Below are 54,402 nucleotides of genomic sequence, written 5' to 3' on the forward strand. Positions count from 1 at the left end.
GCGCGCTGCATGACGACGGCACGCAGGAAGGTTTGGACAGCTTTATCCGGACGATGAGGGAGGACGGCATGCGCAGCGGCCTCATGTTCGCCATGTCGATTCCCGGTACGCGGCTCCACGCGTTCATGAGTTTCACCGGGCAGCACCGCAGCCGCGACTGGATCACCTCGACCATCTTGGAGCAGGCGCTCTCCATCGGCATGTCGGTCCACACGATTGCGTCGCAGCAATTGATTGCAGCCGCAAGCGACCGTACCTCCGGCGGCTTGACCGAATTCGAGCGGGAATTGCTACTGGGCATCGCCGAAGGCGCCTCGGACAAGGAGATTGGGCGCCGCCTCGAGACCAGCGCGCACAACGTCGACTACCACTTGCGCAAGCTGCGCAAGCGTTTCGGCGTGGGCAACCGCACGGAGTTGACCTACCTCACGTCGAAACTCGAGCTGATCTAGCGCCGCAGTCTCGACACCTACCGCGCAACGCAGCAGCGCTTGCAAGCCGTTCGAGCGCGACATTGCCGCAGCACGGCAGCGCGGCGGCACGGCGCCGCGCGAACCGGCCCGCAGCGTCCGCCGGCGTTCGAACGCCGCCGCCTTCATCGTTTGCATCGTCATAGCCCTCCCGCGGAAACCGGGCGGCCAGAGCCAGTTTGCTATCCTTGCTCGTATCGATCGAACGAATTGCTTCAACGATGAAAATCAATGTGCTCGATATCAAGCGGCTCGATTTGAATCTGGCCGTGGTCTTCGTGGCGATCTGGCAGGAGCGCAGCGTGACCAAAGCGGCGGCGCGGCTCGCGCTGAGCCAGGCGGCGACGAGCGCCGCGCTTGCGCGGCTGCGCGAAGCATGCGGCGATGCGCTGTTCGTGCGCGTGCGCGATGGCATGGCGCCCACTCCGCGCGCCGTGGCGATGGCCGAGCGCCTCGAGGCTGGCGTCGCCGATCTATGGCAGGTGCTGACGCAACAACAGGGATTCGATCCGGGAAGCGCGTCAAGGCGCTTTTCCATCGGCATGTCGGACGATTTCGAGCTCGCGCTCGGTCCGCATTTGACTCGGCTCGTGCGCCAAGCGGGAGACGGCGTCTCCGTGACGTTTCGCCAAACGAATCGCCACGCGGTCGGGCAGATGATGCAAGACCGCGAGATCGAACTAGCGGTCGTATCGGGCACGGTCAAGAGTGCGTGGATCGCGCATGAGCCGATCGGCCAAAGCGGCTACGCCTGCGTCGTCGATGAACGAGCAGTGCGCTGCCCGCTGCCGCTCTCGCTCGACGATTACCTCGCCTTGCCGCATCTGCTCGTGTCGTTTTCCGGGCGAAGCGGCATCGTCGATACGACTTTGCACGCGATGAAGCGCACGCGCCATGTCTATGCCGCGCTGACGCACTTCTCGGCCATTCCGGCCTTCCTCATCGGTACGCGCGCGGTCGCCACCCTACCGTCGCATGCGGCCGCGGCGCTGGCCCGCATGTCGCCTTTGAGCGTATGCACCGCCCCGCTCGATCTCGGCTCGTATCCCGTCGAGCTTCTGTGGCGACGGGACAGTGATGGCGAGAGCGCCCTCCAATGGATGAGAACCCAGATCAAACGAGCCTTCGCGCTCGCATGGGAAGACGCCGCGGCCGTGGCGCCGAGCACGCGCACCGCGAGGCGACCGCGAAACGTTAGGACTGCCAACTAGATCGCTGTTCGGTTGCGATGGAATCGCAATCGGCTTGCAGCCGTCAGGCACAGCCGTTGCTAGAGGACCGTCGCAAACGGTGGCGTCGTACCGCCGCCGAATTCGAAGGAGCCTCACCATGCGCCACGATGACGAACAATCGCCGCACACCGCCCCGTTGGAGACGGTGCCCGACTCCTCGAGCCCTGCGTACGCGAATCGCCATCCGCTCGCGCGGGCGTTCGACAGCTTTGCCAGCGCAGCGACGCGTTGGGCTGGCTCGCCCATCGCGTTCACGCTCGCCGTCGCCGCCATCGTGATTTGGGGCCTGTGCGGTCCCCTCTTTCATTATTCCGACGCCTGGCAACTGATCATCAATACAAGCACGACGATCATTACGTTCCTGATGGTGTTCGTCATCCAGCAAAGCCAGAACAAGGACAGCGTCGCCGTTCATCTGAAACTGAACGAACTGATCGCCGCGTATCGAACCGCCAACAATCAATTGATCGGCATCGAAGACGCATCGGAAGAGGACCTGCGCCGGATCGCCAACGCGTACCTGGAACTGGCCAACAAAGCGGGAACGACGAAGGCCGATCGCGAGACGATCGAGAAATCGGTAAGCGAAGCGAAAGCTGCGCCGAGCGGCGAGCGCCAGTGCAACGTCGATGCTGCGCCGCAGGGCGACAGCGCCCCGAAAGATCGCGCTAGGAAATAAACGCGGCAGTGCGTCAGCGCGCCGGCTCGCGCGGCGGCGTAGGAAAATGCACGCCCGCGCGTTGCGCCGCCGCGGCGATATGCGCCTCGATGCTGCGCCCAGCCGCCTCGGCGTCGCGCGCCTTGAGCGCATCGACGATCGCGCGATGTTCCCGATAAGTCGACTGCAGCAGTTCGCGCCGGTAGAACGGCAGACGCTGGCTTTCCTGCATGATTTCGCTGCTGCTGCGCAAAATTGCCTCGATGGCGCCATTGCCCGCCATCGAGACGATGGTCATATGGAACGCAAAATCGAGTTCGGCCGCCGCATCGAGATCGCCGTCGGCCAGCGCGTCGTGCAACTGCGCCATGTTCGATTCGAGCGATTCGATCACCTCCTCGGTCATCGCGAGCGCCGCCATCCGCGCGGCAAAACCCTCCAACGCGTAGCGCACCTGGTAGGTATCGGGCAGCGACGACAGCTCCGCATAACGCCAAGCCTGCCCGCCAAGCGCCTGCGCGCTTTGCACATACACGCCCTTGCCCGCTCGTATCGTCAGCATGCCGAGCGCTTCGAGCGTCGATAACGCCTCGCGCAACGCCGCCCGGCTGATGTCGAGTTCCTCCGACAATTGCCGTTGCGCCGGCAATACGCTGCCCACGGGATACTCGCCGCGCTCGATCCGCTCGCGGATGGTCGCCGTCGCGGCTTCCGTCACCGTCTGTGTACTGCTTCTCATCGTGCAGAAAAATCGTCTGGTCGGACCGGCATTGTAACGCCCGTGCGATACGCGCTTCGCCCGCAGCGCATGGCTTTCCCGTTCGCACGGGGTAAACCACGAGCGTAACGGTGCTTGACGCAACTATATCGGCTTCCTAATCTTCGTCATAACTAGTCTGGTCTTACCAGTTAGACCAGATGAATACCCGCCACCGTCATTGGGAGGAAGCCGTGCTCAGATTCATCAATTCGCTATTCGGCCGCGTGATGGTTGCGCTCATCGTCGGCATCGTCCTCGGAGCGCTGTTTCCGCACTTTGCCCAGTCGCTGCGGCCGTTCGGCGACGGCTTCCTCAAACTGATCAAGATGGTGGTCGCGCCCATTGTCTTCTGCGTGGTCGTGAGCGGCATCGCCGGCGCCGGCAATTTGAAGAAAGTCGGCCGCGTCGGCGGTAAAGCCATCGTCTACTTCGAGTTCATGACGTCCATCGCGCTCATGATCGGCGCGGTATTGGCCATGGTGATCAAGCCGGGCGCGGGCATGAACGTGGACGTGCATACGCTCGACGCGCAAGCATTGGCAACCTATTCGGAACATGCGAAGAGCCTCAAAGATGTCGGCGCGTTTCTGTTGAAAATCATTCCCGACACGATCTTCGACGCGTTCGCCAAAGGCGACATCCTGCAGGTGCTCGTGTTCGCCGTGTTGTTCGGCTCGGCCCTGTCGCTTCTGGGCGAGAAGGCCAAGCGCGTGAACACGCTGATCGACGAATTCTCGCAAGTGTTCTTTCGCGTGATGGGCTTCATCATCAAGCTCGCGCCGCTCGGCGTGCTGGGCGCCATCGCCTTCACCACCGGCACGTACGGCGTCGCCTCGCTCAAGCAACTCGGGCTGCTCGTGCTGATCTTCTATGCGAGCTGCGCGCTGTTCGTCGCCATCGTGCTCGGCGCCGTCATGCGCCTTTCCGGTTTCAGCCTGTTCAAACTCTTGCGCTATCTGCGCGAAGAACTCGTGATCGTGTTCGGCACGGCCTCCTCCGACGCCGTCCTGCCGCAAGTCATGCGCAAGCTCGAATGGATGGGCGTCAAAGATTCGACCGTGGGCCTCGTCATCCCGACCGGTTACTCGTTCAATTTGGACGGCTTCTCGATCTACCTGACCCTTGCCGTTCTGTTCATCGCGCAAGCCACCAACACGCCGCTGTCGATGCACGACTTGATCGTGGTCATCCTGGTATCGCTCGTGACATCGAAGGGTGCGCACGGCATTCCCGGCTCGGCCATCGTCATTCTGGCGGCGACGCTGTCTGCCATCCCCGCCATTCCGGTGCTCGGCCTCGTGTTGATTCTGCCGGTCGACTGGTTCGTCGGGATCGCTCGCGCCGTGACGAATCTGATCGGCAATTGCGTAGCGACCGTCGTGGTGGCCGCTTGGGAACGAGACATCGACCACGTACGTGCGCACCACGTGTTGGATCGGCAGCCCGGCTTCGATTTCGTGCCCGAGACAGCGGCGCCGCACGCTGACGGCCCGGTTGCGGGCGCTGCCGCGATCTGACCGACAAGACTTGCTTGCATGCGGCCGGCCCGCTCGGCGGCCGCATCGGACCCCACCGCCCTTTCGACGAGCGAGGCTGCCCCGCCTCTTCTCGCCAGACTGCTTAGCATTCCCAATCAATCCATCATGGCCATTCCGACGCTCGACCCTCATGCCCCCGACTTCACGCGCCGCGCTTTGAACCTAGCGGACCCGCGCTTAGGCGCCAAAGCGCTCGCGGCAAGCGACGAATTCTTCGCCCCCAAAGAGCGCATGCTCGACCCGCAGCCGGCCGTGTTCATTCCCGGCAAGTACGACGATCACGGCAAATGGATGGACGGTTGGGAGACTCGCCGCAAACGCACGACGGGCCAGGACTGGTGCGTCGTCAAGCTGGCCCGCCGCGGCACGATCGAAGGCATCGACATCGATACGAGTCATTTCACGGGCAACTACCCGCCCGCGGCATCGATCGAAGCGTGCACCAGCGCGAGCGAGACGCCACCCGACGATGCTCGATGGCACACGCTCGTGCCGCCCACGGCGCTGCAGGGCAATCAACATCATTACCTCGCCGTGTGCGATACGGGCGCCTTCACGCACATCCGCATCACCTTGTTTCCCGATGGCGGCGTGGCACGCTTGCGCGTGTATGGCAGGCCCGCCCTCGATGCCGGCCAAGGGACTTCCTCCGGCGCTGAACTCGTGGACTTCGCAGCCGCGATCAACGGCGCTTATATCGTCGCTGCCAACAATCAACATTTCGGCCTCGCCTCGAACATGCTGATGCCCGGCCGCGGCGCCAACATGGGCGACGGATGGGAAACCCGGCGACGCCGCGAGCCGGGCAACGATTGGGCCATCGTCGCCCTGGCGCAGCCCGGCACGATCCGCAAGGTCGAGGTCGATACGGCCTTCTTCAAAGGCAACTACCCGGATCGCTGCTCGTTGCAAGCAGCCTATGTGACGGGCGGCACCGACGAGTCGCTGATCACGCAGTCGATGTTCTGGCCTCTCCTGCTTGCCGAGCAACCCTTGCGAATGGACGCGCAACACTTCTACGAGCGAGAGCTCGCCGCATTAGGCGCCGTCACGCACGTCCGCTTCAATATCTTTCCCGACGGGGGCGTCTCGCGCCTTCGGCTGTGGGGCGAAAGCGCATGAGGCGCGAACCGATGAGCCGCGCGCTTCTCGTCGAACCGCTCACCCGCGCTGCGTTTGCGCCGTTCGGCGACGTCATTGCGCTGGACGGCGCCCGCCACTTCCCGATCAACGGCGGCACGACCGAGCGTTTTCACGATCTGGCCCATATCGATGTCGGCGAGGCCGGAGGGCGGCCCCTCGTCAACGTCTTTCGCGGGCAACCCCGTGCACTGCCGTTCGAGGTCACGATGATGGAGCGCCACCCGCTCGGCAGCCAAGCCTTCATTCCGCTGGGCGAGAACCTGCGTTACTTGGTTGTCGTCGCCCCCGCCGGACGATTCGACGAAGAGCGCATGCGTGCTTTCAGCGTGCAAGGGTGCACCGGCGTGAACTACGCGCGCGGGGTTTGGCATCACCCGTTGATCGCGCTCGATGCGGCGAGCGATTTCATCGTCATCGACCGCGGCGGCGACGGGGCCAATTGCGACGAAGTCGAGCTCGCGCAACCGTGGCGCTTGACGTTCGAAGAAACGGTGACATAGCGAACGGCCCCGGCGCACGCGCGCTCGCCTCAATGGATTGGCGATTGCCGGTAAAATGGCCGGCATGGACAAGTGCCGTTATTGCGGAAAAATTCGCGACGAATGGGAATGCCATGGGCAGGAATGCCGCACAGCGATCGCCACGGCGCTGCGCCGGCAACGCTTGGGCCTGCCGATGGTGCCCAACGTCATCCGCAACGAAGTGCCCGCCGGCGCGAGCACGAGCGAAGTGATTGCCGTGCTCTCGCGCCAGCGGCTGCGCGCTAGGCGCGCGAACGAAGAACGTCGCGAGCGCCGCGAGGCGGACGGTTACGAAGACGAGTCATAACGCACCCACGAGCCGGTAGCCGACACCGGTCTCCGTCATGATGTGTTCGGGCTGCGCGGGATCGCGCTCGAGCTTCTGCCGCAAATGCCCCATGTAAATACGCAAATAGTGCGCGCTTTCGACACGGGACGGCCCCCACACTTCATGCAGCAATTGGCGGTGCGTCAGCACGCGGCCAGCATGCCGCGCGAGCGCAACGAGCAAGCGATATTCGATCGGCGTCAAATGCACGGGCTGCCCCTCGCGCCTCACGGTCCGCATTTCGAAATCGATCTCCACCGCCCCGAACTGCAGCTTCGACGATTCGTTCGAGCTGGCACGATTGTGCCGGCGCAACTGCGCGCGAATACGCGCCATCAGTTCGGGCACGCCGAAAGGCTTGGTCAAATAGTCGTCGGCACCCGCATCGAGCGCCGCCACTTTCTCTTGCTCGCGCGTGCGCGCCGACAAAACGATGATCGGCACCGACGACCAATCCCGCAATTGCCCAATGACGTCCGCGCCGTCCATGTCGGGCAGGCCAAGATCGACGATGACCAAATCCGGCCTCGCACTGGCCGCCAGCGAAAGTCCTCGACGCCCCGACTCGGCCTCGAGCACGCGCATGTGCTCGGACTCGAGCGATGCCTGCACGAAGCGGCGAATCGGTTTGTCGTCTTCGATGAGAACGACGGTGATCGTGGATTCGGACATCCCTTAAGCTCCGTTCGCGGACTCGGGCGGCGGCGACTGTGGCGACGGTGCCGACTGCGACCCGGAGGCGGGCGCTGCCGCAGCCGATGGCAGGCGATCCGGCTCCTCCCGAGACTCGACGTCCTCGAGCGCCTCGGGCTCGATCGTAGGCGTCTCGTTGGCCGGCAATGTACACCAGAAGGTCGCGCCCGCCACCGCGCCGTTGGCATCGATCCGATTGGCCGCACCGATCTCGCCTTCGTGCGCTTCGACGATCGCGCGGCAAATCGCCAAGCCCAGACCGATGCCGGGCTTGGCCGATTCCTTTTCGCCGCGCGTGAATTTCTCGAACAAGCGCGACTCGCTTCCAGCAGGCAACCCCGGTCCGCGGTCCTGCACTTGCACCTTCACGAAGCGCCCCGCCGCCGACGTGATCGTTTCAGCGACGATCGCAATGGGCGAGCCAGAGGGCGTGTACTTCGATGCATTCTCGAGCAAGTTGACGAAGAGCCGTTCGACGAGCACGGCATCGAGCCGCACGAGCGGCAAATCGTGCGGCACGCGGGTCTCGATCGGGCGTCCGGCCAATGTGCGGCGGCACGCCGACAATGCCGAGCCGACCACCTCCTCGATCGACGCCCATTGGCGGTTCAGTCGCATGCTGCCCGCTTGCAGCCGCGCCATGTCGAGCAAGTTCGTGACCACGCCAGTCATGCGCAACGCCTCGTCGTGGATCGCTTCGGCAAGCTCGCGCGCCTGCGCGGCGTTGCCAGTTTCGCCGATGGGCCGCTCCGCGAGCATCGATGCGAAACCGACGATCGATGTCAGCGGCGTGCGCAAGTCGTGCGAAATCGCGGACAGCAAAGAATTGCGCAGACGCTCCGACTCCATGTTGACGAGTGCATCCTGTGCAATCTCGACGTAATGCACGCGTTCGAGCGCGAGCGCGATCTGCGCCGCGAACGTATCGATCATGCGGCGTTGTTCTGGGATCTCGAGCTCCTCCATGTGCGGCGACAAGATCGCGATCACGCCGCGCGTGCGCATCGGCGCCTTCAGCGGCAGATACAGCGCGCCGGTGGCGGGCAGCGTATCGGTGCCATGGCCCGCGTTCTTTTGCTGGTCGTACACCCACTGCGCGATATCGAGATCGACGACCGACGCATCGAGCGTCAACGATTCGTCCGGGTGCTCGACCTTCTGCTTCACCTTTTCCGCGCTATCGGGCAATAAAATCGCCACACGGGCTTGCAGCATCTCGGCGACGTGACGCGTGCCGACCTCGATGATCTGCGCCGTGGTCAGCGCAGCGCCGAGCTCGCGTGCCATCTCGAACATCGCGCCGGTTCGGCGCTCGCGCAACGTCGCGATCTGTGCTTGCCGGCGCAGGCTGGCCGTCAGGTTGCTGATCGTCAGCGACGTGACGAGCATGACCGCGAACGTCAGCAGGTATTGCGTATCGGACACGGTAAACGACATGCGCGGCGGCACGAAGAAGAAATCGAACGCGCCTACGCCCAGGAACGAAAACATCAGGCCCGGTCCGCGCCCGAGCTTCGCGGCGGCGAAGATCGTCCCGAGCAAATACAACATGACGAGGTTGGTGAGCGAGATCCGATCGACGAAAAAGCTCGCGACGAACGTGATCGCTGTGCAAATACCGAATGCGTAGGCGTACGAAGCCACCGATGAATGCTTGCGGCGCGCGCCGGTCCAGGGCAAGCGCGCCATGGCTTCGTCCCGCTCGGCGCTCTCGCGCACCGCGCCCGAATTGACGAGCGTGACATCCATGTCGCGCGCCGCGCGAACCAAGCGTTCGCCGGTCGAATGCCGCAGCCATCCGCGCCAGCCCGGCGTCGATGCAGCCCCCACCACGAGCTTCGACACGTTGCGCATGCGGGCATAAGCGATCAGCGTCGGCGTCGCTTCTTGGCCTTGCAATGTCACGGTTTCAGCGCCCAGTTCGGACGCGAGCTTCAATGCATCGAGCGTGCGCTTGCGAAGCGTGTCGGGCAACCGCTGCAGCTTGGGCGTCTCGACATAGACGGCAAGCCAGTCGGCTTTGAGACTCGCGGCAAGACGCGCGCCCGCACGCACGAGCGTGGTGGACTCGGGGCCCGCGCCGACGCACACGATGATCCGCTCGCGCGCCTGCCAGATACGCTCTATCGATTGATCGGCACGATACTCGCGCATTTGCGCGTCGACGCGATCGGCCGTTCGGCGCAAAGCCAATTCGCGCAGCGCGATGAGATTGCCTTTGCGGAAGAAGTTGCGCACCGCGTGTTCGGCCTGGTGCGCCAGATAGACCTTGCCCTCGCGCAACCGGTCAAGCAACTCTTCGGCCGGCAAATCGACCAGCGTGACCTCATCGGCCAGGTCGAAGACCCGATCGGGAACGGTTTCGCGCACGCGAATGCCCGTGATTTGCCCGACGACGTCGTTCAGCGTCTCCAGGTGCTGAACGTTGACGGTGGTATAGACGTCGATGTCCGCATCGAGCAACTCGTGCACGTCTTGCCAGCGCTTCAGATGACGCGAGCCTTGGACGTTCGAATGCGCCAACTCGTCGACGAGAATCAATTCGGGCTCGCGGGCAAGCGCCGCGTCGACGTCGAATTCGTTCAGCTTTCGGTCGCGATACTCGATGGTGGCCGGCGCGATCGTCTCCAGCCCTTCGAGCAAGGCCAGCGTTTCCTTGCGGCCATGCGTCTCGACGATGCCCACGACGACGTCGACGCCCTCCTCGCGCCTGCGACGCGCCGCCTGCAACATGGCGAACGTCTTGCCCACGCCGGCCGACGCACCGAAGAACACCTTCAGCCGGCCGCGCCTGCGTTTTTTCTCATCGCGGGCAATCTTATCTAGCAGTGCGTCGGGATCGGGTCTTTCCATGACTTCTCTTCACCATGACCGAAGCGGTTGCACCGCGATCGGCAAGCCTCTCGCTCGCACGGCCTCATCGTCGTTTCAGCGCAGCGGTTTCAATCGATCGAGCGCGAGATTCAATTTCAGCACGTTCACGCGCGCCTCGCCCAACATACCCCATTGGCGCCCCGACGTATTGCGCGCGATCAGCGCGTCGACCTGCTCACGCGCGAGAGATCTCGCCTTCGCCACTCGCGCCGCCTGATAGGCCGCCGCGGCCGGCGAAATCTGCGGGTCCAACCCGCTGCCGGACGAGGTGACGAGATCGACCGGCACGGGCGCCGTATTCGTCGGATCGGCCTCATGCAATGCATTCAATCGCGCCTTCACCTCGTCCGCAAGGGCCGGATTGGTCGGTCCGAGGTTCGAGCCGCCCGAGCTCTGCGCATTGTACGGATTCGGCGCCGTGGCCGACAAACGGCCCCAGAAGTACCCGGGCGCATCGAACTGCTGCCCGATCAGCGCGGAGCCGACCGGCTCCCCGCCACTTACGATCAGACTGCCGTTGGCTTGATGCGGAAAGACGGCTTGGCCGAGCGCCGTCACGACGACCGGATAGGCCACGCCCGTGACCACCGTCAACGCAGCAAACAACACCAAGGTGGGTCTCAGCAGATTTTTCATCATGATTCGGTATCAACAAGTCCTATTTCTAGGCGCGCCGATCGCCGGCATGGCGTTGCGGCGCGAATCGATCGGTGCGCGCACTGTGTGTCGCGTATCCTCGCCCACACGCGAGCCGTCACGCCCAGACCGCCGCCGCGATCAGCATGTCGATGAGCTTGATGAACGGAAACGGCAACAGGATGCCGCCCAGCCCATAGATCAGTAGATTGCGACGCAACAGCGATGCCGCGCCGAGCGGGCGGTATGGCACGCCCTTCAACGCGAGCGGTATCAAGAAGACGATGACCAGTGCGTTGAAAATCACCGCCGACAAAATCGCCGATGCGGGGGAAGTCAAATGCATGACGTCGAGCACGCGCAATTGCGGGTAAGTCGTCGCAAACGCCGCCGGGATGATCGCGAAGTACTTCGCCACATCGTTGGCGATGGAGAACGTCGTCAGCGCGCCGCGCGTCATGAGCATTTGCTTGCCGATCTCGACGATCTCGATGAGCTTGGTCGGGTTCGAATCGAGGTCGACCATGTTCCCGGCTTCTTTGGCCGCCTGCGTGCCCGTGTTCATGGCGACAGCGACATCGGCTTGCGCCAGCGCGGGCGCATCGTTGGTGCCGTCGCCCGTCATGGCGACGAGGCGTCCCTCGGCTTGGTGCGCACGGATCATCTTGAGCTTCGCTTCCGGCGTCGCTTCCGCGAGAAAATCGTCGACGCCCGCTTCCGCGGCGATCGCGGCCGCCGTCAAGCGGTTATCGCCCGTGATCATCACGGTCTTGATGCCCATCCTGCGCAACTGCGCGAAACGCTCTTTGATGCCGCCCTTGACGATGTCCTTGAGCTCGATCACGCCCAGCACGCGTGCAAGGCCGTCATCGCCCGCTTTTTCGGCGACGACGAGCGGCGTGCTGCCGCGGCGCGCCACGTCGTCGACGGCCTTTTGCACTTCCTGCGGATAGCGGCCGCCGTGTTCTTCGACGTACTTCTTCACGGCATCGGCGGCGCCCTTGCGAATCTGCCGATTCGGCACGTCGACGCCGCTCATCCGCGTTTGTGCCGTGAAACCGAGGAACGTGGCGCGCAACGCGCCCATGTCGCGCTCGCGAATATTGAAGCGCTGCTTGGCCAGCACGACAATGCTGCGGCCTTCAGGCGTTTCGTCGGCCAGCGACGACAGCTGCGCCGCGTCCGCCAACGTCTCCTCCGTTATGTTCGGCGCCGGGAGGAAAGCGGCCGCTTGCCGGTTGCCCAGCGTAATCGTGCCTGTTTTGTCGAGCAGCAACACATCGATATCTCCGGCTGCTTCGACCGCGCGGCCCGAGGTGGCGATCACGTTCGCCTGCATCATTCGGCTCATGCCCGCCACGCCGATGGCCGAGAGCAAGCCCCCGATCGTCGTTGGAATGAGGCACACGAGCAAGGCGACGAGCGCCGTGATCGTCACGACGTGGCCCGCCTTCGCGGCCGCCACCGAAAAAATGGAGAACGGTAGCAGCGTGGCCGTCGCCAATAGCAGCATTAGGGTCAACGCCACGAGCAGAATCGTCAGCGCGATCTCGTTCGGCGTCTTCTGCCGCTTGGCCCCCTCGACCATCGCGATCATGCGATCGAGGAACGCCTCGCCCGGGTTCACGCTCACGCGCACGACGATCCAGTCCGACAGGACGCGCGTGCCGCCCGTCACCGACGAGAAATCGCCGCCCGACTCGCGTATCACGGGTGCCGATTCCCCGGTGATCGCCGATTCGTCCACCGACGCAACGCCGTCGATCACCTCGCCGTCGGCGGGAATCGTATCCCCCGCTTCGATCAAGACCACATCGCCCTTGCGCAGATCGGTGGACGTCACGATGAGGATGGGCGATTTCGGGTGAGGCTCGTTCAGCTTCTTCGCCATCACTTGATGCTTGGCGCTGCGAAGCGATGCCGCCTGCGCTTTGGAGCGCCCTTCTGCAATCGCCTCGGCAAAGTTCGCGAACAACACCGTGAACCAGAGCCCGAGCGCGACGGCCAGGATGAAGCCCGACGGCGCCTCGGCTTGCCCGGCAAGCGCCGCGAGCCAAAGCACCGTCGCCAGGATGCAGCCCACGTAGACGCAGAACATGACCGGGTTGCGTAGCTGCGTGCGCGGCCCGAGCTTTTTGAATGAATCGACGATCGCCGGCGTCAAGAGTGCCGAGTCGAACATCGAGCGGACGGCGGTGCGCGTTTGCCCAACGTTTTCCGGTCGATGGACAGGCGGTTGAGTGACAGTAGTCATGCTTTCCTCGAAATCAACGACCCGAGATCATCGTGAGATGCTCGACGATGGGACCCAGCGCCAAGGCCGGCACATAGGTGAGCGCGCCGACGAGGACAAGCGTGCCGAGCAGCAGCACCACGAAGAGCGGCCCGTGCGTCGGCAGCGTGCCGGGGGTTGCGGCGATGCGCCTTTTGCTCGCGAGCGAGCCGGCGATGGCGAGCACCGCCACGATCGTCGCGAAGCGCCCGAACCACATCGCCACGGCAAGCAGCACGTTGTAGAACGGCGTGTTCACGGAGAGCCCGGCGAATGCGCTGCCGTTGTTGTTCGCGGCGGAGCTGAATGCATAGAGAATCTCGGAGAAGCCGTGCGGCCCCGGATTGGAAATGCCGGCGGTTCCAAGCGGCGAGAGCACGCCGATCGACGTTCCGGCGAGCACGAGAAAAGGCGTCGCCAAGATGGCGATCGACACCATCTTCATCTCGTACGCTTCGATCTTCTTGCCCACGTACTCCGGCGTGCGGCCGATCATCAAGCCCGCCACGAACACGGCCAACAAAGCGAACACCAGCATGCCGTACAAGCCCGAGCCGACACCCCCGAAAATCACTTCGCCGAGGTCGATCAACATCAAGGGGACGAAGCCGCCCATCGGGGTGAGCGAATCGTGCATGGCGTCGACGGCGCCGCACGATGCCGCCGTCGTCGCCACCGTGAAGATGCCCGTCCCGGCGATGCCGAAGCGCACCTCCTTGCCTTCCATGTTTCCGCCCGATTGCGAAGCGGACGCGCTTTGATCGACGTGAAGCGAAGCGAACAGCGGATTGCCTGACTGCTCTGCGGAGATTTCACTCCAGCATGCCACGGCGAACGCGATCGTCATGGCGGCAAGGACCGCGTAACCCTGGCGCCGGTCCCCAATCATCGTGCCGAATACGACGCACAAGCCCGCCGGAATGATCAGGATCGAGAGTATCTGCACGAAGTTCGACAGCGGCGTCGGATTTTCGTAGGGATGTGCCGAGTTCGCGTTGAAGAAGCCGCCGCCGTTCGTGCCGAGTATCTTGATCGCTTCTTGCGAGGCGACCGGTCCCATTGCAATCGTCTGCTTATCGACCTTCACCTCTCGCATGACCGGATTGCCCTTGGCGTCTTTGACGGGTTTGCCTTGCGCATCGTTTTGCGGCGTTCGATACGTGGTGGCCTGCAGCGTCGGCACGTCTTGGTACGACTTGAAGTTCTGAATGACGCCTTGACTGACGAGCACCAGGGCCACGATCGTCGAGATCGGGACGAGGAGATAAAGCGTGATGCGCGTGAGATCGACCCAGAAATTGCCGATCGTTTGCGCGGTGTGGCGTGCGAAGCCACGAATCAGCGCCACCACGACGGCGATGCCCGTTGCCGCCGACATGAAGTTCTGCACGGTCAAGCCGGCCATCTGCGTCAAATAGCTGACGGTAGCCTCGGGCGTATAGTTTTGCCAATTCGTGTTCGTGACGAAGCTCACGGCCGTATTGAACGCGGCGTCGGGCGTCATCGGGCCGAGCGCTTGCGGGTTGGCAGGCAGCCATTGTTGCAAGCGCAGGAAGCCGTATAGAACGAGCGCGCCGAGCGCATTGAAAGCCAGCACTGCCAGTGCATAGCGCTGCCACGACATTTCGGCGTTTTCATCGACGCCGGCCAGCTTGTACAGCAGCCGCTCGATCGGCTTGCCGATTCTGCGCACGAGCACGGACGAGCCGTCGAATACAGCGGCCATGTATCGCCCAGCCGGGATCGCGAGCGCAATCAATACGACGATGAAAAGCGCCGGTTGTAGTAGGGTGTTCGCGCTCATTCGAGGTCCTCCGCGCGCACCAGCGCATAGATGAGGTACCCCAATAAAACCAGCGTCGAGACGCCGGCGAGCCATATCATCCAAGCCGTGGTCACGACCGACCTCCCGGCACGCGGTTGCGCAGCCGCTCGCAACCTGCGATAAGCGCCGTGCACAGCCCCAAGAAGATGGCAATGCCGACGAGATAAATGAAATCCATTTTTGTGTTCTCACCTAGCGGATCAGGACAGCTGAGAGCGTAGGCGAGATCGAGTAAACGCCACGATAAGAGTGACGCTCCGGCCGTAAAAAAAGCGTAAACGTGCGTCCGTCGCCGTCATTCGGGTGACATATCGGACCGCCCGAACAGCATGCGTGGCGTTAGCACGGCGGCCATCGCCGCATCGCCCGCGTCGTTCGGATGCAGGTGATCCCCGCAATCGAACCGCGGCAGCAAGCGCGATGGGTGTTGCGGGTCGCGCAACACCGCATCGAAATCCGCAACGGCATCGAACGCCCCGCTGGCGCGAATCCACGCGTTGACCTGCTGACGAACCTGATCCTTGTCGCGGCTGTAGTAGCCGCGAATGGGCGAGCCTTCCAACGCACCTTCGAACGGCGCGATCGTGCCGCCGACCACCCGTATCCCGCGAACGTGCGCGCGCTCGATCAACTGGCGATACGCATCGATGAGCGCTTGCACGGTCATAGGCGCATCGTGCGGGGCAAAACTCGACCCGGGCCAACCGATGTCGTTGGTGCCCAGCAACAGCACGACCGTCCGCACATTCGGCCGCGCCGATACATCGCGGTCGAAGCGTGCGAGTGCGTTGACGCCCATACCGTCGCTCAGTACGCGAGCGCCCGAGATCCCGGCGTTGAGCACGGCAATAGGCTTGCCTGCGACTTGCCGCGCCAAATAATCCGTCCAGCGGCGGTCGGCATCGAGCGTCGCACCGCGCCCATCCGTGATCGAATCGCCGAGCGCGACCACCGCCCGCGCGCCGGCGGGCGCATCTACCATCACATCGCTCAGCACGAGGCGCGCATCCAGTTGCATCGCCCCGGGCAAGTCGGCACTCGCCAAACGGTTGCCCGGCGCGATCTCGGCGCGCTGGCGGCCGTCCCAGTGGAAGGTGCTCAACGGGGTGCGCTCGGGCAAGTACAGACTCACCGAAAAGCGCGCGAGCGAAGGCATCGTCAACTCGACAGGGTCCGACATCAAGCGTGCGCCTGCGGGAATCGTAGCGCTTGGCTGGCCGTCGAACGTGACGGTCCGGCGTGTGGATAGATCCGCGCGCGCCGTCTCGCCGACCAGACGCGCGACCTCGACGCCGCCGATTTTCATCGGGGTCGCGCCGTATTCGTTGGACAGCACGATGCGCACGCGATCGCCACCCACCGAGAGACGCACGATTTGACGCACGGTGCTGTCCGTCAGCGTGTCCGGAATGCCCGTGTCCAGCGGAAGCGCGTTGGCGGGCCAAATTGGTTGCACGCTCGCCGTCCACGTATCGATCCAAGCTGCGTCCGCCGGTTCGGCGAATGCACCGCTGGCTAGAACAGCGCTGGTCACCAGCGCGTGCGCCGTATTGCGCAGAAGACGGGACAAACGCGTTTTGCACGCAGATCGCGGTTCCATGATGATGCTCCATGAGGTCATTGGGGGCGGCTCGATGAGCCGAGCCGCCACGATATCGCCATTCCCTTATTGTCATGAAGCAGGCAGAATCGAATGTCACTCATTCCAAGATCGCATGCCTATGGATACGATTCGAGCGATGCGCACGTTCATTCGTGCCGTCGAACTAGGCAGCTTGTCCGCCGTCGCGCGTGAATTCGCAACGACGCAGCCGACGATCAGCAAAATCATTGCGGGATTGGAGGCGCAGATGGGTGCGCGCTTGCTCACGCGCACCACAACGGCGCTCGTGCGCACGGAACAGGGCGAGCGCTTCTACGTCCGCGCACGGCACTTGGTCGAAGCCTATGACGAAGCGAAAGCGGACGTGCGCGGTTTGATCGAACGGCCCGAAGGCCGGCTGCGTATCGCGGCTCCGGTAAGCTTCGGGGTGCTGCACTTGAACGCGCTCGTCCTCGAATTCATGGCGAACTATCCGCGCATCGAGGTGGACGTGACGTTGAACGATCGTTTCATCGATCTTGCGGCCGAAGGCGTCGATGTCGCGTTGCGCATCGGCGGGGAGCTACCGCCGGACGCGGTGGCGCGCCGCATTGCACGCTACGCTCGCACGGTGGTCGCCGCGCCCACATACATACACGCGCACCCGCGCATCCGGCGGCCCGAGGATCTCGCCAAGCATACGTACCTGCGCTTCGCATGGCTCACGCAAGGCGACGCGCTGACGCTCGAGCATCGCGATGGCAGGCAAACGACCGTCATCACCCAGGCCCGTTATCGCATCAACAACTCGCTCGCAATCCGCGAGAGTCTGCTGGCCGGCGCCGGCATCGGTTTGGCACCCGATTGGCTCGTCGCCGATCTGCTCGCGCGGGGTAAATTGCAACGCGTGCTGCCGGCGTGGCACGCGTCGCCTCACGAGTTGTTCGTCTTGTACCCGCCGCGGCAATATCAGCCGCTGCGGGCGCGATTGTTCATCGAGTACTTGACGACGCGCTTGGCTGCCGACACGCCTGGCGGCGTGCCGGGCTGAGGCTGTCACTGCCCATTGAGTTGCCCATTGAGTTGCCAGGCGAGCACCGGATGCGTCGCGTCGGCGGGCATCGCCCATACGCCTCCTGGCCCGAAATTCCAGCCCACGAAGCTAGCCGGGTTCGACATCTGGGCAGTCGTGAGACCGTTGGCGTCAGGCACGCCCGGTCCGCCGTAACTTTGGCCGCTCGTTTGCGCATCCCAGTAGACATCCGAACCAACCGCCCCGCCGCTCGCTCCGACGGTATTGCCGTTGGTGATGCCCGCCAGTTGCGGGCCCTGATGTTGAATCGGCGATTGGCCTGAGACTTGCCCGGTGGCGAACGATTGCGTGATCGTGCCGTTGTTATAAGCGGCGAGCCCCGCGGCGACGATCGTAAAGGGATCGCCCGCCGCGTTGCCGGTCGCATACGATTGCGCGATCGTGCCGTCGTTCACGGCGACGAGACCGCCGCCGCTGACCGCGGGCGTCACACCGAACGCCACGCCGCCTACGTCGCCCGTGGCGAACGATTGGACGATGGTCCCGCTGTTGTGACCGACTAGGCCGCCGTTGATTCCGTCGCTCGATACGCCCACATCGGCGCCAGCGCGCATGATCGTGCCTTCGTTCGAGCCGACGAGGCCGCCGCCGGTGACCGCATAGCCCCCGACGCTGCCTTGCACATAGACGTTGGCGACGACGCCTTGATTGTCCCGTGCCAATAGCCCAACTGCGCTCGCCTCGATATAGTCGCCATAGCCGGGCAACGCGTACGAATTCGTGATCTTGAAGTTGCGGACGAAGGCCCCCGCGCCGATTTGATCGAAGAATCCCGCGCTCACCCATGCTGCGTCGAGCGTGTGCCCCATGCCGTCGAACTGCCCCGTGAACGTATGCGTGGTCCCATATGTGTCGTTGCCGATGCCGACCAATGTCCCCGACGGCATGCCGCGGTAATCCGATTCGAGATCTCTACCCAATGCGTAATTGCCGCCGTAGTTTGCATTCGGCGTTTGCAGCAGCGCCAGATCGTCGAGCGAATTGATCAGCTCGTAGCCGGTGATCTGCGTCGGCAGGCTGCTCAATTGCGGCGACGTCCATGCGGGATTGCCAAGCACCGCACCGGGGCGATAGTTGCCATTCATGTCGTAAAGCAAGCTGACGATGCCCGTGCTCTTCGACCAGTCGAGCGTGCCGTTATTGATCACGCTGCCGCCGTCGTCGATCGCCGTCGCATCGGCGCGCAAAGTCGAACTGCCGCCGCCCGCGTTGCGGATCGCCGCGCCATTGCCGATGGTCAACGAGCGATACGCGCCGAGCGTCAGCGATGCATTTCCGTGCCAATCGATGTTTCCTGCCACCTCGATGTCTCCATCTCGTCCCAATGCTCCTGTCGTTTGCAGGTTCACGGAGGTGCCAGCGCTCAAGCTGCGCGAAAAGAATCGTGCAGCCGAAGCATCGATCGCGATACGCGGCGTGGTCACCTTCCAAAGGCCAGCTAGCACTGCAGGCGTGTCGCCGACGAATGCGAACCCGGCCGCACGCGTGTCGACCGTGCCCCCTTTGCCGTCAGCGTCGTGCGCTTCGACGGGCTGGGCGAGCGTGAGGCCGCCCGTATCCGCGACCAGCCAAACGTGGCCGTCGCGCGAAGCCGTACCTGTCGCGCGGATCGCCGCATGATTGCCCGACAGCGCGTAGATATTGCCGTCCGCCGCTTGCAAGCTCACTTGCGCCGCCTCGATCGCCCCGCGATTGACGATTGTGCCGCGGCTGCCCGTTTTCACGAAGACCTGCTGCCCCGACGATGCGTCCTGTAGCAAAACAGTATGACCGGCGGCCAGCTCGACGGAGCCCTGCCGCGCCTCGATGCAGCCGAAGTTATCCACCTCATCGCTAGAAATGAGGAACACGTCGCCGCCGCTTGAACCGATCTTGCCCAAATTGACGACACGCCGTGTCGATGCGCCGTCGAACGTCAACGGCCCGCCGCTCATGAACGCGGCCGTGTCGACATCGAGCGTGGACGCGACGAAACGGCCGCCCGTCGACACGACGCCACCCGCCCCGACCACCACGCCCTGCGGGTTGATCAAGTAGAGACTGCCCGTGGCCGAAAGCTTGCCGAGAATGAACGACGTATCGCCGCCGGTCACGCGGTTCAAGGTGGCGCCGCTGCCGTTGTCGAACGCGACGCGATTGCCCGCACCGATCGAGAAACCGCCCCAGTCGATCACGCCTTTGCTCGATGTTTGATGGATCGTGAGCGATCCGGCGTCACCGCCGATCGTCCCGGTCCCGGCGACGAAGCGACCGCCGCCGGGCAGCGCACCCGCGCCGAAGGCGCTCGACTGAGCGATGACGAACACCGTTGTTGCGAGCGCTATCGCGCGCATTGGAATCGTCATTTTCATCGATCGTTTCGACTGCAAACGGATTTCTGTCATCGCATTCATCGCGCCGCCCTTCGGTTATGACGACGCGCCGCGCGGACGCTACGAGCCGCCTGCGGTGGCGTCGAATTCGATTATGGAAATGAATGCCTGTATGGAATGAACAATTTCAATTCTCGGGCATGAATTATTGTTGGTATTCTCGATTTGAGAAATCGTCAAATTCGGCCAAACGTTCGTCCCTTTCCACGCGCGGTGCGCTAGACGCCGCGGACATAAAAAAAGCCCGAAGCGTCGACGCTTGCGCGCCTTCGTTTCAGGCCCTCCCATTTCTAGTAGGTCTGTGCTACGAGTACGGCTCAGATGTCCGCGTGTTGTTTGACGAACGTCTGGAACGTACCGTATGTCGGCTGAATCGGCGTCAAATCGTCGAGCACGATTCCGTAGGTATAGTCGCCGCTCGTCAATTCGTAAAACATCACCGATTCGATTTGATCCGATTTACGTGCGCCGTAGAACTCCGTCAATTGTTTCTGGACATAGGCGGCGCGGTTCGTTTCAGTGAATTCCGGCGCGGCATTCCACTCGGTAATCATGAACGGCACGCCATAGCGGGCCTTGCAGTACACCGGCAGGTTGAAACCGGGGCCGGCGCCGTCGGAGCCAACGCTGAAGATGTCGCCATAGGGTGAATAGTTGTGCCACGTGGTGACGTCCCAGCGCACCGCGGGGTGCCCCGTCGAGCCATCCGGTTGCTTGCCGTCCCACAGCATGTCGGCCGCCGCCACATCGGCCACGCAGAAGTTGACGCCGCAACGGGCGGTCGGCTGCACCGATTTCACGCCGTCGATCATGCCGCGTATCACGCCGCGCATGATCGGCCAATTGGCGTTATTGAAGTCGACCGGATTCGTCCCTGCCGTCGTCGAGTTCAAGATGATGGCCGGGTCCCGCGTCAGTTCGTTGCCGCATTCGTACGTCGTCACGCCGTAGGGGGCCAACGCGGATGCGATCGCCGCCGCGTTTGCGTGAACCGCGTTATAAGCCGCCGTCTCGCTCGTATAGAGCGTGCCGGAGGCATCGCGCAAGCCGTAGTTGACCAGCGTGAACAGTTCGAGCTTCGCTGTCTTGAACGCCTTGGCCATTGCCACCACCGGATTCAATTGCGTCGCCTTGTTGACGCAACCCAACCGGTAGGTCGTGCAACCGAGCGCCTGCAGGGCCGCGACGGTCTGCGTCGGCGTGAACGGATAATCGTAATGGCCGTTAATGCCGTAGAACCTACCCGCGTTCGCCGCTTTTGCAACACGCGGATCGGCGCAAGCGAGCCATGCCCCCGTGAAGGAGCGCACATAGAACTGTCCGCCGCTCGTCTTCAGATAGAACATGGCGCCATACCAGAGCAACAACGCGGCGCTTGGTGCGGCCCGGTCCTGGATGCCGTTCTTGAAAACGCTACCGCCAGTCATCGTCCAATAGTTGTTCGCCTTGTCGATGATGTAGGTCGCGGGGGGAATCGCCGTGCCGTCGACCGAGGTGCCGCCAAGGCGCGGATCGAGGCACTGCTTCCACGAGGGTCCGATGTATTGATAGAACGCCTTGCTCGTGTTCTCGCCGTAGATCGAGCCGTTGTACCAGAGCAGCATCGTCATGTTGTACGCATGCGAATCCTTGACGCCGTTCTTATAGACGTAGCCTTTCGAAAGCGTCCAGACGTTGCCCGAATTGTCGGTGATCGACGCGGCCGAGGGGACCGTCGTGCCGTTAGGCGACGCCGTTGCGCCCGTTGCTGCGTTCGCGACCGCACCGGCATTTCCGCCCGCGATATTGCCGAGCGCATCGGTACCGCCGCCACCGCAGGCGACGAGGACATAGCTGCTGGCCGCAGCGGTAAGGCATCCGAGGAATTGACGTCGTTTCATGACCGAAGCTCGAAAAGAAGTTGGGCAGGGCTCGAGGCTTTGGGGCGCTTGGCCGCTTGACCTTTTGCACGCTTGAACATCTGTTAGCAGTCCTAACTAAGTGGCGTTAGGCTTCAAGTGGCTACCCTGTTTCTTCGAGCTATCGGGGGGTCTCGTTCGACCTGCCTCGTTGCTGCAACCTTGTGGTTGCGTGGTCAGTGGCGCTACTTGTTGATGTGAAGTATTCCAAATGCGGCTTCGCGGCGAAATCGGCGCAGTCGGAGATTGGCGTGGGCTTCGCAGACCGGCTCGTAGGATTCATCCGACAAAAAGCGGGCGGGCGCGTTTGTAGGGCAGTGATTCGCTGGCGCGGGAATGGATTGAGTCAGGACGTTGTGGGGCAACCAATGCCCGGCTGGGTGCGGCGCCGAGCGGGGCCGGATCGGACGGCCGTGGGCTGATCTGGAACCGAAACACCGCAAACGTTACTTATGCATCGGGCTCCATGCGTCGTATGGGTGGTCGTTCGATCGGCAGCTCATGTCGCTCGAGGCCGCAGCGAAAACGACTGCACCGCACCATCGGCCTGAGGCCATCACCATTTGCAGGACAGGGATGTTCAATGACTAGCGTAACGAGAGATGAATTCGAGGCACGCATCGAGGCCGTCGAGGCCCGGATGGACGCGCGCATCGCCGCAGCGATCGCGCGGTTGGATGCGTTTGAGGCCCGCGCCGAGGAAAGGGAGCAAAGGCTACTCGAGATGTTCGCCGAGCGCGATAAGCGCGTCGACGAGCGGTTCAACGAGCGTGACAAGCGCCTCGATGAGCGCGACAAGCGATTGGAGTTGCTCTATCAACAGGCAGCCGCGGCCGCACAAAGCGCTTCCACGTTGAAAACGCATATGTGGCTTGCTTCGTCGACTGTCGTTCTAGCCGTGGTGGGAACCGTCGTCGGCGCGTACTACGCGACGCAGTCGTCCCATCTCGGGATGGCGCAGGTGGTTATTTCCGCCTTTCAACAAGGCCAGCAAACGCAAGCGCCGTTCATCAGGCAGTAACGTACGTGCGAGCCCAATAAAAAACCCGCGTCAGCGTTAACCGACGCGGGTTTTTTTCAATCTGGTCGGGGCGAGAGGATTTGAACCTCCGACCACCTGCACCCCATGCAGGTACGCTACCAGGCTGCGCTACGCCCCGAAAGCATGAGAGTATAACAGACACTCTCACCGTTTAGAACCACTTGCGTAAAACTATCCGCGCAGGAGTTCGACAATGCCAATAAGCTCCTTGCGCAGTTGCGCGACATCGACGTTCCCGCCGCCTTCCGACGGCGATGCCGCGATGCCGGCGCCCTGCTGAATCTCAGGCGCCTGCGGCGCCTCGGCCTCCTGATCGATCACCGCTCCGCGCGCATCGAGCTTGTTGCGCGCACCGTTGATCGTGAAGCCTTGCTCGTACAGCAATTCACGAATGCGCCGTATCAATAGCACTTCGTGATGCTGATAGTAGCGACGGTTACCGCGACGCTTAACCGGACGCAGTTGCGTAAACTCCTGTTCCCAGTATCGGAGCACATGCGGCTTTACGCCGCACAACTCGCTGACCTCACCGATCGTGAAGTACCGCTTCGCCGGAATCGGAGGCAAGACGACTTTCTCGACCGTCGTTGTCATCGTCGGTTAACCGTCGTGGTGAAAGGCGCGCCGCAACGCGTTGAAACCTAGCGCGGCAAAGCAGCCTCGGCGCCGCTTTCGACCAGCGCTTTCAGCTTTTGACTTGCATGAAACGTCACGACGCGTCGCGCCGCAATCGGAATCGCCTCGCCGGTTTTCGGATTGCGCCCCGGCCGCTGCGGCTTGTCGCGCAATTGAAAATTTCCGAAGCCCGACAACTTCACACTATCGCCGCCTTCGAGCGCGTCGCGAATCACCTCGAAAAACGCCTCGACCATATCCTTGGCCTCGCGCTTGTTCAACCCAACATTGTCGAACAACAGCTCGGCCAATTCGGCTTTGGTCAGGGTCGGCGTTTCCGTGGAAGCGGACGAGCCGACAGACGGTGTCGGTATTTCGCGAATCATGGCGCCACGCTGCGCCGCAAGTAGGGCTTCGAAATCACTCGAGTTCATTTCGTTCATGTCTAAAAACGGCGACTAGCCGCGCGCGGACACCCTTGCGAGCATCCTCGCGCTATCAGCGCAACCGCGCACCGTAGACTCGAGCCAAGCGATCCACCAGGGTTTTGACGGCCAAATCGACCGTCTCGTCCTGCAGCGTGCCGCCAGTATCTTGCAGGGTCACACGGAAGGCAAGGCTTTTCTCATGCGCCGCCATGCCACCGGAAGTGCTTGATTTTGCACGAAATTCATCGAAGAGCGCAACCCTTTGAACAAACTTGCAAGCGTCCTCGCTCAATGCCGCGTGCATCTCGTCGAGCAAGGCCTGAACTTCCACGTTTTGGTTGACAACCACCGCAATGTCGCGCCGCACGGGAGGATACTTCGAGACTTCCCCCAGCGTAGGCAATGCGCGCTCCATCAGCGCCTGCGCGTCGACTTCGAAGAGAATCGGCGCCTGCGGCAAATCGTATTGCTGCATCCAGCGCGGATGCAATTCGCCGATCCAGCCAGCGTGTTGTCCATCGACTTCGATGCGGGCGCTGCGGCCCGGATGCAGCGCCGGATGCGCCGCTGCAACGAAGCGCGCGACGCGCGGTGCGAACAACGCCTCGACGTCGCCTTTCACGTCGAAGAAATCGACCATGCGCGTGGCCAACCCCCATTGCTCCTCGGCGACGGGACCATAGGCGAGCGCACCGATGCGCTTGGGTTGCGCATAGCCCTCGACAGCCATCTCGCTTGCCGCCACGGATACGTCGCGCAAGAACACCCGCCCTGCTTCGAAAACACGCACGCGCTCGGCGCGGCGATTCAGGTTGTGGCGAAGCACGTCGATCAAGCTGCCGAACAGCGTCGTGCGCATCACCGACATCTGGCTCGCGATCGGATTGACCACGCGCACGGGTGTATCGTTGCCAGCGAAGTCGCGTTCCCAGCTTGCATCGACGAAGCTGAAGTTGATCGTCTCCGCGTAGTCTCGCGCCGCGAGCGCATGACGCAGGGCGTGAATCGAGCGGCTCGTCTCGTTCGTCGCGCGCATCTCGTTCGCCGCCACCGGAGGACGTGCGGGAATCTTCTCGAAGCCGTGAATACGCGCGACTTCCTCGATGAGGTCTTCCTCGATCTCGATGTCGAAGCGATACGAGGGCGGCGTGACAGCGAAGATCTCGCCGTCGAATTCATATTCGAGACCAAGGCGCGTGAAAATGCGCGCCATTTCTTCGGCCTCGATCGGAATGCCGATGACACGTTGGGCACGGGCGACGCGCATCGTCACGGGCGGCCGCTGCGGGAGATTGACGATTTGATCGTCGACCGGGCCTGCCTCGCCGCCGCAGATATCGAGAATGAGGCGCGTGATGCGTTCGATGTGCAACACCGTCGTCTCGTAATCGACGCCGCGCTCGAAACGATGCGCGGCATCGGTCGAGAAGTTGTACTTGCGCGCGCGGCCGCGAATGCTGTCGGGCCACCAAAAGGCCGCTTCGAGATAGACGTTCGTCGTATCGAGCGTGACCGCCGTGCTATCGCCGCCCATGATGCCCGCCAGGCTTTCGACTTGGCGATCGTCGGCAATGACGCCGACCGTTTCGTCGAGCTCCACCGTGTTGCCGTTGAGCAGCATCAGGCGTTCGCCGCGACGCCCCCAGCGCACGTCGATGCCGCCGTGAATCTTGTCGAGATCGAACACGTGCGACGGGCGGCCGAGTTCGAGCATGACGTAATTGGAGATATCGACCAGCGCCGAGATGCTCCGCTGTCCCGAGCGCTCGAGCCGCTCGACCATCCACTGCGGCGTTTTGGCGCGCGCGTTCACTCCGCGGATCACCCGGCCGGAGAAGCGCCCGCATAGATCAGGCGCCGCGATTTTCACGGGCAAGCGCTCGTCGAGCTTCGCATCGACGGGCTCGAAGGCAAGCGGCGTGAGCCGCGCGCCGGTGATCGCGGCCGTCTCGCGTGCAACGCCAAAGACGGAAAGGCAATCGGCCTTGTTCGGCGTCAACTTGATTTCGAAGATCTGATCGTCCAGGCGCAACGCTTCGCGGATGTCCTGACCGATGGGCGCGTCTTCCGCCAAGATCATGAGGCCGCTGTGGTCCTCGGAAAGCTTGAGCTCTCGCGCCGAACACAGCATGCCTTCGCTTTGCACGCCGCGCAGCTTCGAGAGCTTGATGACGAACGGCGCACCGCCCTCCTCGGCCGGCGGCAATTGAGCGCCGACGAGCGCGACGGGCACCTTGATGCCGGGGGCGACGTTCGGCGCACCGCACACGATGTTGAGCAACGAGCCCGTTCCCGCATCGACCTGACAAACGTTGAGCTTGTCCGCGTCGGGATGCTTGACCACTTCGAGCACACGACCGACGACGATCTTCGAGGTCGGCGGCGCGGCAGAACGCAGCGACTCGACTTCGAGGCCAGCCATCGTCAAAGCGTGCGACAGTTCCTCCGTCGTCAGTTGCGGATCGACAAACGTTCGGAGCCAGGATTCAGGGAATTGCATGTGTGTCTACGTTCGTAGGTGTGGGTCCATGCCTGTCGGGCAGCGCGCGATGAGCGTTCGCTGGGCCAGGCACCGCTCGCGGCATTCGGCTTCTCGCGAGATCTCGACGCGCGTTACGCGAATTGCCGCAAGAAGCGCAGATCGTTCTCGAAGAAGAGCCGCAAATCCTGCACGCCATAGCGCAACATCGTCAGACGTTCGAGGCCGCTGCCGAACGCAAAACCGATGTAGCGCTCGGGGTCGAGGCCCATGTTGCGAATCACGTTCGGATGCACTTGGCCCGAGCCCGAAATCTCGAGCCATTTGCCCGCGTTCTTGCCTTCCTCGAACTTCATGTCGATTTCGGCCGAGGGCTCGGTGAACGGGAAATACGAGGGCCTAAAGCGCACGAGGATATCGTCGCGCTCGAAGAATTTCTTCAGGAAATCGGTGTAGACGCCCTTCAGATCGGCAAAGCTGATGTTCTCGTCGATCCACAAGCCCTCGACCTGATTGAACATCGGCGAGTGCGTCGCGTCGCTGTCGACGCGATACGTGCGACCCGGAACGATGACTTTGATCGGCGGCTTGTTGCTGCGCGCGTAGCGAACCTGCATCGGGCTCGTATGCGTGCGCAGCAGCAACGGGCGGCCGCCCGCGTCCTGACCGTCGACGTAGAACGTGTCTTGCATCGAACGCGCGGGATGGTTTTCGGGGCTGTTGAGCGCAGTGAAGTTGTACCAATCGGTTTCGATCTCGGGGCCGTCCGCCACGTCGAAACCGATCGAGCCGAAAATGCGTTCGACCCGCTCCCAGGTTTGCATCACAGGGTGCAAGCTGCCGGCGCCACGGCCGCGTCCGGGCAGCGTGACGTCGATGGCTTCGGCCGTGAGGCGCTGCTCGAGCAACGCCTGTGCGAGCGCTTCGCGACGCGCGGTGAGCGCAGCCTCGACTTGTTGCTTCGCGACGTTGATGCGTGCGCCCTCGGTCTTGCGCGCCTCGGGCTCGAGCTTGCCGAGTCCCTTGAGCAGTTCGGTCAACATGCCCGCCTTGCCGAGAAAACGAGCTTTCTCGTTTTCGAGCGTCGCGCCATCAGGCGCCCGGGAGAAAGCTTCTTGCGCGTCGGCGACAATCCGGTCCAGATCCATTGATCCCATCATTTCAACGTCGGTGAAGATTACGAACCAGCAAAAAAAAGGGGCTCGGTGAAGAGCCCCGTTTTCCTATCGGGAGCCCGGCATGCACCGGCGCTCCCGACGAACCACGCAGTACTAATCGGTCAATTAGGCTGCAACGGCGGCTTTCACCTGCTTCACGATCGCGGCAAAAGCGGCCTTGTCGAACACAGCCATATCGGCCAGCACCTTGCGGTCGAGTTCGATCGACGCCTTCTTCAGGCCGTTGATGAACACGCTGTACGTCATGTCGTGCTGACGGACCGCCGCGTTGATACGCGTGATCCACAGCGCACGGAATACGCGCTTCTTGTTGCGACGGTCGCGGTAGGCGTATTGGCCTGCGCGCATGACCGCTTGCTTCGCGATGCGGTAGACGTTGTTGCGACGGCCGCGGTAACCCTTGGCCAGGTTGATGATCTTCTTGTGGCGGGCACGTGCCGTAACCCCACGTTTGACTCGAGGCATGTTTCGCTCCTATGAGTAAAGGTTAAGGGTTAGGCGAAGGGCATCATGGCGCGCACGGAATCCAAATTGGACTCGTGAACGGCCGTCGAACCACGCAGGTGACGCTTGTTCTTCGTGGTTTTCTTCGTGAGGATGTGGCGCTTGAAGGCTTGACCGCGCTTGACGGTACCGCCCGGACGCACCACGAAGCGCTTTGCAGCGCTCTTCTTGGTCTTCATCTTAGGCATGACGAACAACTCCGTTATTTGATGGCGATGGGTGTGCGGCCGGCCGAAAAGCCCTAGATCCGCCCTTTGAAACCCAGTCCACTTGTGTACGGCCAGCCGTTGCCGGCTGCCGTATTTTCGCGAAACGCGCCCGGCACGGCCGGGCTCGATCGTCGAAATCCGCTTTTACATCCCTGACTGCTTCGCCGCACACGCCCGCGGGCCGCAAACCGCGGCCGCACGGCGCAGCCGCACGTTACTTCTTCTTTTTAGGCGCCAAGATCATGATCATCTGGCGGCCTTCCATTTTCGGCATCTGCTCGACTTGACCGACTTCTTCGAGGTCGGTGCGCAACCGCTCGAGCATCCGCATGCCGATTTCCTGGTGCGCCATTTCGCGCCCACGAAAACGCAACGTGATCTTCGTCTTATCGCCCTCATCGAGGAAGCGCGTGAGGTTACGCAGCTTGACGTTGTAATCGCCGTCATCGGTACCCGGGCGGAACTTCACTTCCTTGACCTGGATGACCTTCTGCTTGAGTTTCGCCTCGTGCTGCTTCTTCGCTTCCTGGTACTTGAACTTGCCGTAATCCATCAAACGGCAGACCGGCGGAACCGCTTGCGGGGCGATTTCCACCAGATCGACGTCCTGCTGTTCCGACATGCGGAAAGCATCAGCCAGTTTCACGATGCCGAGCGGTTCGTTGTCGACTCCGACTAGACGCACCTCGGGTGCAGAAATTTCACCGTTGATGCGATGCGACTTATCAGTAGCGATGTTGTGTTTCCTCTAAAAATTAAAAAAACGAGCCGCGCTGCCGCAGTGGCTACTTGAACGCCTGGATGTCCTGACGCAGACGTTCAACGAAGGCGCCGACAGGCATCACGCCTAGATCGACACCGCCACGGGCACGCACGGCTACCGTTTGTGCTTCACGCTCTTTATCGCCCACCACGAGCAGGTACGGCACTTTTTCGAGCGTATGCTCGCGTATTTTATAGCTAATTTTCTCGTTGCGCAAATCGAGCTCAATTCTAAGCCCTTGTTTTTGCAACGATTGGGCCAGCGACCGCGCATACTCGGCCTGGCTTTCGGCGATATTCATGACGACGGCCTGCGTGGGCGCGAGCCAGGACGGCATTGCACCAGCATGGTGCTCGATCAGGATACCCAAAAAGCGTTCCATCGACCCCACGATCGCGCGATGCAGCATGACCGGCCGGCGGCGGCTATTGTCCTCCGCCACGAACTCCGCGCCCAGCCGCTCGGGCAGCACCATGTCGAGTTGCAGCGTGCCGCACTGCCAGGACCGGCCGAGCGCATCTTTGATGTGGTACTCGATTTTCGGGCCGTAGAACGCACCTTCGCCCGCGAGTTCTTCCCACTTCAAGCCGCAGGCCGTGAGCGCCTGACGCAACCCTTCTTCCGCGCGATCCCACACCTCGTCGGTCCCGGCGCGCTGGTCGGGGCGCAGCGAGAGCTTGATGTCGATGTTCTCGAAACCGAAATCGCGGTAGACGCTCATCGCGAGCGTGTTGAACTTGATCGACTCCTCGATGAACTGATCTTCCGTGCAGAAGATGTGCGCATCGTCCTGCACGAAACCGCGCACGCGCATGAGGCCGTGCAGCGCGCCCGAGGCTTCGTTGCGATGGCACGAGCCGAATTCGGCGTAGCGTAGCGGCAGATCGCGGTAGGAACGCAGGCCGTGCTTGAACACTTGCACGTGCCCGGGACAGTTCATCGGCTTGATCGCGTAGTCGCGTTTTTCCGATTCCGTCGTGAACATGTTCTCGCGATAGTTCTGCCAATGACCGGACGCCTCCCACAGCGAGCGGTCCATGATCATCGGCGTCTTGATCTCGAGATAGCCGTCCTCGTTCACGCGGCGGCGCATGTACTGCTCGACTTGCTGCCACAACGACCAGCCCTTCGGATGCCAGAACACCATGCCCGGAGATTCGTCTTGCAGATGGAACAAATCGAGTTGGCGACCGAGCTTGCGGTGATCGCGCTTCTCGGCTTCCTCGAGCATGTGCAGATACGCGTCCTGCTCTTCCTTCTTCGCCCAGGCCGTGCCGTAGATCCGCTGCAGCTGCTCGTTCTTGGAATCGCCGCGCCAATACGCGCCCGCAACCTTCATCAGCTTGAAGACCTTGAGCTTGCCCGTGGACGGCACGTGCGGGCCGCGGCACAGATCCGTGAAGCCGCCGTGCGAATAGAGCTTGATCTCGTCGCTCGCGGGAATCGATTCGATGATCTCGGCCTTGTACCTCTCGCCAATGCTCTTGAAGTACGCCACGGCTTCGTCGCGCGAGACGACACGGCGCGAAACCGGCTCGTCCTTCTTCGCGAGCTCTTGCATCCGCTTTTCGATCTTCTCGAGATCTTCGGGCGTAAACGGGCGCTGATAGGCGAAATCGTAATAGAAGCCGTTATCGATGACCGGCCCGATCGTCACTTGAGCCTCGGGGTAAAGATCTTTTACCGCATAGGCCAACAAGTGCGCGGCCGAGTGACGAATGATGTCGAGGCCGTCCGCATCCTTTTCCGTGACGATCGCGAGCGATGCATCGCGCTCGATCAGCGTCGACGTATCGACGAGCTCGCCGTCGAGCTTGCCGCCCAGCGCGGCTTTCGCGAGCCCGGGACCGATCGAGGCCGCAACCTCGGCCACCGTCACCGGGTGATCGTACTGTCGAGACGAACCGTCGGGCAGGCGTATCGAAACCATTGCGTTCTCTCCGAGATGCCGAGTGCGGCACCAAAAACAATTGGTTGGCGGCAACAACCCAAACTACAGGCGCTTGCTCAGCGAAAGACGGATAAAAAAAATGCGGCCCCGCTTTCGAGGGGCCGCATTCACTTTCACTACTAGCAGACTAACAGGGCGAAAGAGGTCCTCGACTAGCGTCGTTCCGAAAAGGTTTCGGTCAACGTTCGCGGTGTCATAACCGTATTCGCCTTGTGCGCTAAGCGCATTTAACTGCCTTGAATATCCGGCACATACCGGACATTCGATTTTCGTTGGTAGGCTCGATTGGACTCGAACCAACGACCCCCACCATGTCAAGGTGGTGCTCTAACCAGCTGAGCTACGAGCCTGAAGAAGAGGAGATTATATGGAGCCTATCCGACCTTGGCAAGCACTTTTATGCTTCCACATGCAAAAAGTTACGACTTGCGCGCGGCGCGCACGACGCCGCTCACTTCGCCGAGCAACGTGCATGCGCGCTGCACTTGCGACGAGCTCGACACTTCGACGGTGAACTGCATGAACGCCGCGTTGCGCCGGCTCATCGTCTTCACGCCGACGACATTCATCTTCTCGCGCGCGAAGACTTCGGAGATATCGCGCAGCAAGCCTTGACGGTCCTGCGCCTCGATCGCGATATCGACGGGATAGACCGACGAGCCGCGCCCTTTCATCACATCGGCCGACCACGCCGTTTGCAACACGCGTTCGGGTGTGCGCGCCGCCATCCGCTGGAACGTCGCGCAATCGCTGCGGTGAATCGACATGCCCTTGCCGCGCGTCACGAAGCCGCTGATCTCGTCTGGCGGCGCGGGCCGGCAGCAGCGCGCGAGCTGCGTGAGCAGCGCATCGACGCCGACCACCAGCACGCCCGTGGAGGCGCCGCGCGCCACGCTCGCGCCGCTGCCGCGCTTTTCGAACTGCTCGGGCATGTCCGGCTGCGGTTCGGGCGGCGCCGTATCGGAGAGCGCCTGCTCGATGCTGCGCAAGCTGAACTCTTCCTTGCCCACGACGTTGAACAAGTCCTCCGGCGACTTGAAGCCGAGCTTGGCCGCGAGCTGGTCCAAACTGACCGACGTCTTGCCTTCGCGCTGCAACGTTTTTTCGACGAGCGCGCGACCGTTGGCGATGGTCTCCTGCAGCTCGACCGCGTTGAACCAAGCACGCACTTTCTGCTTGGCGCGGTTGCTGTGCAAATAGCCGAGTTGGGGATTGAGCCAATCGCGCGAGGGGCCGCCCTCCTTCACCGCCACGATCTCGACCGTCTGCCCGTTTTGCAACGTCGTGTTCAGCGGCGCCATCGCACCGTCCACACGCGCGCCGCGGCAGCGATGGCCAAGCTCGCTGTGCAAGTGATAAGCGAAATCGAGCGGCGTCGCGCCTTGCGGCAGCGCGATCACGCGCGCTTGCGGCGTCAGCACGTAGATGTGGTCGTCGTCGAGCGTCGCTTGGCGCAACTGCTCCCACGCGTTGGCCGCGGCCGGCTCGCCTTCGGCGACGTCATCTTTCCACGCGAGCAGTTGCCGCAGCCACGCGATTTTCTCGTCGTACTTGTCGCTCGCGCTGAACTGCCCGCCGTAGCCGCGCGCGCCCGCCTCTTTGTAGCGCCAATGCGCGGCGACGCCATACTCGGCAAATCGATGCATCTCGTGCGTACGGATTTGCACTTCGAAGGCGCGGCCATCGTCGCCGATGACGACCGTATGCAACGACTTGTACCCGTTGGGCTTCGGTCGCGAGATGTAATCGTCGAACTCCTTGGGCACCGGCTGCCAAAGGTTGTGCACGATGCCGAGCACCGTGTAGCAATCCTTGATGTCCGGCACGATGACGCGGAACGCACGCACGTCGTAAAGCTCGGCGAAGTCGAGCGCCTTGCCGCGCATCTTGCGCCAGATGCTGTAAATGTGCTTTGGCCGCCCGCTGACCTCGGCCGGGATGTGCGCGGCGGCAAGCTCGGCCTGCAGCCGCGCGATGGCCTGCGCCACATAGCTCTCGCGCTCGACGCGCTTTTCGTCGAGCAGCTTGGCAATCCGCTTGTAGGTGTCCGGATCTTCGAAACGGAACGCGAGATCTTCGAGCTCCCACTTCAGTTGCCAGATGCCTAGGCGATTGGCGAGCGGCGCGTAGATTTCGAGCGTCTCGCGCGCGACGTCGAGCCCGGGCGAACTCTTGGCCGCCGCGTAAAAGCGCAGCGTCTGCAAACGCGAGGCAAGCCGAATCAAGACGACGCGAATGTCCTGCGCGAAGGCGAGCAGCATTTTGCGCAACGCTTCGATTTGCGCGCGCCGCGCGGCTTGAGCGTCGCGGCCCGCGTCGAGCGAAGCGCTTTGCGCGGCACGCAGGCTAACCGTGCCGAGCCGCAGCAGCTTGCGCACGTCGCCCACGAGTTGCGCCACTTCTTCGCCGAAACGCTCGGCAATGACCCGCTCGGGGTCCGCCAGATAGGGCGCGAGCCCGAACAATGCCGCCGCCAGCACCGCGGACGGATCGACATTGAGTTTCGCGACGATCGCGGCCGTGCCGGCCGCATGATCGGCCAGCCGCTCTCCCGAGGACAGCAGCACATCGCCCGCGTGCTCGCGCACGAAGGCGAGCGCGTCTTCATAGGACGGCGATGACGGCGCGCCGGACGCGACCGTGCCGGCGCTCATCGTTCGACTCTCTTGCTGGACAGCCACTGCGCACCGCTCCTGCTAGTTGGACCGATACCGGCCGCTCAGCTTCGTTGCGCCGCGACGACGACGATTTCGATGAGGCATTCGGGATTGGCCAGCTTGGCCTCCACCGTCGCGCGCGGCGGCGTTGCGTCCGGCGCGACCCAATCGTCCCACACGGCATTCATGCCGCCGAAATACGTCATGTCCGACAGGTAGATCTGCACCGACAGCAGATGCGATTTGTCGCTGTTCGCTTCCGCCAGCAGCCGATCGATGTGGCCGAGCACCTCACGCGTCTGACCCGTGATGTCCTGATTGGAGTCTTCGGCAATCTGCCCGGCGAGATACACCGTGCCGTTGTGGATGGCGATTTCGGAGAGGCGCTTGCCGACGTGATGACGAATGACTGCCATGTCGAGGTTCCTGTTCTAGAGGGTGGGCGAGCCTGCGCAGCGCCGCTTTCGCGGCCGCGCAAAACGCTATTATGACTCGCCGACGAAGAACTGCCTCGCCACGGCGATCTGCCCGGCGTCCAAGAACGCCGGCGCATGGCCCACGCCGGGGATTTCCACCGAGGTAACCGAGGGCGCGCGTTCTTTCATGCGCGTTACGGTTTCGCGCGAGAGCAGATCGGACTGCGCGCCGCGTACGACCAGGACCGGCCCCGGGATCTGTTCGAACAGGCGCCACAGCGCCGCTTCGCCCGCTGCCGCCACTTCGGGTGTCGCCGCCCGGAACGGCACGGCTATCGCCGGGTCGTAGCGAAACTCCCACGCCCCGTCCTCACTCTGACGAAAGAGCGGCGCATTGATCTCGCTCCATTCGGCGGCCGTCAGCGGGCCGAAGCTTGCCGCCAATTCGGCTGCATGCGCGACGCCTTCTTCGCGGGTCGCGAAGCGCGGGTTCTGGCCGACGTAAGCGCCGATCCGCGTCAGCGCTTCGGGCTCGATGTGCGGGCCGATGTCGTTGACGAGCAGCTTGCCCACGGGCGAGCCCGGCAAACCGGCCAGCGTCATGCCGATGAGCCCGCCCATCGACGTGCCGAACCAATCGACGCGCTCGACATTGAGCCGCGCGATCAGCGTGACCATATCGGCAACGTATTGCGGCACGACATAGCGGCTCGGGTCGGTTAGCCAATCGGAGAGTCCGCGGCCGACGACATCGGGACAGACGACGCGGTAGACATCGCTCAGCGCGGCGGCAACCCGGTCGAAGTCGCGCCCGGTTCGCGTGAGCCCATGCACGCAGACGAGCACCCGCGGATTGTCGCGATCGCCCCACTCCGTATAGGCGATCCGGTGCAAGCCGGCGGGGCTCGCGCACTGGACATAGCGCTGCTCGGGAACGGCGCCATTGCGCATCGTGCTCATCCTATCGTCGTCCTTAGGGCGGCGCGGCGGCCGCCCGGTGGTCACGCGCCGCGTTTGGCGCGCGACCTCACTGCAATGCGCTCGTATCGAGCGGCGCCCCGGTCTTGGCCTTGATTTCATCGACGCTCACGCCAGGCGCGAGCTCGATGAGCGCAAGGCCCGCATCGGTCACGTCGATGACGCCCAGATCGGTGATGATCCGATCGACGACGCCCACGCCCGTCAACGGCAACGTGCAGCTTTCGAGAATCTTGTGCTGATCGCCCTTGGCCACGTGCTCCATCAATACGACCACGCGCTTGACGCCGGCGACGAGGTCCATCGCCCCACCCATGCCTTTGATCATCTTGCCGGGAATCATCCAATTGGCGAGGTCGCCGTTCTTGCTGACCTGCATCGCCCCGAGGATCGCCAGGTTGATGTGGCCGCCGCGGATCATGGCGAACGAATCGGCCGACGAGAAAATCGACGAACCCGGCAGCGTCGTGATCGTCTGCTTGCCGGCGTTGATCAGATCGGCGTCGAGCTCGTCTTCCGTGGGCGAGGGGCCGATGCCGAGCAAGCCGTTTTCCGACTGCAGCCACACATCGATGCCGGGCGGCACGTAATTGGCGACGAGCGTGGGCAAGCCGATGCCCAGGTTCACGTAGAAGCCGTCTTGCAGCTCTTTGGCCGCGCGCGCAGCCATCTCCTCACGAGTCCAAGCCATGTCAGTCTCCTTTCGCGCGCACGACGCGTTGTTCGATGCGTTTTTCCGGATGCGCATTGAGTACGATGCGCTGCACGAAGATGCCGGGCGTGTGAATCGCATCCGGATCGAGTTCGCCCACTTCGACGATCTCTTCGACTTCGGCCACCGTGATGCGTCCGGCCATTGCGCACATCGGGTTGAAGTTGCGAGCGGTGCGGCGATAGATGAGATTGCCGGACTTGTCTGCCTTCCACGCTTTCACGAGTGCGATGTCCGCCGTCAGCGAGCGTTCGAGCACGTAATGGTTATCGCCGAACTGACGCGTTTCCTTGCCTTCTGCGATGACGGTGCCGAACCCCGTGGCGGTGAAGAAGGCGGGGATGCCCGCCCCGCCCGCTCGCAGCTTCTCGGCCAGCGTGCCTTGCGGCGTGAATTCGAGCTCGAGCTCGCCGGACAGGAACTGGCGCTCGAACTCCTTGTTCTCGCCGACATACGACGAGATCATCTTCTTGATTTGGCGCGTTTCGAGCAGCAGGCCGAGGCCAAAGCCGTCGACGCCCGCGTTGTTGCTGATGCAGGTGATGCCCTTCACGGCCGTGTCGCGCAGCGCGGCAATCAACGCCTCGGGAATGCCGCACAGGCCGAAGCCGCCGACGGCGAACGTCTGGCCGTCCTTGACGATGCCTTCGAGCGCGGCGGCCGCGCTTGGATAGACTTTGTTCATCTGAGTGTCCCTTCCATGATGGAAATCCGTGATCGGATGGCGGCTAGCCCCAACGCTGAGTCGATGCCTATTCTAGTCGTCGAGCGCGCATCCGTACGGGTGAAAGACGCGCTTGCCGCACTTCGTTTAATGGGCCAAAGGGTACGATGGGCGGCGCTTGCGGCACAATACGCAAAAATACATAAGCGAAAGCCCCCGTGCGAAACCGTGCCGGCCTGCCGCGAATCATGCCCAAAATCGACTACCAGACCGCCTTCCATCTCGCGCCGATCGGCCTCGTGCTATCGCGCGATCGCGCCATCGAGGATTGCAACGATGCGGTTGCCGGCATCTTTCGCTGCGATCGCTCCGCGCTCATCGGCCGCTCGTTCGAAGTCCTGTATCCGTCGTCCGACGAGTTCGAGCGCATCGGCGAGCGCATCGGCCCCATCATGACGGCGCAAGGCAGCTACGCCGACGATCGGATCATGAAACGTGCCGACGGCGAGCTCTTCTGGTGCCACGTCACGGGCCGGGCGCTCGAGCGTAACGCGCCGCTCGCCGCCGGCGTCTGGACCTTCGAGGATTTGAGCGCGACGCGCCGGGTGGCCGTCGAGTTGACGCCGCGCGAACGCGAAGTGGCGGCGCAACTGGCCACGGGCAAAACGAGCAAGCAGATAGGCCGCGCGCTTGACATCAGCTCGCGCACAGTCGACATTTACCGCGCCCGGCTCATGCGCAAGTACGGCAGCGGCAACGCGACCGAACTCATGCAGCGCCTGCTCGGCCAATGAGCCTGCCGACGGCCGGATAAGCGCGGCGCTGCCGTGCGCTCGCGCCGCCGATGTGCGCCTTAGCGCGCGCGTTGAAGGCGGGGATGCTCGAGCAGCGCGCGCAAGCTTTCGGGCAACGGCACCGAGCGGCCGGCCGCATAGTCGATCCAGACGCAGCGGGCGGCGCCGCGCGCATAGAGCGTGCCGGGATCGTCGGCGCGCCGCAATTCGAAGCCCGTATCGAAGCTGCTGCGGCCTGGCTTGGCAACCGACATCAGCCCGACCACGTCGCCCGGATAATGCAGCTGCCGCAGAAATTCCATCGAGGCGTTGACGATCACGGGCCCCTGCCCTTGTTCGGCTCCGCCGACAAGACCCACCGCCTCGAACCAGCTGATCCGCACCTGCTCCATGTAGCGAAAGTACACCGTGTTGTTGACGTGCCCGAACGCATCCATGTCGCCCCACCGAATCGGCATCGACATTTCAAACACGGGCTCGTAACCGTTGCTCGCCGCCGCCGTCACATCCATCACTTCCGCCACTTTTGCTTCCACCTATTTCGAAACGCTTGAATAGACGCCCGCACGCTCAGGCGAGCGCGAAACCGTCGTCGGCCGCTATCACGGCGCCGTTGATGTATTGCGATTCATCGGCCGCCAACAACAGCAGCAAGCCGTCCAGATCCTCCGGCTGCCCGACACGGCGGCGCGGCAGCATGGACAGCAGCTTCTGCCCCGACTCGGTGGACCAATGCGCGTGATTGATCTCCGTGTCGATGTAGCCCGGCGCGATAGCGTTCACGTTGATGCCGTGCCTGCCCCACTCGAGCGCCATGGCGCGCGTCATATGAACGACAGCGGCCTTGCTCATCGAATACAGCCCGATCTGCGGCAATACGCGCAGCCCCGCCACCGATGCGATGTTGATGATGCGGTAGGCCGGCTTCTGCGCCGGCCCGCCAGAGCGCATCATCATGCGCTTGGCCACCTCCTGCGCCACGAAAAACGCCCCGCGCGTGTTCGTGTCGAACACGTATTCGTAGTCGGCCGGCGTGACTTCGGCGAGTTTTTGCGTCGTCGACACGCCGGAATTGTTCACCAGAATGTCGATCGTGCCGGCCTCGGTCTCGGCATGCGCGACGGCCGACTTGATGCTCTGGTAGTCGGTGACGTCCAGCGACACGACATGCGCCGCACCGCCCGACGCCTCGATCTCGGCGCGCAATTCCTTCAACCGTTCCACGCGCCGGCTCGCCAGCACGACCTTCGCCCCCGCCTGCGACAGCACCAGCGCGAAGCGCTTGCCGAGTCCGCTTGACGCGCCGGTAATCAGCGCGACCTTTCCCTCAAGGTTGATCGAACGGCCCATACTTGTTCCTTTAGTCGATTAACTTGCGCAAAACACGATCGAACGCCGGGACATGCAGCAACAAAACGGCCGACACGGGCAGAGCCGCCACTCTATCACGTGAATAGAACGATCGTGCTAATCTCCGTGCATGCGGTTGCAGCGTCCCTATCGTTCGCTGACAATACGAACCCGAAAAAAAGCATTCTAATGGCTAAGGAGCCTCAATGACCCCCGAAAGTCTGATCGAGCAATATGGCCCCCGCGAGTCGATGGAATACGACGTCGTGATCGTCGGCGGCGGTCCCGCGGGTCTGTCCGCCGCTATTCGGCTCAAGCAGCTCGCACAGGAGAAGGGCGTCGAGCTGGGCGTGTGCGTGCTCGAGAAGGGGTCGGAGGTCGGGGCGCATATCCTCTCGGGCGCCGTGATGGACCCGCGCGCCATTAGCGAGCTGATTCCCGATTGGAAGGAAAAGGGCGCGCCGCTGAACGTGGAAGTGACGGAAGACCGGTTCCTGTTTCTGACCGAGAAGGGTGCCGTCAAAACGCCGAATTGGGCCCTGCCCGATATTTTCCAGAACCACGGCAACTATGTGATCAGCCTGGCCAACGTCACGCGTTGGCTCGGCCAGCAAGCCGAAGCGCTCGGCGTGGAGATTTTCCCGGGCTTTGCCGCGGCCGAAGTGCTCTACCACGAGGATGGCTCGGTCAAAGGCGTCGCCACGGGCAACATGGGCATCGGCAAGGATGGCGAGCCCACGGAGAACTTCCAGCTCGGCATGGAGCTGCACGCGAAGTACACGCTTTTCTGCGAAGGCGCGCGCGGACATCTGGGCCGCCGACTGAACGAGAAGTTCAAGCTCGACCAAGGCTCGGACCCGCAGGTCTACGGCATCGGCATCAAGGAGCTGTGGGAAATCGATCCTGCCAAGCATCAGCCGGGGCTCGTGATGCACACGGCCGGCTGGCCGCTCGATAGCAAGACGTACGGCGGCTCGTTCCTGTATCACATCGACAACAACCAGGTGATGATCGGCTTCGTGGTCGGCCTGGGCTATTCGAATCCGTACCTCTCGCCGTTTGAGGAATTCCAGCGCTACAAGACGCACCCGGAGATCCGCAAGATCCTCGAAGGAGGCAAGCGCATTTCGTATGGTGCACGTGCGATTACGGCAGGCGGGCTGATGTCGCTGCCCAAGCTCGTGTTTCCGGGCGGCGCGCTCGTAGGCGACGATGCCGGGTTCCTGAACGCGGCGCGCATCAAGGGCAGCCATGCGGCCATCAAGACGGGCATGCTCGCCGCGCAGGCTGCATTCGACGCGGTGCAGGCGGGCCGCCAAAACGATGAACTCGTTGCATACCCCGACTCGTTTAAGCAATCGTGGCTGCACACGGAGCTGCATCGCTCCCGCAACTTCAAGCAGTGGATGAGCAAGGGCCTGTATCTGGGCACGCTGATGGTCGGGATCGAGCAGAAGCTGCTAAGCGGCAACGTGCCGTGGACGCTGCATCACCAGCATCGCGATCACGAAATGCTCAAGCCCGCGTCGCAATGCACACCGATCGCTTACCCGAAGCCCGACGGCAAGCTCACGTTCGACCGGCTTTCCTCCGTGTTTCTCTCGAACACGAATCACGAGGAGAACCAGCCTGCGCATTTGACGCTGAAAGACCCGTCGGTGCCGGTCAACGTCAATCTGCACACGTACGCAGGCCCCGAAGGGCGCTATTGCCCGGCGGCCGTGTACGAGTTCGTCAAAAGCGACGACGGCAGCGATCGCCTCGTCATCAATGCGCAGAACTGCGTGCATTGCAAGACTTGCGACATCAAGGACCCGACGCAAAACATCGTGTGGGTCACGCCAGAAGGCGGCGGCGGGCCGAACTACGCGAACATGTAAGCGCTAACACGCGACGAGCCGCCCGCCCGGGCGGCCGGCGATGCACGCAAATCGCTGCGAAATCGAGCGCCCGCAGGCTCAGTCCGCCCGGGCCGCGATCTTCGGCGTTGCGACGTGGACGTCGCCGCATTGCGCCCGATGGCGCAGGGCGTGGTCGATCAAAACGAGTGCAAGCATCGCTTCCGCGATCGGCGTCGCACGAATACCGACACAGGGATCGTGGCGTCCGAACGTCTCGACCATGACAGGGTTGCCATGCTTGTCGATCGACCTGCGCGGCGTGCGGATACTGGACGTGGGCTTGATCGCGATGGAAACCGTGATGTCCTGCCCGGTCGATATGCCGCCGAGCACACCGCCCGCGTGGTTTCCGATGAAGCCGCCCGGCGTGAGTTCATCGCCGTGGACCGACCCGCGTTGAGCCACGCTCGCGAACCCGGCGCCGATCTCAACGCCCTTGACTGCGTTGATCCCCATCATGGCGTGAGCAATGTCCGCGTCGAGCCGATCGAACAACGGCTCGCCCCAACCCACCGGGACGCCGCTCGCCACGACGTCGATACGAGCGCCAATGGAATCGCCATCCTTGCGTAGCGCATCCATATAGGCTTCGAGTTGGGGCACGACCTGCGCATTCGGCGCGAAAAAGGGGTTTTGCCGAACTTCAGACCAATCGACGAATGGAATGTCGATTTCGCCGAGCGCGCTCATATAGCCACGCACTTTCACGCCGAACTTCTCGCTCAACCATTTCTTGGCGACCGCGCCTGCGGCCACAGTGGGCGCCGTCAATCGCGCGGACGAACGCCCGCCGCCGCGAAAGTCGCGCACGCCATACTTGTGCCAGTACGTGTAATCGGCATGGCCGGGACGGAACGTTTCGGCGATGTTGCCGTAATCCTTGCTGCGTTGATCGGTATTGCGGATCAGCAGCGCAATGGGCGCCCCCGTAGTCGTGCCCTCGAACACGCCCGATAGGATTTCGACTTTGTCCTCTTCTTGCCGCTGCGTGACATGGCGCGAGGTACCGGGTTTGCGGCGATCGAGTTCGCCTTGGATATCGGCCTCGACGAGCGCCATCCCCGGCGGGCAGCCGTCGATCACGCAGCCGATCGCCGGCCCGTGCGATTCGCCGAACGTCGTGACGGTGAATAGCGTGCCGATAGTGTTGCCGGACATGAGCGTTGCCTCAGAGAAAAATGGATGAGCAAAGCGCTATTATGCCCTGCCGCGACCGGCATACGCGCTAGCCCGGGCCAGCGCGGCACCCCTGTAGGGCACCTAGCGGCGCGCGCCGCGCAAGTCGGTGACGATGCGCTGCAGCGTCTCGGGCGTGGCTGCCTCAGGATGCAGCGGCTCCCCCACCGCCAGCGTGAGACGACTCATCATGCCCTTTTTGATCGGGCGCGGCCAACGCGCGTCGGCATGACGCGAGAACACGCTGCCCCACAGCCCGCGCAACGCCACGGGAATCACCGGCACCGGAGTGCGCTCGACGATCCGCGTGACGCCTTGGCGGAAGGGATTGATTTCGCCATCGCGGGTGAGCTTGCCTTCGGGGAAGATGCACACGAGCTCGCCTTCGGCCAACGCCGCGGCGCACGCATCGTAGGCACGCTCGAGCATCGCGGCGTCCTCGTGCGCCGGCGCGATCGGAATCGCCTTGCTATGCCGAAACAGCCAGCCGGCGAACGGTGTGCGGAAAATACGATGATCCATCACGAACCGGATGGGCCGTGGGCTCTCGGCCATGATCACGACGGCATCGACATAGCTGACGTGATTGCAAACGAGCACGGCTGCGCCTTCCTCCGGGATGCGCTCCGCATGCACGAGACGAATCCGGTAGAACGTATGGACGAGCAGCCAGGCGATGAAGCGCAGCAAAAATTCGGGCACGAGCGAATAAATATAGGCTGCGACCGCAATGTTGAGCAAAGCCGTGACCGCAAACAGGCCGGGAATGCTGACGCCTGCTGCAGTGAGCGCAATCGCCATGAGCGCCGAGACGATCATGAAGAACGCATTGAGGATATTGTTCGCCGCGATGATGCGCGCCCGGTGCGTCGACTGGCTGCGGCTTTGGATCAGCGCGTAGAGCGGCACGCTATAGAAGCCGCCGAACATCGCGAGCAGGAATAGATCGGCGAGAATGCGCCAGTGGCGGGCGTGCGCTAGAAATTCGCCGACGCCGATCAGCCGCCCCGGCAACGGTAGCCCGCGACTCGCCCAATACAGATCGAGCGCGAATACGCTGATGCCGATCGAGCCGAGCGGCACGAGGCCGATCTCGACGCGCCGCTTCGATAGCCGCTCGCACAGCAGCGAGCCGGTCCCGATACCGACCGAAAACGTGGCGAGCAGCACGGTCACGACGTCCGGATCGGCGGACAGCACATCCTTGGCGTAACTGAAAAACGACGTGAGGAAAGTCGCGCCGACGAACCAGAGCCAGGAGATGCCAAGCAAGCTCAGGAACACGGTGCGGTTTTGGCGAGCGAGGGCGAGGTTGCGCCATGTCTCGGTGATCGGATTCCAATTGATCCGCAATTGCGGCTGGGGCGCAGGCGAGACCGGCACCCAACTCGACGCCGACCGCCCTATCAGCGCAACGACGAGGCAGGTGCCCGCCAGCAGCCACGCGCCCAAGCCGGAAGCCGCCGCCGCGGCGCCGCCGACAATCGTGCCGATCAGAATGGCGACGAACGTGCCCATTTCGACGAGGCCGTTGCCGCCGACGAGCTCGCGATCGTCCAAATGCTGAGGCAGATAAGCGTATTTGACCGGGCCGAAGACCGTGGAATGCACCCCCATCAGGAAAGTGCAGAGGTACAGCAGCGGCGCGTGATGCGTGACGAAGCCGGCGCCGCCGATCAACATCACGGCGATCTCGAACGTCTTGACCCAGCGCGTGAGCTTCGCTTTGTCGTACTTATCGGCGATCTGCCCCGACGTAGCCGAGAACAGAACGAACGGCAGGATAAATATGGCGGAAATCAGGAACGCCGCAGTCTTGGCGTCGACGCCCGAAAAGCGCGCCGTTTGAAACGTCACGAGCGAACTGAAGCCAACCTTGAAAACGTTATCATTCAGTGCACCGAGAAACTGCGCCCAAAAGAACGGCGCAAATCGCCGCTCGCGGAACAACGTGAACTGAGAATGGGTTTCGCGCGGAGCGCGGCGCGGCAACGGAGCGGCGGGCAGCGGTTGATCACTCATGCGTCGAACGGACCAGGCCCCGCTCAGCGCGTATCGCGCGCCTGACCGTCCTCGGGCCAATCGCGGATGTATGCCTTGAGCATGCGATTCTCGAAGCTTTGCTCCTCCACGACGGCCTTGGCGACGTCGTAGAACGAGATGACGCCCATCAGGGTGCGATTCTCCATGACGGGCAGATACCGGACGTGGTGCTCGAGCATCATGCGGCGCACTTCGTTGACGTCCGTCTCGGGGGTGCAGGTGATCGGGTGATCGTCCATCACCTTGCGGATCGTGACCGCGCCGACGCTGCCATCGTTCTGCTTGAGCGTCAGGATGATTTCGCGAAACGTCAGCATGCCGACGAGATCGCCGAATTCCATGACGACGAGCGAACCGATGTCGTGCTCGGCCATCGTGCTGACCGCCTGGCTCAGCGGCGTATCGGGCGTAACCGTGTACAACGTGTTGCCCTTGACCTTCAAGATGTCGCTGACTCTCATGGCGCTCTCCCGACAAAGCTTCAATGGATCGGTCGATCCTAGCGGAAAGGTTCGCAAAAGGAAAGCGAGGCGCAAGGTCCTAGGACTGATGGAACCCCGTACGAGAGCGGTCCGGCCAACGGCAAGCCGGTGTACGATGGCCGCCACCGCAACCTTTGCCGGGCGCCGCCCGGCCGACGCCATGTCCGCCAACCGCTTCGACACGCTCGCCGTGCATGCCGGCGCGGCCCCCGACCCCGCAACGGGGGCGCGCGCCACGCCCATCTATCAAAGCACCGCCTTCGTCTTTCGCGACGCCGACCATGCCGCCGCCCTATTCAACATGGAGCGCGCCGGCCACGTCTATTCCCGCATCTCGAATCCGACCGTCGCGGTATTCGAGGAGCGCGTCGCCGCGCTAGAGAACGGCGTCGGCGCGATCGGCGCCGCCAGCGGCCAGGCGGCGCTCCATCTGGCCATCGCCACGTTGATGGGCGCAGGCTCCCATATCGTCGCCTCGAGCGCGCTATATGGCGGCTCGCACAATCTGCTGCATTACACGCTGCGACGCTTCGGCATCGAGACGACGTTCGTCAGGCCGGGCGATCTCGCTGCGTGGCGGGCGGCTGTTCGCCCCAACACGCGCTTGCTGTTGGGCGAAACGCTCGGCAATCCGAACCTGGACGTGCTCGACATCGCGGCGCTCGCCGAGATCGCGCACGCGCATGCGATTCCGCTGCTCGTCGATTCGACTTTCACGACCCCGTACCTCATCAAGCCGTTCGAGCACGGCGCCGATTTCGTCTACCACTCGGCGACGAAGTTCTTGGGCGGCCACGGCACCACCATTGGCGGCGTGCTGGTCGACGGCGGCACATTCGATTTCGCCGCGTCGGGGCGCTTTCCCGAATTCACCGAGCCTTACGACGGCTTCCACGGCATGGTGTTCGCCGAAGAAAGCACGGTGGCGCCTTTCCTGCTGCGCGCACGCCGGGAAGGCCTGCGCGATTTCGGCGCATGCCTGCACCCGCAGGCCGCGTGGCAGTTGCTACAGGGCATCGAGACCTTGCCGTTGCGCATGGAGCGGCACGTCGCCAACACACGCAAAGTCGTCCAATTTCTCGCGGCCCAGGCCGCCGTGGAATCGGTCGCCTACCCCGAGTTGGAATCGCATCCCGATTACGCGCTAGCCAAACGCTTGCTGCCGCGCGGCGCCGGCGCCGTCGTCAGCTTCAACTTACGGGGCGATCGCGCTGCAGGGCGCCGCTTCATCGAATCCTTGACGCTGTTCTCGCATCTGGCCAATGTCGGCGATGCGCGCTCGCTCGTCATTCACCCCGCTTCCACCACGCATTTCCGCATGGACGCCGCCGCGCTGGCTGGCGCCGGCATCACCGAAGGCACGATCCGACTGTCGATCGGCCTCGAGGATCCCGACGATCTCATCGACGATCTCAAACGCGCCTTCAAAGCCGCGGGCAAAGCCACGGCGGGCGCGTCTGCGAAAAGGGAGAATTGACATGATCGTGACCGTCCAAGGCAAGCCGGCCTACGCCTATACCGGCGGCAAGCGCTTCGACCCGGCGCTGCCCACCGCCGTGTTCGTCCATGGCGCGCAGCACGACCACAGCGTGTGGGCGCTGCAAAGCCGCTACTTTGCGCACCACGGCTTCAACGTGCTCGCCGTCGATCTACCCGGGCACTGCCGCAGCGAGGGCCCCGCGAAAACCACGATCGAGGCGCTGGCCGATTGGCTGGCCGACCTGCTCGACGCCGTCGGCGCCCCCGCCGCGCTCGTCATCGGCCACAGCATGGGCTCGCTCGTCGCGCTCGATTTCGCCGGCCGTCACCCTGCGCGCGCGCTCGGCGCCGCTCTCTTGGCGACGGCCGTTCCCATGGCCGTTTCCGACGCGCTGCTCGCTGCCGCGCTCGAACGCGAGCCGGAAGCGATCGACCTCGTGAATCGCTGGTCGCACTCGAGCATCGCCGCGAAACCGTCTTGCCCCGGCCCCGGCTTTTGGCTCCACGGCGTGAACCAGCGCCTCATGGAACGCGTTTCGGCGCGCGGCGAGGCGCACCTGTTTCATACCGACTTCGCGGCGTGCAACGCCTACGCGCAGGGGCTCGAGCGCGCCGCGCAAGTGCGCTGCCCGGTGCGCCTCGTGCTGGGCGCAAAGGACGTGATGACGCCGCCTCGGGCAACGCGCGCGCTCGTGCAAGCCCTCCAATCCGGCGGTGCGCCGGTGGACGTCGTCACGCTGGAGGCCGGACACGCGCTGATGACCGAGCAGCCCGATGCCGCGCTCGATGCACTGTTCGCCTTCGCACGCACCGTTGCCGCGACGCAATCGGCTTGACGCGCGGCGCACGCCGCGCCTGCGCCGATAGGCCGTAAGGACGAGTTGCGCCTTCGCGGCGATCGCCGGACAATGAGTTTTGTCAGTCCAGGGCGGCGCGCGGCCGTGGCATGCTCTCGTGCCCCGCGTGGCGGCGCTCGCCGTGGCGCGCACTCGTGCGCAACCGCGAACGGGAGGATGCGATGGCTCACAACGCTCATACAGCCCATTTCGGCAGTTTCGCCGAGTTTTATCCCTTTTATCTGGGCGAGCACCGCAACCCAATCTGTCGCCGCCTGCATTTCGTCGGCTCGCTCGGCGTGATCGGCTGCTTGGCGATGGCGGTCGCGACGATGGCCTGGCCTTGGCTGCCCGCGGCCGTCGTCTGCGGCTACGGGTTCGCCTGGGTTGGCCATTTCTTCTTCGAGAAGAACCGCCCCGCCACGTTTCGCCATCCGCTTTACAGCCTCATGGGCGACTGGGTGATGTTCAAGGACATCTGCGTCGGCAAAATTACGCTCTAGGCGCGAGCCGGTGCACGAAGCGCGCTCGGGCGCCGCTCGCTTGCGGCGGCGCCCGGCCGCTGGGGCAACTGCCTTTAGGGCACAGCGCGGCGATAACGTGGCCGCTACGTAGACTGTTGCGGCCACGGCGAGCGCATCGCCTTGCCGCTGCCTTGCGGCGCGCCTCTCACGCCGCGGGCCGCCACCAGCACGGCCAATGTCAGATCGAGCTTCGGGTTGTGCAGCGCATCGAGCAGCAACGCCGCATCCACGCGCGTCGAATCCAGCCTGAGCTGATATTCGAGCTCACGCCGATCCACCACGAACATGTCGAACAACCGGCCCACGGTTACTTGCGCCGGATTGGCGATCAGCACGTAACGCGGGGCGGCCTCTCCGGCCAGCGGCGTAACCCAGCCGCGACGGTCGAGCTTGTTCATCAACCGCGTCACGGTATCGATATCGCAGCGGAGCATGCGCGCGAGTTCGAACGGCGTAAGGCCCGGTTTGCCCGCATCGCGCATCTCGTCCAAGCGCACCAGCAACTCGAGCGCGTCGAGCAGGTCGCTGCCCGGGTAATGCCGCCGGTGGAACTGACCTAAGCGGATCGCGGGCAAGGCGGATACGATCGTCGCGCCGGCAAGCGTGATGAACCAGCACAGATAGACCCACAACAAGAACAGCGGCACGAGCGCGAACGCACCGTAGACAGCCGTATACGTAGGCATCCGGCGCACGTAATAACCGAAGCCGCGCTTGGCGAGCTCGAATGCGATGGCCGCCGCCAGCCCACCCACCACAGCGTCACGCCAAGCAACCGAACAATTGGGCAGGTACACGTAAAGCAGAGCGAATGCCAGAGCGGTCAACGGCAACGATGCGCCGGCCAGTGCCCATTCGATCAACGGCGGCACGTGCCCGTTGGCGAGCACGCTCGATTGGGTAAAGAGATACGAAGAAATCGATAGGCTCACGCCGATCAAAAGCGGGCCGAGCGTGATGATCGCCCAATAGACGAGCACGCGCTGCGCAAACGGGCGCGGTTTGGCGACGCGCCAAATCACGTTCAGCGCCGACTCGACCGTCATCATCGTCATGACGGACGTGACGAACAGCACGATCATCCCCGCCGTGGTCAGCCCCTTGGCCTTGGAGGCGAACTGGTTCAGATACTTGAAGATTTGGTTGTTGATCTGATCGGGCATCAGATGCTGGGCGAGGAACGTCTGCAGCGACATCTGAAACGTCGCGAAAATCGGAAACGCCGTGAACAGTGCGAATGCGACCGTCGCGAGCGGGACGATCGCGAGCATCGTCGTAAACGTCAAGCTGCCCGCCACCTGAGCGATCCGGTCTTCGCCGATGCGCTTCATCGCAAAACGCGCGAGACGTTGAAGGGTCTGCAGTTCGGAGCTGAACGTGCGCAAGTCGAGGTTCTCCTTTTCGTTCGATCGCCGCACACAGCGGCGCGGCGGCGTACACGCCCCTATAATAAGCCGCTCACCCACCCATGCTCATGAAAGACATTCTCGTACTTTATTACAGTCGGCACGGGGCAACCCGCGACCTGGCATTGGCGCTCGCGCAAGGCGTCGACAGCATAGCCGGCATGCAGGCGCGCGTGCGAACCGTGCCAGCCGTCTCGGCCGTGAGCGAAGCCACTGCGCCCGCCATTCCGTCCGACGGCCCGCCCTACGCCGAGTTGCGCGATCTCGAAGAATGCGCGGGACTGGCCCTCGGCTCGCCGACGCGCTTCGGCAACATGGCCGCCTCGCTGAAGTACTTCCTGGACGGCACGACGCCGCAATGGATGAGCGGCGCCCTCTCGGGCAAGCCCGCCTGCGTGTTCACCTCCACGAGCAGCCTGCACGGCGGCCAGGAAACGACGCTGCTCTCGATGATGCTGCCGCTGCTGCATCACGGCATGTTGATGGTGGGCATCCCTTACACCGAAAGCACGCTCGCGACCACGCAAACGGGCGGCACGCCCTACGGCGCCTCGCACGTGTCCGGCGCCGGCACGCGCGAATCGACGTTGTCGGCCGACGAAAAGACGCTTGCGATGGCGCTAGGCGCCCGGCTCGCGCGCACGGCCTCGCTATTGGCGGGCCGGCCATGATGCCCGCCCGAGCCGGCGCGCCTGCCGCCGCCCGCGTCGTCCCGCGCAACCGTTGCGCGCTGGGCGCGGCGCTCGCTCTCGTGGCCCTGATCGTGCTGGCCGTGGCCTGGGAGCGCTGGCTCGCGCCGCTGCGCCCGGGCGGATCCGCGCTCGTGCTCAAGGCGCTGCCGCTCGCGTGCGCTTTGCCGGGCGTGTGGCGGCGTAAGCTTTACACATTGCAATGGGCGTCGATGCTCGTGCTGCTGTATATGGCCGAAGGCGTCGTGCGCGGCATGACCGACGCCGGATTGTCCGCGCGGCTCGGTTGGGCCGAAGTGGCCCTCGCGGCGCTCTTTATCGGCTGCGCGCTCGCCTATCTCGCGCCCTTCAAGCGCGCAGCGCGCACGGCGGGCCGCAATGCGCGCGCGCCCGAGTCGACCTAGCCGCGCATTCTTGCTCGGCGATTCGACGCTCTCGGCTCACCGGCTATCGCGCACCTTGCCCAGGAAGGACGAACCATCATGACCGACACGCCTTCAGTTGCGCGCGACACATTCGTCGCAGCATGCCGCGCCGCCATCGGTGCGGCCAACGTTCTGACCGAACCGAACGACACCGCCCCATTCCTCACCGATTGGCGCCACCGCTACACCGGCGCCGCCTGCGCCGTGCTCCGCCCCGGCACGACACAGGAAGTCGCCGCCATCGTCAGGCTCGCCAACGAGCATCGGGTGCCGCTCGTGCCCCAAGGCGGCAACACCGGCCTCGCGGGCGGCGCAACGCCCGACCGCACGGGAACGCAAGCTATCGTCAGCCTCGCCCGCTTGAATCGGGTTCGCGCACTCGATCCGCACAACAACACGATCACCGTTGAGGCGGGCGTCGTGCTGGCGCAAGTGCAGGACCATGCGCGCGAGGCCGGACGCCTGTTTCCGCTGAGCCTGGCCGCCGAAGGCAGTTGCACGATCGGCGGCAACCTCTCGACGAATGCCGGCGGCACCGGCGTGCTGCGCTACGGCAACACCCGCGAGCTGTGTCTCGGTCTGGAAGTCGTCACCGCGCAAGGCGAGATTTGGGATGGGCTGCGCGGACTGCGCAAAGACAATACCGGCTACGATTTGCGCGATCTTTTTATCGGCGCCGAAGGCACGCTCGGCTTCATCACGGCCGCCGTGATGAAGCTGCATCCGCTGCCCGCCGCGCGCGTCACGGCGCTCGCGGCCCTCGCCTCGCCGCAGACCGCGCTCGACTTCCTGGCGCTCGCCCAGCGCCGCGCCGGTCCGTTGCTGACGGGATTCGAGTTGATGTCGGATTTTTGCTTGCGTCTGGTCGGCAAGCATTTTCCTCAGATGCGCTATCCCTTCGGCGAAATGCACGCGCAAATCGTCCTTCTCGAGCTATCGGACAACGAAAGCGAGGACCATGCGCGGGCTCTGTTCGAACAGATGATGGAACAAGCCCTCGAGTCGGGACTCGTCGAAGACGCAGTCGTCGCCGAAAACCTCGCGCAATCGAAAGCCTTTTGGGATTTGCGCGAGCACATCCCGCTTGCGCAGGCCCAAGAAGGCTTGAACATCAAGCACGACATCGCGGTGCCGATCTCGCGCGTGGGCGCGTTCGTCGAGCAAACCGATGCCGCGATCGCACGCGAAGTGCCGGGCGCGCGCATGGTCACGTTCGGTCATCTGGGCGACGGCAACCTCCACTACAACGTTCAAGCCCCCGAGGGCGTCGATGCGAAGGCGTTCCTCGCCCAGCATCAAGCGCAATTGAATCGCATCGTCTATGAGAGCGTGCATCGGCACGAAGGCACGTTCAGCGCCGAGCACGGGGTCGGCCAACTGAAAGTGCCCGAGCTGGCGCATTACAAGTCCCCCGTCGAAGTGGGCATCATGCGGACGATCAAAGCGGCGCTGGATCCGCTCGGCCTGATGAACCCCGGCAAAGTGCTAGGCTAGACCCCATCCCCGCCGCCGCGCCACGCCCATCGGCGCCGCGGGCGGCGATTGTTCAACCATCATCGAACCGATCGAGCAAAGAGGCGTTCCCGTGAAAATTCGCGTGTTGTCCGATCTGCATCTCGAGTGCGACGAGCCCGAGGTCATTCCGCATACCGAGGCCGATCTGATCGTGCTTGCCGGGGACATCCACAATCACGCCGAGGGTATCCGCTGGGCAGCGCAAACGTTCGGCGGGCAAGCGCCGGTCGTCTACGTTCCGGGCAACCACGAGTATTACGACGGCGAGTTCGGCGCACTCGAAGTGGCGATGCGCGACGCCGCGGCGGGCGTCGATCAAGTGCACTTCCTGAACAACGCGGCTTTGGTCGATCCGGGCGGCCGCTGGCGCGTGCTCGGCACGACGCTTTGGACCGACTTCGCGCTGTTCGGCGCGAGCGACGAGGCCATCGCCGCATCGATCGCCGCGGCCCAAAAAGTCATGCTCGATTTCCGCGGCCCGATACAGGTGACGTGGCCTTCGAGCGCGGCGGTCGGCCGCGAAGACGGGGAAGCTGGACAAGCGGGCGCAGGGCCGCGGCTATTCGCGCCGGCCGACACGCTCGTTCTGCACCGCCACGCGCGCGAGTGGCTAGCGAAGGAACTGCGCAAGCCGTTCGGCGGCCAGACCATCGTCGTCACACATCATGCACCCCATCGCGAGAGCCTCGCGGAACGCTTCGCTCAAGATCTCGCCTCGGCCGGCTTCATCAGCCATCTGCCCGAGCTGCTCGGGCCGCCCGTCGCGCTGTGGATTCATGGGCATACGCATACCCCGTTCGATTACGTCGTCAACGGGACGCGGATCGTATGCAACCCGCGCGGCTACATCGATCGACGCCGCAATCGGCTGGAGAACCCGCTCTTCGCCTGGGATAGGGTCATCGAACTGGACGCTTAGCTCGGCGGTCTACGCAAAAGAGCCTGCGGCGCCTTTCCCGTTAGCGGGAAGACGATGCCCTCAAGCGCATGGCCTGGACGCGCCTGCTCCCACGGTAGGATCTAGGCGGGCGCTAACCGGAATGCGCACTTCGATTACCGTTCCGTGCCCTGGCGAAGACGCGATCTCGAGTTCCCCCTCGACGAGATAGGCACGCTCGCGCAGGCCGGCCAAACCGAACGAACCGGCCTTGCGCGGCAGCGCCGGGTCGAAGCCGATACCGTTGTCTCGAACCGTCAACAGCACGCGATCGTGTTCGCGCGCGACGGACACGTCGACATGTGTCGCCTGCGCATGCCGGGCCACGTTCGTCAGCGACTCCTGCAACATGCGGAACGTCGCCGTGGCGTACGGTTCGTCGAGTTCGAGGTCAGCCGGCTCGACCGTGAGCTCGCAAGCTACGCCGCTGCGCTGCGTGAAGTTTTGCACGAGCCATTGCATCGCGGGGACGAGGCCGAGATCATCCAGCACGAGCGGCCGCAAGTCGGATGCGATTCGCCGCGTCGATGCGACCGCGTCGTCGAGCAACGCGCGCATCCCGGCTAGCCTTCGCTCGTTCGCTGCGCCACCCTGGGGTTCGGAAGCCGCGTCGCGCAAGCGATCGGTTTCGATACGCAAGGTAGCGAGCGTTTGAGCGAGTTCGTCGTGCAGTTCTCGAGAAATGCGCCGCATCTCTTGCTCTCGCGCCGAACTGCCGATCGCCGCGACCTCTCGCAGCTCCTTTTGCGACAACATGAGTGCTGCCTCGGCACGCTTTCTTTCGGCCACTTCATGCTGTAGTTCGCGATTCGACTCGGCAAGCGCAGCCGTGCGGGCCGCAACGCGTTCTTCGAGCAGCGCCTTCGCCTCGTTCAATTGCGCCGTCCGATCCTGCACGAGCCGGTGCTCGGCCCGTTCGCGGTCGAAGGCCTGAACGACGCGCGCGTAGAGCTTGATATTGTCGAAGGTCAACGAAACGAGGACGAAGCTCGACGCGATCAAGCCGTAGATGCGCCCGGCGTAAAACCCGAGGTCGAACCGCGCGTGATTGAAGACGGCGGAAAGCGCGATGTCGAAAATCCACGCGCAGACGACCACGATCATCCATAGGTCGAGGACCGTGCGCGCTCGCCGCAAAATCAACGATGCCAGCGCGACGGAGTTGATGAACCATACGATGGACACGACCCAGACGATCGAACCTGCTTCTTGCGAACCGCGCATCAGCGGAGGCAACCAGGCATGGCCCAGCGTGGCGATCGCGGTCATCGCGCTGGCGAGCGCGACGGCGGTCAGGACGCACAGCAACGCCGAGCGCCAAGGCGCTTTGGGCCGCCGCCCCTCGCCAGGCGGCCGCGCGCGCGCGTACGCAATGACCGCGAGCGGAAACGCGCCATGCCACATCATGTAGAGCCACACGGTGGTCTGAGGGCCTGCCCCCAGGCCGCCCGTGGGCGTGAGCAGTCCTGGAAAGGACAACGTATGGGCGATCGCCATGCAAGCGCTGAGCAGGTAGCCGCTCGCAAGCATCAGCAACGCCGGAGAAAAGAGAATGCCGTACTGCCCGATGAACAACGCGGCAGTCAACAGATCGCATATGACGAGCGCCGATTGGTAAATCGGCACGAACGCCCATACGGGGGTGAGTTGTGTTTTGGCGAACGGCACCGCGGCTGCGAACACCACGATCGAGACCGCCATGGCGGCCAGCGCAAGCAGGCGCTCGCGACGAGCCGGCCTCAACGTCGAGATGAATACGCGTGCCTCGTCGGTCGATTCGTCCATATTTGCCCCCCGGATTCGATCGCCTACGGTACTCGTTATGGAGACTCGCTATCGCGTGACGCGTCCGTATTATGAGTCGCGATCACGCGCGAGGGAAGCGGAGAACTATGAGAGCGTCGGGAAGTGCGGTGAGGCGCGGCATGACCTCAACGAGGCCTTAACGTTGGGTGACGACTGGAGTTACGAAGTGACAAACGAGGATCACAACGATCCCGGTTGGCGCGCTGCCAGCCCGTGATTCATTCGGCAATCATTAGACTTCGCATTAGACAGCAGTTTCACCGCCACCCGCAAAGCCTTGAATTTCGTGGTCGGAGCGATAGGATTCGAACCTACGACCCTCTGATCCCAAATCAGATGCGCTACCAGGCTGCGCTACGCTCCGACGAATCCGAGATTCTAGCCGCCTTGTCGATGGTCGGTCAATCTCGGCGCAAATAAGTGTTAGCCCAACGTGAGAATGTCCGCTCCGTGCAAAGTAAAAATGTCCGCTCGATCATGATCGAGCGAGGCGCGGATGGAACTCACTATGAGCGAGCGCGAGATTGGGCGGCTGCGCGTGTTGGAGC

Annotated in this window: 48 protein-coding genes and 3 tRNA genes (1 of these 51 cut by a window edge); 18 read left to right on the plus strand and 33 right to left on the minus strand. The window is 63.3% G+C overall.

Features of this window, described 5'->3' with window-relative positions; all coding sequences use genetic code 11:
- From MMB74_RS21195 to MMB74_RS21205, 3 genes are all read left to right on the plus strand, one after another.
- On the plus strand, nucleotides 1-452 hold the 3' portion of the coding sequence (locus MMB74_RS21195; protein ID WP_277430625.1) for a LuxR family transcriptional regulator. 448 nt of this gene lie to the left of the window's left edge; 452 of the gene's 900 nt are visible here — the last part of the coding sequence; its start codon lies beyond the left edge, outside the window; its stop codon occupies nucleotides 450-452.
- 239 nt (nucleotides 453-691) lie between these two features.
- A complete protein-coding gene (locus MMB74_RS21200) occupies nucleotides 692-1,681 on the plus strand; it encodes a LysR family transcriptional regulator (protein ID WP_277430626.1) in 990 nt (329 codons plus the stop codon).
- Between the two features lie 118 nt (nucleotides 1,682-1,799).
- Nucleotides 1,800-2,381 carry a low affinity iron permease family protein gene (locus tag MMB74_RS21205; protein WP_277430627.1) on the plus strand — a complete coding sequence of 194 codons (582 nt, stop codon included), beginning with the start codon at nucleotides 1,800-1,802 and terminating at the stop codon, nucleotides 2,379-2,381.
- Nucleotides 2,382-2,394: 13 nt separating this feature from the next.
- Here the strand turns inward: MMB74_RS21205 and MMB74_RS21210 are convergent, their stop codons facing one another.
- Nucleotides 2,395-3,099 (minus strand): FCD domain-containing protein, encoded by a 705-nt coding sequence (locus MMB74_RS21210; protein ID WP_277430628.1) that lies wholly within the window; start codon nucleotides 3,097-3,099, stop codon nucleotides 2,395-2,397.
- A 212-nt stretch (nucleotides 3,100-3,311) separates the two neighbouring features.
- On the opposite strand from MMB74_RS21210, the gene MMB74_RS21215 reads away from it, so the two are divergent.
- The 4 genes from MMB74_RS21215 (at nucleotide 3,312) to MMB74_RS21230 (ending at nucleotide 6,629) form a co-directional block, all read left to right on the plus strand.
- Nucleotides 3,312-4,637: a C4-dicarboxylate transporter DctA gene (locus MMB74_RS21215; protein ID WP_277430666.1), complete on the plus strand. Its 1,326-nt coding sequence runs from the start codon at nucleotides 3,312-3,314 to the stop codon at nucleotides 4,635-4,637.
- Between the two features lie 126 nt (nucleotides 4,638-4,763).
- Nucleotides 4,764-5,780 carry an allantoicase gene (alc, locus tag MMB74_RS21220; RefSeq protein WP_277430629.1) on the plus strand — a complete coding sequence of 339 codons (1,017 nt, stop codon included), beginning with the start codon at nucleotides 4,764-4,766 and terminating at the stop codon, nucleotides 5,778-5,780.
- Between the two features lie 11 nt (nucleotides 5,781-5,791).
- Nucleotides 5,792-6,301, plus strand: coding sequence for an ureidoglycolate lyase (locus MMB74_RS21225; protein WP_277430630.1), 510 nt, complete (start codon nucleotides 5,792-5,794; stop codon nucleotides 6,299-6,301).
- A gap of 64 nt (nucleotides 6,302-6,365) precedes the next feature.
- The gene (locus MMB74_RS21230; RefSeq protein WP_277430631.1) at nucleotides 6,366-6,629 is read left to right on the plus strand and encodes a hypothetical protein; all 264 of its coding nucleotides are present in this window, start codon (nucleotides 6,366-6,368) and stop codon (nucleotides 6,627-6,629) included.
- Here MMB74_RS21230 and MMB74_RS21235 read toward each other — a convergent pair.
- The 7 genes from MMB74_RS21235 to MMB74_RS21265 form a co-directional block, all read right to left on the minus strand.
- Nucleotides 6,624-7,322 (minus strand): response regulator, encoded by a 699-nt coding sequence (locus MMB74_RS21235; protein ID WP_277430632.1) that lies wholly within the window; start codon nucleotides 7,320-7,322, stop codon nucleotides 6,624-6,626. The genes MMB74_RS21230 and MMB74_RS21235 overlap by 6 nt on opposite strands.
- A gap of 3 nt (nucleotides 7,323-7,325) precedes the next feature.
- Entirely contained in the window at nucleotides 7,326-10,196 is a 2,871-nt protein-coding gene (locus MMB74_RS21240) for a DUF4118 domain-containing protein (protein ID WP_277430633.1), read from the minus strand.
- Between the two features lie 75 nt (nucleotides 10,197-10,271).
- Nucleotides 10,272-10,853: a potassium-transporting ATPase subunit KdpC gene (gene kdpC, locus MMB74_RS21245; protein WP_277430667.1), complete on the minus strand. Its 582-nt coding sequence runs from the start codon at nucleotides 10,851-10,853 to the stop codon at nucleotides 10,272-10,274.
- A 118-nt stretch (nucleotides 10,854-10,971) separates the two neighbouring features.
- A complete protein-coding gene (kdpB, locus tag MMB74_RS21250) occupies nucleotides 10,972-13,035 on the minus strand; it encodes a potassium-transporting ATPase subunit KdpB (protein ID WP_277430668.1) in 2,064 nt (687 codons plus the stop codon).
- Between the two features lie 85 nt (nucleotides 13,036-13,120).
- The gene (gene kdpA, locus MMB74_RS21255) at nucleotides 13,121-14,929 is read right to left on the minus strand and encodes a potassium-transporting ATPase subunit KdpA (protein ID WP_277430634.1); all 1,809 of its coding nucleotides are present in this window, start codon (nucleotides 14,927-14,929) and stop codon (nucleotides 13,121-13,123) included.
- Nucleotides 14,926-15,024 (minus strand): potassium-transporting ATPase subunit F, encoded by a 99-nt coding sequence (locus MMB74_RS21260; protein ID WP_277430635.1) that lies wholly within the window; start codon nucleotides 15,022-15,024, stop codon nucleotides 14,926-14,928. Before MMB74_RS21260 ends, kdpA begins: the two co-directional genes overlap by 4 nt.
- 221 nt (nucleotides 15,025-15,245) lie before the next feature.
- The gene (locus MMB74_RS21265) at nucleotides 15,246-16,550 is read right to left on the minus strand and encodes an SGNH/GDSL hydrolase family protein (protein ID WP_277430636.1); all 1,305 of its coding nucleotides are present in this window, start codon (nucleotides 16,548-16,550) and stop codon (nucleotides 15,246-15,248) included.
- Between the two features lie 121 nt (nucleotides 16,551-16,671).
- Between MMB74_RS21265 and MMB74_RS21270 the strand changes: the two genes are divergently transcribed.
- The gene (locus tag MMB74_RS21270) at nucleotides 16,672-17,583 is read left to right on the plus strand and encodes a LysR family transcriptional regulator (RefSeq protein ID WP_277430637.1); all 912 of its coding nucleotides are present in this window, start codon (nucleotides 16,672-16,674) and stop codon (nucleotides 17,581-17,583) included.
- Between the two features lie 5 nt (nucleotides 17,584-17,588).
- Here the strand turns inward: MMB74_RS21270 and MMB74_RS21275 are convergent, their stop codons facing one another.
- Both MMB74_RS21275 and MMB74_RS21280 read right to left on the minus strand, forming a co-directional pair.
- Nucleotides 17,589-19,970 carry a filamentous hemagglutinin N-terminal domain-containing protein gene (locus tag MMB74_RS21275; RefSeq protein WP_277430638.1) on the minus strand — a complete coding sequence of 794 codons (2,382 nt, stop codon included), beginning with the start codon at nucleotides 19,968-19,970 and terminating at the stop codon, nucleotides 17,589-17,591.
- Between the two features lie 344 nt (nucleotides 19,971-20,314).
- Nucleotides 20,315-21,877: a hypothetical protein gene (locus MMB74_RS21280; protein ID WP_277430639.1), complete on the minus strand. Its 1,563-nt coding sequence runs from the start codon at nucleotides 21,875-21,877 to the stop codon at nucleotides 20,315-20,317.
- 601 nt (nucleotides 21,878-22,478) lie between these two features.
- Here MMB74_RS21280 and MMB74_RS21285 point away from each other — a divergent pair.
- Nucleotides 22,479-22,916 carry a hypothetical protein gene (locus MMB74_RS21285; RefSeq protein ID WP_277430640.1) on the plus strand — a complete coding sequence of 146 codons (438 nt, stop codon included), beginning with the start codon at nucleotides 22,479-22,481 and terminating at the stop codon, nucleotides 22,914-22,916.
- 62 nt (nucleotides 22,917-22,978) lie between these two features.
- On the opposite strand, the gene MMB74_RS21290 is transcribed toward MMB74_RS21285, so the two are convergent.
- From MMB74_RS21290 to MMB74_RS21360, 15 genes are all read right to left on the minus strand, one after another.
- A tRNA-Pro gene (locus MMB74_RS21290) sits at nucleotides 22,979-23,055 on the minus strand.
- A 53-nt stretch (nucleotides 23,056-23,108) separates the two neighbouring features.
- Nucleotides 23,109-23,531, minus strand: a complete 423-nt coding sequence (locus tag MMB74_RS21295; RefSeq protein ID WP_277430641.1) for a MerR family transcriptional regulator — start codon at nucleotides 23,529-23,531, stop codon at nucleotides 23,109-23,111.
- 47 nt (nucleotides 23,532-23,578) lie between these two features.
- The gene (locus MMB74_RS21300; protein WP_277430642.1) at nucleotides 23,579-23,995 is read right to left on the minus strand and encodes an integration host factor subunit alpha; all 417 of its coding nucleotides are present in this window, start codon (nucleotides 23,993-23,995) and stop codon (nucleotides 23,579-23,581) included.
- A gap of 55 nt (nucleotides 23,996-24,050) precedes the next feature.
- The gene (pheT, locus tag MMB74_RS21305; protein ID WP_277430643.1) at nucleotides 24,051-26,480 is read right to left on the minus strand and encodes a phenylalanine--tRNA ligase subunit beta; all 2,430 of its coding nucleotides are present in this window, start codon (nucleotides 26,478-26,480) and stop codon (nucleotides 24,051-24,053) included.
- Nucleotides 26,481-26,593: 113 nt separating this feature from the next.
- A complete protein-coding gene (pheS, locus tag MMB74_RS21310) occupies nucleotides 26,594-27,607 on the minus strand; it encodes a phenylalanine--tRNA ligase subunit alpha (RefSeq protein WP_277430669.1) in 1,014 nt (337 codons plus the stop codon).
- Between the two features lie 135 nt (nucleotides 27,608-27,742).
- On the minus strand, nucleotides 27,743-28,102 hold the full coding sequence (rplT, locus tag MMB74_RS21315) for a 50S ribosomal protein L20 (RefSeq protein ID WP_004192938.1): 360 nt from the start codon (nucleotides 28,100-28,102) through the stop codon (nucleotides 27,743-27,745).
- A gap of 29 nt (nucleotides 28,103-28,131) precedes the next feature.
- Nucleotides 28,132-28,329 (minus strand): 50S ribosomal protein L35, encoded by a 198-nt coding sequence (gene rpmI, locus MMB74_RS21320; protein WP_115534628.1) that lies wholly within the window; start codon nucleotides 28,327-28,329, stop codon nucleotides 28,132-28,134.
- Between the two features lie 235 nt (nucleotides 28,330-28,564).
- Nucleotides 28,565-29,086, minus strand: coding sequence for a translation initiation factor IF-3 (infC, locus tag MMB74_RS21325; RefSeq protein WP_277430670.1), 522 nt, complete (start codon nucleotides 29,084-29,086; stop codon nucleotides 28,565-28,567).
- 49 nt (nucleotides 29,087-29,135) lie between these two features.
- On the minus strand, nucleotides 29,136-31,043 hold the full coding sequence (gene thrS / locus MMB74_RS21330) for a threonine--tRNA ligase (protein WP_277430644.1): 1,908 nt from the start codon (nucleotides 31,041-31,043) through the stop codon (nucleotides 29,136-29,138).
- A 294-nt stretch (nucleotides 31,044-31,337) separates the two neighbouring features.
- Nucleotides 31,338-31,414: transfer RNA gene (locus MMB74_RS21335), tRNA-Val, on the minus strand.
- Between the two features lie 69 nt (nucleotides 31,415-31,483).
- Nucleotides 31,484-33,718 (minus strand): bifunctional (p)ppGpp synthetase/guanosine-3',5'-bis(diphosphate) 3'-pyrophosphohydrolase, encoded by a 2,235-nt coding sequence (locus MMB74_RS21340; protein WP_277430645.1) that lies wholly within the window; start codon nucleotides 33,716-33,718, stop codon nucleotides 31,484-31,486.
- A 65-nt stretch (nucleotides 33,719-33,783) separates the two neighbouring features.
- Nucleotides 33,784-34,137, minus strand: coding sequence for a RidA family protein (locus MMB74_RS21345; protein ID WP_277430646.1), 354 nt, complete (start codon nucleotides 34,135-34,137; stop codon nucleotides 33,784-33,786).
- Nucleotides 34,138-34,206: 69 nt separating this feature from the next.
- Entirely contained in the window at nucleotides 34,207-35,097 is an 891-nt protein-coding gene (locus tag MMB74_RS21350) for an alpha/beta hydrolase (protein ID WP_277430647.1), read from the minus strand.
- Between the two features lie 67 nt (nucleotides 35,098-35,164).
- Complete coding sequence (locus MMB74_RS21355; RefSeq protein WP_277430648.1) at nucleotides 35,165-35,806, minus strand: CoA transferase subunit B; 642 nt, start codon at nucleotides 35,804-35,806, stop codon at nucleotides 35,165-35,167.
- A gap of 1 nt (nucleotide 35,807) precedes the next feature.
- Nucleotides 35,808-36,512 (minus strand): CoA transferase subunit A, encoded by a 705-nt coding sequence (locus MMB74_RS21360; RefSeq protein ID WP_277430649.1) that lies wholly within the window; start codon nucleotides 36,510-36,512, stop codon nucleotides 35,808-35,810.
- A 227-nt stretch (nucleotides 36,513-36,739) separates the two neighbouring features.
- Between MMB74_RS21360 and MMB74_RS21365 the strand changes: the two genes are divergently transcribed.
- Complete coding sequence (locus MMB74_RS21365; RefSeq protein WP_277430650.1) at nucleotides 36,740-37,285, plus strand: PAS and helix-turn-helix domain-containing protein; 546 nt, start codon at nucleotides 36,740-36,742, stop codon at nucleotides 37,283-37,285.
- A gap of 59 nt (nucleotides 37,286-37,344) precedes the next feature.
- Here the strand turns inward: MMB74_RS21365 and MMB74_RS21370 are convergent, their stop codons facing one another.
- Together MMB74_RS21370 and MMB74_RS21375 are read right to left on the minus strand one after the other, a co-directional pair.
- Complete coding sequence (locus tag MMB74_RS21370; protein WP_277430671.1) at nucleotides 37,345-37,749, minus strand: thioesterase family protein; 405 nt, start codon at nucleotides 37,747-37,749, stop codon at nucleotides 37,345-37,347.
- 106 nt (nucleotides 37,750-37,855) lie between these two features.
- Complete coding sequence (locus MMB74_RS21375; protein WP_277430651.1) at nucleotides 37,856-38,635, minus strand: SDR family oxidoreductase; 780 nt, start codon at nucleotides 38,633-38,635, stop codon at nucleotides 37,856-37,858.
- Nucleotides 38,636-38,841: 206 nt separating this feature from the next.
- Here MMB74_RS21375 and MMB74_RS21380 point away from each other — a divergent pair, with 206 nt between their 5' ends.
- Nucleotides 38,842-40,515 carry an electron transfer flavoprotein-ubiquinone oxidoreductase gene (locus MMB74_RS21380; RefSeq protein WP_277430652.1) on the plus strand — a complete coding sequence of 558 codons (1,674 nt, stop codon included), beginning with the start codon at nucleotides 38,842-38,844 and terminating at the stop codon, nucleotides 40,513-40,515.
- A gap of 78 nt (nucleotides 40,516-40,593) precedes the next feature.
- Here MMB74_RS21380 and aroC read toward each other — a convergent pair whose 3' ends face one another.
- The 3 genes from aroC to MMB74_RS21395 all read right to left on the minus strand — a co-directional run bounded on the left by aroC (nucleotide 40,594) and on the right by MMB74_RS21395 (nucleotide 44,216).
- Complete coding sequence (aroC, locus tag MMB74_RS21385) at nucleotides 40,594-41,694, minus strand: chorismate synthase (protein ID WP_277430653.1); 1,101 nt, start codon at nucleotides 41,692-41,694, stop codon at nucleotides 40,594-40,596.
- A gap of 102 nt (nucleotides 41,695-41,796) precedes the next feature.
- The gene (locus MMB74_RS21390; protein WP_277430654.1) at nucleotides 41,797-43,734 is read right to left on the minus strand and encodes an MFS transporter; all 1,938 of its coding nucleotides are present in this window, start codon (nucleotides 43,732-43,734) and stop codon (nucleotides 41,797-41,799) included.
- 23 nt (nucleotides 43,735-43,757) lie between these two features.
- Complete coding sequence (locus MMB74_RS21395; protein ID WP_277430655.1) at nucleotides 43,758-44,216, minus strand: CBS domain-containing protein; 459 nt, start codon at nucleotides 44,214-44,216, stop codon at nucleotides 43,758-43,760.
- Between the two features lie 181 nt (nucleotides 44,217-44,397).
- On the opposite strand from MMB74_RS21395, the gene MMB74_RS21400 reads away from it, so the two are divergent.
- The 3 genes from MMB74_RS21400 to MMB74_RS21410 all read left to right on the plus strand — a co-directional run bounded on the left by MMB74_RS21400 (nucleotide 44,398) and on the right by MMB74_RS21410 (nucleotide 47,055).
- A complete protein-coding gene (locus MMB74_RS21400) occupies nucleotides 44,398-45,714 on the plus strand; it encodes an O-acetylhomoserine aminocarboxypropyltransferase (RefSeq protein ID WP_277430672.1) in 1,317 nt (438 codons plus the stop codon).
- 1 nt (nucleotide 45,715) lies between these two features.
- The gene (locus MMB74_RS21405; RefSeq protein WP_277430656.1) at nucleotides 45,716-46,552 is read left to right on the plus strand and encodes an alpha/beta hydrolase; all 837 of its coding nucleotides are present in this window, start codon (nucleotides 45,716-45,718) and stop codon (nucleotides 46,550-46,552) included.
- Nucleotides 46,553-46,734: 182 nt separating this feature from the next.
- On the plus strand, nucleotides 46,735-47,055 hold the full coding sequence (locus MMB74_RS21410) for an Mpo1-like protein (RefSeq protein ID WP_277430657.1): 321 nt from the start codon (nucleotides 46,735-46,737) through the stop codon (nucleotides 47,053-47,055).
- Between the two features lie 104 nt (nucleotides 47,056-47,159).
- Here MMB74_RS21410 and MMB74_RS21415 read toward each other — a convergent pair whose 3' ends face one another.
- Nucleotides 47,160-48,407 (minus strand): YihY family inner membrane protein, encoded by a 1,248-nt coding sequence (locus tag MMB74_RS21415; RefSeq protein WP_277430673.1) that lies wholly within the window; start codon nucleotides 48,405-48,407, stop codon nucleotides 47,160-47,162.
- A 143-nt stretch (nucleotides 48,408-48,550) separates the two neighbouring features.
- On the opposite strand from MMB74_RS21415, the gene wrbA reads away from it, so the two are divergent.
- From wrbA to MMB74_RS21435, 4 genes are all read left to right on the plus strand, one after another.
- Nucleotides 48,551-49,153 (plus strand): NAD(P)H:quinone oxidoreductase, encoded by a 603-nt coding sequence (gene wrbA, locus MMB74_RS21420; protein WP_277430658.1) that lies wholly within the window; start codon nucleotides 48,551-48,553, stop codon nucleotides 49,151-49,153.
- Complete coding sequence (locus MMB74_RS21425) at nucleotides 49,150-49,575, plus strand: DUF2069 domain-containing protein (RefSeq protein WP_277430659.1); 426 nt, start codon at nucleotides 49,150-49,152, stop codon at nucleotides 49,573-49,575. The genes wrbA and MMB74_RS21425 overlap by 4 nt, the downstream gene beginning before the upstream one ends.
- Nucleotides 49,576-49,653: 78 nt before the next feature.
- On the plus strand, nucleotides 49,654-51,090 hold the full coding sequence (locus tag MMB74_RS21430; RefSeq protein ID WP_277430660.1) for an FAD-binding oxidoreductase: 1,437 nt from the start codon (nucleotides 49,654-49,656) through the stop codon (nucleotides 51,088-51,090).
- Nucleotides 51,091-51,181: 91 nt separating this feature from the next.
- Complete coding sequence (locus MMB74_RS21435) at nucleotides 51,182-52,030, plus strand: metallophosphoesterase (protein WP_277430661.1); 849 nt, start codon at nucleotides 51,182-51,184, stop codon at nucleotides 52,028-52,030.
- 60 nt (nucleotides 52,031-52,090) lie between these two features.
- Here MMB74_RS21435 and MMB74_RS21440 read toward each other — a convergent pair whose 3' ends face one another.
- Both MMB74_RS21440 and MMB74_RS21445 read right to left on the minus strand, forming a co-directional pair.
- Nucleotides 52,091-53,833 (minus strand): sensor histidine kinase, encoded by a 1,743-nt coding sequence (locus MMB74_RS21440; RefSeq protein WP_277430662.1) that lies wholly within the window; start codon nucleotides 53,831-53,833, stop codon nucleotides 52,091-52,093.
- A 308-nt stretch (nucleotides 53,834-54,141) separates the two neighbouring features.
- Nucleotides 54,142-54,218 (minus strand) — tRNA-Pro (locus tag MMB74_RS21445).
- Between the last annotated feature and the right edge of the window lie 184 nt (nucleotides 54,219-54,402).

This window comes from Trinickia sp. Y13, from assembly GCF_029522115.1.
Classification (GTDB): domain Bacteria; phylum Pseudomonadota; class Gammaproteobacteria; order Burkholderiales; family Burkholderiaceae; genus Trinickia.

Coding starts and splice junctions, on each gene's coding strand:
- MMB74_RS21200 (WP_277430626.1), top strand. CDS start 692: ATGAAAATCAATGTGCTCGATATCAAGCGGCTCGATTTGAATCTGGCC.
- MMB74_RS21205 (WP_277430627.1), top strand. CDS start 1,800: ATGCGCCACGATGACGAACAATCGCCGCACACCGCCCCGTTGGAGACG.
- MMB74_RS21210 (WP_277430628.1), bottom strand. CDS start 3,099: ATGAGAAGCAGTACACAGACGGTGACGGAAGCCGCGACGGCGACCATC.
- alc (WP_277430629.1), top strand. CDS start 4,764: ATGGCCATTCCGACGCTCGACCCTCATGCCCCCGACTTCACGCGCCGC.
- MMB74_RS21225 (WP_277430630.1), top strand. CDS start 5,792: ATGAGCCGCGCGCTTCTCGTCGAACCGCTCACCCGCGCTGCGTTTGCG.
- MMB74_RS21230 (WP_277430631.1), top strand. CDS start 6,366: ATGGACAAGTGCCGTTATTGCGGAAAAATTCGCGACGAATGGGAATGC.
- MMB74_RS21235 (WP_277430632.1), bottom strand. CDS start 7,322: ATGTCCGAATCCACGATCACCGTCGTTCTCATCGAAGACGACAAACCG.
- MMB74_RS21240 (WP_277430633.1), bottom strand. CDS start 10,196: ATGGAAAGACCCGATCCCGACGCACTGCTAGATAAGATTGCCCGCGAT.
- kdpC (WP_277430667.1), bottom strand. CDS start 10,853: ATGAAAAATCTGCTGAGACCCACCTTGGTGTTGTTTGCTGCGTTGACG.
- kdpB (WP_277430668.1), bottom strand. CDS start 13,035: ATGTTCGACTCGGCACTCTTGACGCCGGCGATCGTCGATTCATTCAAA.
- kdpA (WP_277430634.1), bottom strand. CDS start 14,929: ATGAGCGCGAACACCCTACTACAACCGGCGCTTTTCATCGTCGTATTG.
- MMB74_RS21265 (WP_277430636.1), bottom strand. CDS start 16,550: ATGGAACCGCGATCTGCGTGCAAAACGCGTTTGTCCCGTCTTCTGCGC.
- MMB74_RS21270 (WP_277430637.1), top strand. CDS start 16,672: ATGGATACGATTCGAGCGATGCGCACGTTCATTCGTGCCGTCGAACTA.
- MMB74_RS21275 (WP_277430638.1), bottom strand. CDS start 19,970: ATGACGATTCCAATGCGCGCGATAGCGCTCGCAACAACGGTGTTCGTC.
- MMB74_RS21280 (WP_277430639.1), bottom strand. CDS start 21,877: ATGAAACGACGTCAATTCCTCGGATGCCTTACCGCTGCGGCCAGCAGC.
- MMB74_RS21285 (WP_277430640.1), top strand. CDS start 22,479: ATGACTAGCGTAACGAGAGATGAATTCGAGGCACGCATCGAGGCCGTC.
- MMB74_RS21295 (WP_277430641.1), bottom strand. CDS start 23,531: ATGACAACGACGGTCGAGAAAGTCGTCTTGCCTCCGATTCCGGCGAAG.
- MMB74_RS21300 (WP_277430642.1), bottom strand. CDS start 23,995: ATGAACGAAATGAACTCGAGTGATTTCGAAGCCCTACTTGCGGCGCAG.
- pheT (WP_277430643.1), bottom strand. CDS start 26,480: ATGCAATTCCCTGAATCCTGGCTCCGAACGTTTGTCGATCCGCAACTG.
- pheS (WP_277430669.1), bottom strand. CDS start 27,607: ATGGATCTGGACCGGATTGTCGCCGACGCGCAAGAAGCTTTCTCCCGG.
- rplT (WP_004192938.1), bottom strand. CDS start 28,102: ATGCCTCGAGTCAAACGTGGGGTTACGGCACGTGCCCGCCACAAGAAG.
- rpmI (WP_115534628.1), bottom strand. CDS start 28,329: ATGCCTAAGATGAAGACCAAGAAGAGCGCTGCAAAGCGCTTCGTGGTG.
- thrS (WP_277430644.1), bottom strand. CDS start 31,043: ATGGTTTCGATACGCCTGCCCGACGGTTCGTCTCGACAGTACGATCAC.
- MMB74_RS21340 (WP_277430645.1), bottom strand. CDS start 33,718: ATGAGCGCCGGCACGGTCGCGTCCGGCGCGCCGTCATCGCCGTCCTAT.
- MMB74_RS21345 (WP_277430646.1), bottom strand. CDS start 34,137: ATGGCAGTCATTCGTCATCACGTCGGCAAGCGCCTCTCCGAAATCGCC.
- MMB74_RS21350 (WP_277430647.1), bottom strand. CDS start 35,097: ATGAGCACGATGCGCAATGGCGCCGTTCCCGAGCAGCGCTATGTCCAG.
- MMB74_RS21355 (WP_277430648.1), bottom strand. CDS start 35,806: ATGGCTTGGACTCGTGAGGAGATGGCTGCGCGCGCGGCCAAAGAGCTG.
- MMB74_RS21360 (WP_277430649.1), bottom strand. CDS start 36,512: ATGAACAAAGTCTATCCAAGCGCGGCCGCCGCGCTCGAAGGCATCGTC.
- MMB74_RS21365 (WP_277430650.1), top strand. CDS start 36,740: ATGCCCAAAATCGACTACCAGACCGCCTTCCATCTCGCGCCGATCGGC.
- MMB74_RS21370 (WP_277430671.1), bottom strand. CDS start 37,749: ATGTCGATGCCGATTCGGTGGGGCGACATGGATGCGTTCGGGCACGTC.
- MMB74_RS21375 (WP_277430651.1), bottom strand. CDS start 38,635: ATGGGCCGTTCGATCAACCTTGAGGGAAAGGTCGCGCTGATTACCGGC.
- MMB74_RS21380 (WP_277430652.1), top strand. CDS start 38,842: ATGACCCCCGAAAGTCTGATCGAGCAATATGGCCCCCGCGAGTCGATG.
- aroC (WP_277430653.1), bottom strand. CDS start 41,694: ATGTCCGGCAACACTATCGGCACGCTATTCACCGTCACGACGTTCGGC.
- MMB74_RS21390 (WP_277430654.1), bottom strand. CDS start 43,734: ATGAGTGATCAACCGCTGCCCGCCGCTCCGTTGCCGCGCCGCGCTCCG.
- MMB74_RS21395 (WP_277430655.1), bottom strand. CDS start 44,216: ATGAGAGTCAGCGACATCTTGAAGGTCAAGGGCAACACGTTGTACACG.
- MMB74_RS21400 (WP_277430672.1), top strand. CDS start 44,398: ATGTCCGCCAACCGCTTCGACACGCTCGCCGTGCATGCCGGCGCGGCC.
- MMB74_RS21405 (WP_277430656.1), top strand. CDS start 45,716: ATGATCGTGACCGTCCAAGGCAAGCCGGCCTACGCCTATACCGGCGGC.
- MMB74_RS21410 (WP_277430657.1), top strand. CDS start 46,735: ATGGCTCACAACGCTCATACAGCCCATTTCGGCAGTTTCGCCGAGTTT.
- MMB74_RS21415 (WP_277430673.1), bottom strand. CDS start 48,407: ATGAAGCGCATCGGCGAAGACCGGATCGCTCAGGTGGCGGGCAGCTTG.
- wrbA (WP_277430658.1), top strand. CDS start 48,551: ATGAAAGACATTCTCGTACTTTATTACAGTCGGCACGGGGCAACCCGC.
- MMB74_RS21425 (WP_277430659.1), top strand. CDS start 49,150: ATGATGCCCGCCCGAGCCGGCGCGCCTGCCGCCGCCCGCGTCGTCCCG.
- MMB74_RS21430 (WP_277430660.1), top strand. CDS start 49,654: ATGACCGACACGCCTTCAGTTGCGCGCGACACATTCGTCGCAGCATGC.
- MMB74_RS21440 (WP_277430662.1), bottom strand. CDS start 53,833: ATGGACGAATCGACCGACGAGGCACGCGTATTCATCTCGACGTTGAGG.